Below are 56,859 nucleotides of genomic sequence, written 5' to 3' on the forward strand. Positions count from 1 at the left end.
GACGGCGCCGAGCTGTGGGAGTTGCCGAGCCAGCTGATCAGGTGTGCGACGAAGTAGCCGACGACCATCGCGATGATGATCGCGACGCCACCCATCGTCGGGGTGCCGCGCTTCGACTTGTGGCCCTGGGGCCCTTCTTCGCGGATCTCCTGCCCGAAACCCTGCCGGGAGAAGACCCGGATCAGGTAGGGCGTGAGCAGGATGGAGACCAGCAGACCCGCCGCGGCCGCGATCAGGATGTTGATCACGCGTGACCACCGTTCGAGCGTTCAGAGGACGGGGAGGGGGATGGGGAAACGGATTGTGCAGCGTCTTCGGAGGGGGCGAGCAACGCCTCGGCCACGTGCCACAGGCCAGCGGCGTTGGAGGCCTTGACCAGCACCACGTCTCCGGGACGGAGCTGATCATGCAGCAGGGCCACGGCAGCGTCGCCATCGGGTACCTGCACCGACTCCTCGTTCCAGGAGCCCTCCTGCGAGGCCCCCTGGTGCATCGGCGCGGCCTCGTCGCCGACGACGACGAGCTTGTCGATGTTGAGGCGCACCGCGAGGCGGCCGATGGAGTCGTGCTCGGTCACGGAGTCGGCGCCGAGCTCGCCCATCATGCCCAGCACGGCCCACGCGCGGCGGCCGGTCCGGCGCATCGACGCGAGGGCCTTCAGCGCGGCGCGCATTGATTCGGGGTTGGCGTTGTACGCGTCGTTGAGGATCGTGACGCCGTCGGCGCGTGTGGTCACGGCCATCCGGTGGGCCGAGCGGCGCTCGAGGGCGGACAGCCGCTGCGCGACCTCGGCCGGCGTCGCGCCGAGCTCCAGGGCGATCGCGGCGGCCGAGAGCGCGTTGCCGACATGGTGTTCGCCGTGCAGCGGCAGCGTCACCGGCGCTTCGCCGTCGGGGGTGATCAGCCGGAACGACGCGCGGGCCTCGGCGTCGAGTGTGATGTCGGCGGCACGGACCTGCGCCGACGCGGTCTCGCCGACGCCGACCACGCGCGCGCTCGTGCGGTTCGCCATGGCGGCCACCAGCGGGTCGTCGAGGTTCAGCACCGCGACGCCGCCCGCGTCGGCGCTCGGCAGCGCCTCCACGAGCTCGCCCTTGGCCTTCGCGATGGCTTCGCGCGAACCGAACTCGCCGACGTGCGCGCTGCCGACGTTGAGCACGGCCCCGATGCGCGGCGGCGTGATCGCGGCCGCGTCGGCGATGTGCCCCATCCCGCGCGCAGACATCTCCAGCACCAGGTATTTCGTGTCGTGGCCGGCGCGCAGCGCGGTCCACGGGTGGCCGAGCTCGCTGTTGAACGATCCCGGCGGCGCGACCGTGGGACCCATCGGCTCCAGCAGCTGCGCGATCACGTCCTTGGTCGAGGTCTTGCCCGACGACCCGGTCAGCGCCACGACCGTGAGGCCCTCGGCGGCGAGCCGGCCGACGACGTGTCCGGCCAGCTTCGCGAGCGCGGCCAGCACGGCGGCACCGGACCCGTCGGTGTCGCCGGCCAGCGCGACCGAACGCTCGTGGGCCTGCCCCTCGGGCAGCGGCGGCACCACGATCGCGGGCGCGTCGACCTCGCGGCCGGCCAGCACCGCGACGGCACCGGCCGCCACGGCCTTCGCGGCGAAGTCGTGCCCGTCGACACGCTCGCCGGGCAGGGCGACGAAGAGGCCACCCGGCCCGACCTTGCGCGTGTCGAACTCGACACTCCCCGTGACGACCGACGAGCTGTCGGCTCCGTGCAGCCGGCCGCCGACGACGTCGGCGATCTCGGCCAGGCTGAGCTCGATCACGCACTCACCTCGAGATGCTTGCGGATGGCGGCCTCGAGCTCGTCGCGGTCGGAGAACGGGTGCACGACACCCTGGACCTCCTGGCCGGTCTCGTGGCCCTTGCCGGCGATGAAGACGATGTCGCCCGCGCGGGCGAGCGACACGGCGTGGGTGATGGCCTCGCGGCGGTCGCCGATCTCCGTGACCTCGCCGCCCTGTGACGGCCCGACGCCCCGCGCGCCGGCGAGCATCGCGGCGCGGATCACGGCGGGGTCCTCGGACCGCGGGTTGTCGTCGGTCACGATCAGCACGTCGCTGCGGCGCACGGCCTCCTCCCCCATCATCGGGCGCTTGGCCGTGTCTCGGTCGCCGCCGCAGCCGAGCACGGTGATGATGCGGCCCTCGGTGCGGGCGCGCAGCGCGTCGAGCCCCTGTGCGACGGCCGCGGGCTTGTGCGCGTAGTCGACGACGGCGGTGAAGTCCTGGCCCAGGTACACCCGCTCCATGCGGCCCGGCACCTCCACTGCGCCGAGGCCCGCGACGATGGCCGCCGGGTCCACACCGGCGCTGCCCAGGATCGCGGCGGCGAGCACGGCGTTGGCCACGTTGAACGTGCCCGGCAGCGGGATCTTCGCGGCGTGCGTGAGCCCGTCGGGGCCGTGCAGGGTGAAGGTCTGCTCCCCCGCCGCGGTGGGCTCGATGTCGGAGGCGCGCCACGCGGCGTCGACGCCCTGCTCGATCGACACCGTCACCGTCTGCGGCGTGAGCAGCGCCCGGCCCCACGCCGTGTCCACGACCACGACCTCGGTGGTCGAGCGGCCGTCGAACAGCAGCGACTTGGCGGCGAAGTACTCCTCCATGTCGTGGTGGAAGTCGAGGTGGTCCTGCGAGAGGTTCGTGAACGCACCGACGGCGAAGCGCGTGCCGTTGACCCGCCCCAGCGACAGCGCGTGGCTCGAGACCTCCATCGGCACGTGGGTCACGCCGCGCTCCAGCATCACCGCGAGCAGCGCCTGCAGATCCGGAGCCTCCGGTGTGGTGAAGCCGCTGGCCAGGCGCTCGCCCGCGATGCGCGTCTCGACCGTGCCGATCAGGCCCGTGGTGACGCCCGCGGCGCGCAGCCCGGAGTCGACCAGGTAGGAGGTGGTGGTCTTGCCCGACGTGCCAGTGACTCCCAGCACGGACAGGTGCAGCGACGGCTCCCCGTAGATCCACGCGGCGATCTCGCCGAGCGCGGCGCGCGGGTCCGGGTGCACGAGTACCGGGATGCCGGCGTCGCGCAACGCGGGCCGCTCGGCGCCCTCCGCGTCGGTGAGCACCGCGGCCGCGCCGGCGGCCACGGCCTGGTCGCTGAAGTCGGCGCCGTGGGCGCGTGCGCCGGGCAGGCCGGCGAACAGGTCGCCCGGCAGCACGTGCTGCGCACGCAGCGTGGTCCCGGTGACGGGGAGGTCTGCGGCCTCGGGACTCTCGGCGATCAACCGGGCGCCCGCGCGGGCGAGCAGGGTGGCCAGCGGGACCGGGTCGATCCGGGCCGGGCGGGGCGGGGCGGCGACCGCCTTCACCGGGCTTTCCGGCAGCGACGAGGCAGCCGACCCGCTCTGGGGCTTGGACGAGGACACGGACACGCCCGAGAGGTTACCGAGAGCGCGATCGGGTGACCCAAGGCGGTACGGCGAACGCGCCGGCGCACCCCGCGTGTGCTATGCGACGCGCGCAACGTCGTTGCGGGGCAAGCGTTTCCGATGACTGTCACCAGCCGATGTGGACTATCGCACGCGGAAACACACGGCAACGGCCGCCTCGCGGCGTGGTGACCTCGGCGAGGCGGCCCTTGCGCGGACCGTTGCGAAGACGTTCCGGTCGTGTCCCGGAAACGTCGCGGGCGCGTCACGGGATGATGAGCGGGACCTCCGGCGCCGGACCGTCGGACAGCGGAATCTGGTAGCGCTGCGTCAGGTACGAGGCGATGGAGTGGAACAGCGGCCCCGCCGAGTGCCCGGCCGGCAGTGTGGTGTCCGGCGCGTCGAGGCGGATGCCGACGACGAACCGCGGGTGGTCGGCAGGCAGGATCCCGGCGAAGGTGATGTTGGCCAGGCTCTGGCTGTAGGCCTTCGTGCGCGGGTCGACCTGCTGGCCGGTGCCCGTCTTGCCCGAGATCTGGTAGCCCTCCAGCGCGGCCGACGGCGCGGTGCCCGCGTTGGGACTCTTGGCGTTCTGCACCACCGCGCGCAGCATGTCGCGCACCGTCGTCGCGGTCTGCGGGCTGACCACCTGCACCGGCTTCGGCGCCGGCTCGGGCACGACCGTGCCGTCCGGATTCTTCTTCGCCTTCACGATCCGCGGCGGCACGCGCAGGCCGTTGTTGGCGATCGCCTGGTACATCCCGGCCATCTGGACCACCGTCATCGACAGGCCCTGGCCGATCGGCAGGTTGCCGAACGTACTGGCGGACCACTGGCTGCGCGGCGGCACGTAACCCGGGCTCTCACCGGGCAGGCCGAGACCGGTGCGCTGGCCGATGCCGAACTTCTTCAGCAGGTCCGAGTAGCGGTCCGGGCCGATTTTCTGCGCCAGCTCCAGCGTGCCGACGTTGGAGGACTTGGCGAAGATGCCCGTGGTGGTGAAGTTCTGCGTGCCGTGCACCCACGCGTCGTGGACCGTGCGGTCGGCGATCTTGATCTCGCCCGGCACCGGGATCGTCGACAACGGCGTGGCGATGCCCTCGTCGATGGCCGCGGTGGCCGTGACGATCTTGTTCACCGAGCCCGGTTCGTACGGTGTGGTCACCGCGCGGTCGTTGAGCAGTTCGTCCTGGAAGGTCGACTGGTCGTTCGGGTTGAACGTCTGGTCGTCGGCCAGCGCGTAGATCTCGCCGGTCTTCGAGTCCATGATCACGGCCTGGCCGCCCTTGGCGTGCGACTGCGCGACGTAGTCGCTCAGCTGCCGCTGCAACTCGTACTGCAGGTCCGAGTCGATGGTGAGCTCGAGGTCCGAACCGGGGATGGCGGCCTGCAGCACGTGCTCGGAGCCGGGCAGGTACAGGTTGTCGTTGCCGTTCTGGGTGCTCACGATCTCGCGGCCCGGCGTCCCCGCCAGGTCGTTGTCGCGCGACTGCTCCAGCCCGACCACGCCGTGGAGGTTGTGCTTGGATACGTCGGGGTCCTCCATGCGCCAGTTGGCGAGGCCGACGATGTTCGACGCGAGCGTGTCGCCCGGGTATTCGCGCATCGCGCGGTTCTCCACGCCGATCCACGCGAACTGCTTGACGATGTCGTCGGCCACGGAGGGCTCGACGTTGTCCACGAGGTAGGTGAACGACTGCGGCTTGTGCAGCTTCGTCAGCAGCTCCTGCTCCGTGGTCAGGTTGGGCACCTTCGAGGCGATGTACTTGGCCGCCGCGGTGACCTCGGTTTCGAAGTTCCGCCCCTTGGCGGGGTTCTTCTTCGCGTAGTCGTCCATCGTCTTGTGCAGCACGCGCAGGTTTACCGACAGCGTGCGGGTTTCCACGCTGAAGGCGAGCTTGTTGCCGTTGCGGTCCACAATGGACCCGCGCTGCGCGGGGATGTCGATGGTGAGGCTGCGCTGCCGCTCGGCCGCGGCCGAGAGCGTGGGCGCCTCGAACCACTGCACCTGCACGAGCTTCACGCCGGCGACGACCATGAGCGCCACCAGCAGGATGCGCACCGCCGAGAAGCGGCTGCGGTGCCCGCCGTTGCCGCGCTTGGCCACCGCGCGGCGCGTGCCCGCGGCGTAGGTGCGCCGAGCGCTGCCCGCGGCGCGCGCCCGGCTCGCCCCCGAAGCCACCATCACTGCCCCGCCGGGGTGGCCGGCAGGTCGCCCTCGATGCCGCCCTCCTGCTGACCGGAGGCGGGCTGCCCGGTGGGCGCACCCGGCTGCTGCGGCGGCGTCTCGGCCGTCGAGCCGGCCGCCGGCTGGGCCTTCGTCGGCTCGCCGACGACGGTGGTCTTGCCGTCCGGCCCCACGACGATGCGGGCCGGGTCGCCGCCGGGCACCATGCCCAGCTGCTTCGCGGCCGGCGCCAGCGACGCGGGCGACTGCGCCTTCGCGACGTCTCGCTCGAGCCGGTCCTTCGTCTCGGCCAGCCCGGAGTTGGTGGTGCGCAGCTGCTCGAGGCGGTAGGAGTCGGCGATGGCCTGCGTGGTCAGCCACAGCGTCGAGGCGACGCCGACGGCCAGCAGCCCCATCATGACGAGTACGAACGAGGCGCGCGAACGCGGCCAGCGCAGCACCAGCCGCTTCGGCCCGACCGCGACCTCGGTGCGTTCGAGCTTGGGCTCGGGCCTCTTCGGCTCACGCTGCTGCAGCAGGTCGGCCCGCTGCGCGCGGCGCGCGTAGGCCCGCTCCGCCGCCGTGGTGCGGCCACGTGAGGACCGGCGAGGAGTGGTTTCCGGCTGCGCCGTGGTGGTGCGGCCGGCGGCGGCCTCCGGTTCCTGCTCGACCGTGGTCCCCGCTTGCGCGCTCCGGCGCGTCGCCGGCGCGCCGGAGCGGCGGCGGGACTTCGTGGGTGCGGTCATCGCGGCTCTCCGATCCTCTGTGCTGCCCGCAGCCGCACGGAGGCGGCCCTCGGGTTGTGCTCGATCTCGCCTTCGCCTGCCTTCTCGGCTCCTCGGGTCAGGAGTTTCAGCTCGGGCCCGTGCCCGGGCAGTTCGACCGGGAGGCCCTCCGGAGTCCGCGACTTCGCGAGCTCCGCGAACGCCTGCTTCACCAAGCGGTCTTCGAGCGACTGGTAGGACTCCACGACGATGCGGCCGTCCATCGCGAGCGCCGAGAGCGCGGCGGGTATCGCCCGCCGCAGCACTTCCAGCTCGCCGTTGACCTCGATCCGCAACGCCTGGAACGTGCGCTTGGCCGGGTGCCCGCCGGTGCGGCGGCTCGCGGCCGGCACGGCGTCGTAGAGCAATTCCACGAGCCGCGCGCTGCGCGTGAACGGCTCCTTCTCGCGCTCGGCGACCACCGCCTTGACGATCCGCTGCGCGAAGCGCTCTTCGCCGTAGTCGCGCAGGATCCGGACCAGCTCGCCTGCGGCGTAGGTGTTGAGCACGTCGGCGGCGGTGAACCCGGTGGTCGGGTCCATCCGCATGTCCAGCGGGGAGTCCTTCGAGTATGCGAAGCCGCGCTCGGCGCGGTCCAGCTGCATCGAGGACACGCCGAGGTCGAACAGGATGCCGTCCACACGGGACAGTCCGAGACCTTCGAGGGCTTCCGGGAGTCCGTCGTAGACGGTGTGGACGAGATCCACGCGGTCACCGTGCCGCGCGAGCCGCTCGGCCGATCGCTCGAGCGCGGCGGGGTCGCGGTCCAGCGCGACGAGCCGCAGCCGGGGGAAAGCCGCCAGGAGCGCGTCGGAGTGGCCGCCCAGCCCGACGGTCGCGTCGACCAGCACCGCGTCGCGGTCGGCGAAGACGGGGGTGAACAGTTCGACGATGCGGTCCAGCAGCACCGGAACGTGCTCGTGCTCCGTCACCATGCCCCTCCCCCTTCCGTGCTCCGTACTCCCGGGGAAGATACGGCGGATGCCGTCAGGTCCCTGCCCGCCCGCGGTCCGACCTGGCACCGGGGAAGGTGCGCCAGGGCCAAAGAGCGGACAGAGGCCTCACGGCATCCGCGGGGACGGTTCCCGGTTCCACGGCCGCGGCGGACCCGCGTCCCCCGACGACGCAGGTGCTCCGGTGTCCGTGTCCCCTAGAAGACGCCCGGTAAAACTTCCTCTCGAGCCTTCGCGTAGCTGTCCTCGTGTTCGTCCAGGTAGCCCTGCCACGCCTGGGCGTCCCAGATCTCCAACCTGGTGATCGCTCCGATCACCACGCACTCCTTGTTCAGCCCGGCGTAGCGCCGGAGCTCGGACGCGATGGTGATGCGCCCCTGCCCGTCCGGGCGTTGTTCGTCCGTTCCGGCGAACAGGTAGCGCTGGTAGGCCCGAACCGCCTCGTTCGTGAACGGGGCTTCGGCGACCTTCCGTGCCATCTGCTCGAACTCGGCGCGGGGGAAGACGAAGAGGCAGTGGTCCTGCCCCTTGGTGACCATCAGCCCGCCGGCCAAGGCGTCGCGGAATTTCGCGGGCAGCGCGAGCCGCCCTTTGTCGTCCAGCTTCGGGGTGTGGGTGCCGAGGAACACCGGCCTCCACCTCCCTACCGGCTCCGGCTGGCGAACCACCCGACTCCGGCCACAGGGCTCCCTTCCGCCCCACTGGCCACCACCGTACCCCACTTTTCACCACAGTCAACGCGACTTGCCCCGCGTTAACTCCGTCGTGTCACGCGTTTGCGCAGGTCAGCGCCGTGGGTCCTGGTGGGGGGCGGGTGGGGGGCCGTGGCCAAGATCCCCCGCGCCGGGGCCCGAAGCAACCCGGGCCGGGTGCCGAACGTCCGCGGAACGGCAGCGTGAAGACCAGGGATCCCCGGGGTCGGGGCCGGTGGGGAGCCCGGGTGGGGGCCGGTGGGGGTCGCGGTGGGGCGCGGTGGGGGCCGCGGGTGGGGAACGCGTGGGGTGCGGTGGGGAGACCGGTGGGCCGGGCCGGCGCCGGCGGTGGAGCGGCGTGGGGAATCGGGGAAGCACCTGGCGCCGAGCGCCCGCGGCCGCCGGGCGCGAACGTGCCAGCCGATCCGGCCCGCGGCAGAGCCGCAGCCACGCTCGACTCATAGCGTGGGCCGGCGTCGCAGGCAGCCGGCCACGAAACGCCCCGAGCCCCCGCCCGAGGACGTGCCAGTCGATCAGGCCTGCGGCAGAGCTGTGGCCACGTTCGATCTATGGCCGCGGGCCTCGGTCACGAGCGCCTGGCCACATGGCCGTGGCCTGCGTCGCAGCCGGCCACAAACGCCGCGAGCCCGGCCCATGGCCGTGCCAGCCGATCAGGCCTGCGGCAGAGCCGCAGCCGCAGTCGGCTCGTGGCCGTGGGCCGGCGTCGCGTGTGGCTGCAGGGCGTAGACGACCCAGCCGACGAGGGAGAGGCCCGCCCAGCTGACCGCGCGGTAGATCAGCACGGTCGCGGCGGCCGGCGCGGCGGGGACGCCCGCGGCCACCAGCACGCCGAGCAGACCGGCCTCGGCGAGGCCGGCACCGCCGGGGAGGATCTGGAGGGCGATGCTGGCCTGGACGACCAGGAAGCCCACGGCGAGGACGTCCCAGCGGATGTGCGTGCCGGTGCCTTCGGCGCTGGCGATGAGGGCGAAGAAGTCGAACCCCCAGCTGGCGAGCGCGAGGACCAGCAGGATGCTCCAGCGAGCGCCGCCCGGGCGCAGGCGCGCGACGCGCTCCGACAGCTGGAGCGCCGCGGCGTCGGCTTTCTCGAGCCAGGTCTTGCGGCAGGTGGTGCACGTGCCCGGGGTACGCCCGAAGATCCGCAACAGAGAGGTGAGCCCGCGGCGCAGGACCGCCGGGTGCGTCAGCAGCGCCCACACGCCCGCGGAACCCACCGCGACCACGATGGCCGCCGGCACCGCCAGGCGCAGCGGCATCCGGCCGGCCCAGGCAAGGCCGAGAAATCCGAGGACGATGAGCAGCACGGTGGTGATCACGCCGGCGAGCAGGACCGCCCAGGCCGACAGCGCGCTGTCGACGCCACGGCGACGCAGCTGGTTGATCGCAAAGGCGAGCGAGCCTGCTCCGCCGACCACGGGGACCGTGGTGGAGACGGCGTTCTGCGCGAAGGTGATGCCCTGCACGGCCGAGGGCGACACGTGCGCTCCCCCGACCAGCAGCAGCTGGCGGTGCAGCTCGCCGTAGACGGCCAGCGCCGTGAGCCCGGCGAGCCCGGCCCCGCCGACCCAGCCCCAGTGCACGTGGTCGAGCTGCGAGAACTCCGTCGCCAGCTCCGGCACGCGCCACACGAGGTACCCGAGGGCGGCGGCCACCACGGTCCAGTGGAGCACGGGCCGCCAGGGCAGGCGGTGGCGCGCCCGTGATCGGTGCTCGACCGCTCCGGACTCCGTGTCCGCCATCTCGAGGCTCGTCACGCCCGCCTCCTTCCACACTGTTCCTGTTGGCGACAACCCCAGTGTGCGGCCGGGCATTCCGTCCGCCGCAGCGTGAAGTATCACGCCGCGAATGGCGGTCAGCGGGCTTGACCGGCGCCGATCGGCCGCCGCGCTGCCGGCAACCGGCCGACGAGATGGTCGGCCGCGAACAGCCCGGCGCCCGCCAGACCGAACGCCGCCACAGGCCCGAGCGGCACCACGCAGCACGCCGTGACCACAGCGAACACCAGCGTGCCGGCCGGCGAGCGCAGCGCGGAGCGCACCGGGGTCTCCGCGGCGGCGAAGCCGGACCACGATGGGTGCTCCGGGTGCGGATCGCCAGCACGACCGGCGTGCCGGCGAGCATGACCGGTGAGTACGACTACCAGCTCCGCCTCGCCTGCCTGGACCCCGCCGAGTTCGAAACGGTCGTCGACCGCCTCAAGCGCGAACACGGCGTGCGCGAGCTGCGCAGCCGCCTGGTCTCCACGAACTCGACGTGAGCGTGACCGGCCTGCTCGACCTCGCGTGAGCCGCCGGCGGCTCAGCCGAACAGCGCCAGCACCCGCTCGACCAGCCGTGGCCCGTCGACCGGGGCGACGGTCACCCAGTCCTGCCCGCCCCGCCCGCTCGACACGCCGGCGGAGTACGCGCCCACATCGGTGTCGAACCAGGTCAGCCCACCGCAGCGCTCGATCCGCCCGCTGCTCACGCGCGTGTAGACGCCGAACTGCCCCGCCGAGAACACCGGCCGCACCTGGATCGCGGCGACCTCCTCGGCCTGGCGCGCCGTCGAAGCCGAGGTGGCGGCCGACGTCGAGGTCCACCCCGAAGCCGGCATGCTCACCCCGAACCCGGGCCCGGCCGACAGCTGCGGCAGTACGTCGACGAGCGCCGACACGAGCTCTCCCTCGCGGATCCCGCGGAGCCCGACCGTCCGTTCCGGCTGCACCGCCAGCACCCCGCCGCGTCCGCGCACGGCGGTCACGGCGCGGAACGGAGTGTCGGCCGTCATGTCCACCAGAGCTTCGCACGCGACGTAGCGCGAACCGCTGTCCAGCAGCCGCAGCCGGTTCTCCAGCTCGGGCGCGAGCTGCCCGTCGAACAGGCCTCGGCCGGCCAGGCCGCGGTATACCTCGGCGCGCACCGCCGCGCGTTCGGCTTCCGTCGCGCCGACGCTGGGCACCGCCAGGGGCACCGGCACGTGGCCGAGCCCGAGGTCGTGCCACACCACGTCGAAGGCCGACGCGGACAGCCGGATCAAGCCGGCCCCGAGCCGAGGGCCGGGGTGTCCGGGAACGCGACGCCCGGCACGAGGCCGTGCAGCGCCGTGTCGCGGGCGCCCACGACGTCGATCGCCTTCTGCCGGGCCGCTTCGGCTTCCGCGCGGCGAGCGTCCATCGCGAAGGACAACCTGGCGAGCTCCAGGACGTTGCCGCTCGCGGCGGCCGAGCGGATCATCGCGGCGGGATCGAACTCGACCGGCGGCGGCATCTCGGCCCGCGCCCGCGCCGCGACGTCGGCCTGCCCCGCCACGGAGTCGCCGACCACAGTGGACACGGCGGCGGACTCCCCGAGCCAGCCGGCCGCCCGCGCGAGCACCGCGCGCATCGCGTCGCCCGCCTCGCCTTCCCACGTCTCCTGGCTGGCCGCCGACAGTGCGGCGAGCGACGCGGTCGAGTCCTCGAATTTGCGCGCCAGCTCGGTCCAGCGCGCCCCGGCCTGGCCGGCGGCGACGGGGTCATTGCCCTGCTCGACCTGCGCGGCCAGCGCTTCGTGGCTGAAGGATTCGTAACGGGCCGTCGGCTCGGGCACGGCTGCGGACACGGCACACCTTCCGGTTGACGGGATCGGGAAAGCTCAGGGCAGCTTCGGCTCGACCAGCCCGGCGACGGTCGTCGCGCGGGAGCACGCCAGCGTGGTGTCGGTGAAGCTCGCGTTGCTCACGTCCACCTGCACGCTCGCGGAATCGCTCACGCCGAGCAGCACGGCGCACGTGCCGGCGGCGGCCGTCTTGTCCGCCACCTGCAACGCCTGGTGCGCGCCGACCTTCTTCTTGGTGCGAGTGCCGTGGGAGACGTCCAGGTTGGCGAGCCCGGCGCCCTCGTCGAGCGTGACCGTGACACCGAACGTCGAGGGCACGGTCCAGTCGCACGCGCGCGCCTCGCCGATGGTCTTCGGCTTGCCCAGCTCCGTGAGCCCCGCGGTCGACCGGTCACTCGGCGAGAGCAGCGCGCACGGGTCCAGGTCGGCCAACACCGGACGGGCCGCGCTCGACGGCGCGGGTTCCGGGCCACCGTCGGCCGCGATCGCTCTCGGGTGCACCGGGCGGCCGCACGCGGCGAGCACGACGAGCGCCGGCACGAGCAGCAGGAGCTTGCGCACAGGCTCAGCCACCGGCGCAGTCCACGCCGTCGGCCGCCGCGTCGTCCTCGCGCTGGTACTTTTTCAACGCGCTCTCGATGCGTTCCTTGAGGTCTTCGATCTGCTTGCCGAACGCGGTCAGCTGCGCGACCGCCGATCCGTCTCGGCCGAAGCCGTACTGCGCCATGAACGCGCCGACCTCACCGGCGTAGCCGCTGCCCAGCGGCACCGAACGGCCGAGGACGTTGGCTTCGCGGACCATCTCGCCCACCACGTCCTGCAACTCGCCGAGCTTCGTGTAGGTGGCCGTCGCCAGCTCCGGCGCCACCGCGAACCGGCCGGAGCCGGACGCCGGGCTCGTCAGGCCCGGCACGTCGGGCAGCGGTACGGCCCCCACCTCGCTCATGAGCGGTTACGCCTCTCCGTAGTCGAGCGACCTCGGTTTCGGAGCATACGTGAGAGCGGTCCGTCAGCGGGACCACCCGAAAACGCGGCCCTGTACACCCGAACGGCGGACGGAGAGCATTACCGGAGAGTCATCGGCAGCCGTTCGCGGGGTTCCGGCGCCGAGTTCGCCCGAGTTTGACACACTGAATGGAAGGCTGATCGCTGCGCGGACAGCGAGTGACCCGGCGGAGCCGGTGAAAGCCGCACAGCATGCGCCACCAGGAGGACGAGTGACGTCGAGAATCCAGTCCGCCACCCCTGCCGGACCGCAGGGCGGCGGGGCCGGGCAGCCGCCCTACCCCTCGGCGGATGCCCCGAACGGGCGAGGCAACGGATACGCCCCGAGAGTGTCCCTCGACGAGCTGCACGACACGGCCCGCCGGATCGCCGCCAACGTCGAGCGCGTGCTGGTCGGCAAGCCCGACGTCATCCGGATCGCGCTGGTGACCCTCCTCGCCGAGGGTCACCTTCTCGTGGAGGACGTGCCGGGCGTCGGCAAGACCTCGCTCGCCAAGGCGCTCGCGCGGTCGATCGACTGCACCGTGAGCCGCGTGCAGTTCACCCCCGACCTGCTGCCCAGTGACGTCACGGGCGTGTCGATCTACAACCGCCAGACCGGCGAGTTCGAGTTCCGGCCGGGCCCGGTGTTCGCGAACATCGTGGTGGGCGACGAGATCAACCGCGCCTCGCCGAAGACGCAGTCGGCCTTGCTGGAGTGCATGGAAGAGCACCAGGTCACGGTCGACACGAGCACGTACCTGCTGGGCGCGCCGTTCATGGTGATCGCCACGCAGAACCCGATCGAGATGGAGGGCACCTACGCCCTGCCCGAGGCCCAGCGCGACCGCTTCACCGCGCGGGTGTCGATCGGCTACCCCGACCAGCAGGCCGAGCTGGCCATGGTCGACGAGCACGCGGGCCACAACCCGCTGGCGGAGCTGTCGGCGGTGTCCGACGGCGCGACCGTGCAGCGGCTCATCGAGACCGTGCGGGCGGTGCACATGGCACCCGAGGTCCGCCGCTACGCCGTGGACCTGGTCTCCGCGACCCGGCAGGTGCCGGAGATCCGGCTGGGCGCCTCGCCGCGCGCGACGCTCCACCTGGTCCGCGCCGCTCGGGCGCAGGCGGCGCTGTCGGGCCGTGAGTACGTGGTGCCGGACGACCTGCACACGGTCGCCGTTCCCGTGCTGGCGCACCGGCTCGTGCTCACCACCGAGGCGCACGCCGCCCGCCGCTCGGCGACCGACGTGGTCCGCGCTGTGCTGCACCGCGTCCCCGTTCCCCAGGGCTCCACCGGCACCCGCTGACCGGCGATCCCCTTACCCCGAATCCGAGAACCGCATGCTGCGTGCTCTGTCCGGCCTCACCACCCGCGGCCGCTGCCTCCTGGCCGCGGGGATCGCCGCGGCCGTGTGCTCGCTGGTGCTCAACGAGCGCGACTTGCTGCGCGTCGCCGTCTTCGTGGTGGCGCTGCCGCTGCTGGTCGCGGCGTTCATCTCGGCGACCCGGCTCCGCCTCGGCGCCACGCGGGCGCTGCGGCCGGAGCGCGTCGCCGTCGGCGCGAGCGGCGAAGTGCACCTCGAGCTGTGGCGCAGCGGCAGGCTCCCAGGCGGCGAGGTGCTGCTCGAGGACGGCGTGCCGTACGCGCTGGGCTCGAAGCCGCGGTTCGTGGTCGAGCGGCTGCCGCACGACCGCCGGGTGCTGCTGCGCTACCCACTGCAGCCGATGCTGCGCGGGATCCAGCAGGTGGGGCCGCTGCGCGCGACGATCACCGACCCGTTCGGGCTGTGCGAGTTCGAACGCGAGCTGATCGGGCACTCGCGGCTCGTGGTGGTGCCGCGCGTCGTCGGCCTGTGGGGGCTGCCGGGCGGCGCCGGGGTCGGCGCGGGTGACGACGGCACCGTGCGCCTGCACGCCGGGCAGGGTGAGCCCGACGTGATCGTGCGCCACTACCGCACCGGCGACGACATGCGGAAGGTCCACTGGCGCTCCACCGCCCGCCGTGACGAGGTCATGGTGCGAGTGGAGGAACGGCCGTGGCGGGGCGGCACGACCGTGCTGGTCGACCACCGCGCCGCCGCCCACCACGGCACGGGCCCCACGGCCAGCCTCGAGTGGGCGGTGTCGTTCGCGGCCTCGGTCGCGCTGCACCTGCGCCGCTCCGGCCACCGCATCCGCGTGGTCACCGAGCACGGCATCACGCTCGCCGACACCCCGGGTGAAGGCGGCGACGGCTACGACAACGTGGTGCTCGACGCACTGGCCGGGCTGCAGCCCGCGCACCAGCGCGACGTGACGCTGGGCCACGACCCGGCCGAAGGGCAGGAGCTCATCGCGGTGCTCGGCACGGTCAGCGCGGAGTCGGTGCACGAGCTGGCCCGCTACCGCCCGCGTGGCGTCCGCAGCCTCGCGGTTCTGCTGGACACGCCGAGCTGGGCCGGGTCGGGCTCGTCCGACCACCAGGCCGCGGCCACGAAGGACGCCGCGGAACTGCTGCGCGCGAACGGCTGGGGCGTCGTGATCGCCGGCCCGCAGACGCCGATGCCACAGGCGTGGGCCGAGCTGTGCCGCACGGGTGCCCACCGCGCCGCCCTGATCGGCGGTGCGCGATGACCACGACGGCACCCCGTCCGCCCGTTTCCCAGGCTCCCCCGCCGATCCCGCACACGCCGACCCCGCAGCCGGCCGCCCCGCCGCCGGTGTGGTCGAGCGGCATCCTGCCGCCGGTCGCCGCGGGCATCGCCACGCTGTGCGCGGCCACGGCGCTCACCGGCGTCGTCTCCGGGTGGGCGTGGTTCGGCTACCTGTTCGTTGCGGTCATCCTGATCGCGTCGACCGGGCTCGCGTTGCGCTCGCTGCGCGCGCCGACCGTGCTGGTCGGTCTCGGCCAGCTCCTGGTGCTGCTGTTCCTGGTCACGGGCGCGTTCACCACGCAGGGCGTCCTCAAGATCATCCCGGGGCCCATGGCCTTCGGCGAGCTGCAGGCGACGCTCGCGGCTTCGGCTGAGCAGATCCGCACGGGGCTGCCGCCGGTGGAGGGCACGCAGCCGATCCTGTGCCTGGTGACGATCGCGATCGGGCTCGTCGCGGTGCTCGTCGACACGCTCGCGGTGGCCGCCGCGGCGCCGGCGGCGACTGGTCTGGTCCTGCTGTGCGTGTACGCGGTGCCGGCGGCGCTGTCCGACGAATTGCTGCCGTGGTGGACGTTCTTGCTGGGCGCGGCCGCGTTCGCGTGCCTGCTCGCCCTCGACGGCAACCACCGGCACCGGCGCTGGCGCAACCGTGAGGCGCCGGGCTCCGGCGGGCGCGCGCGAGCGCTGCAGGCGCCCGTGGCCGTGGTGAGCGCGGCCGTCATGCTCGGTCTGCTCGGCGGTGGGATCACCTGGGTGGGCACCGTCGGGAAGATCCCGTTCGGCGCCGGCTCGGGCGCGGGCGGCGACGGCAGCGGCGGGTTCGGCGTCGCGCCGTTCACGCAGCTGCGCGGCCTGCTCGACCAGGGTGAGAACACGGAGCTGTTCCAGGTCCGCGGTCTCGGCAACGACCGGCGGTACCTGCGGGCGTTCACGCTCGACACGTACACGCCCAACCAGGGCTGGGGCCTGCGCGGCGGCGGCCAGGCGCAGACGGGTGTGCTCGCCAACAGCACCCTGCCGGCCGCGCCGGGCGACGACGGCACCGGCGTGTCGCGGCAGATCCAGATCCAGCCCACGCGCTGGGTCGACAACTGGCTGCCCGTCTACGGTGCGCCGCGAGCGCTGCGCGGGCTTTCGCCGCAGTGGCTGTACGACCGGGTCAGTGGCGCCGTGTTCACCACGAAGAGCGAGCCCGCGCCGACGTACACCGAGGTCGCGTCGCTGAAGGAACCGACCGCCGCCGAGCTGCGGGCGACCGACCCGAAGTCCGACGAGGTGCCGGCGTTCTACTCGCAGATCGGCCGCGTGGACCCACGGGTCGTCGCGAAGACCAACCAGCTCATCGCGGGCAAGATCGACAACTTCGACAAGGCCAGCGCGCTGTGGCAGTTCTTCAGCGCGCAGAACGGTTTCGTGTACGACACGAAGACCGCGGACGCCACGGACGCGGACGCGCTGGCCGACTTCATCCTCAACGGCAAGCGCGGCTACTGCGAGCAGTACGCGTCGGCGATGGCCGTGATGCTGCGAGTCGCCCACATCCCCGCGCGCGTGGCCATCGGCTTCACGCCGGGCGTGCCGAAGGGCGACTACCAGTCGATCAGCTCGCAGGACGCGCACGCGTGGGTCGAGGCGTACTTCGGTGACAGGGGCTGGGTCAGCTTCGACCCGACCCCGCTGGCCGACGGCCGCGGCATCGTCCCGTCGTACCTGCAGCAGAACAACCAGAAGTCGCAGCAGCCCGACGCCACCGACGACCTGCCCACCGCGCCGCGCTCCAACGCCCCCGCCACGCAGTCGCCGCTCGACAAGGGCCAGAACGAGGCCACCCCGACCACCACGGCCACGGCCGAATCGCACGACGGCTGGCTCGCGATCCTCGCCGCCGTGCTCGCCGTCCTGGGCGCCGCGGCGGTGGTCGCGGCCTACGTCCTGCGGCGGCGGCCTTCCGCTCCGGGTGCCACGGCTCCGGGTCTCCCGCCCGGCGCTGTCCCGGACGGTGACGTCCTCGTCCGTGCTCCGGCGCCCGCGGCCGCGCGCACCAGCCAGGTCACCCTGTGGCTGCCCCTCGCAGGCGGCGTGCTCCTCGTTGCGGCGCTGGGTTTCCTGGCCGGCCTCGTGGCTTGGTGGTTCGCCGTGATCGTCGTGCTGCTCCTGGTCGGCTTGGGTGGCCCGGCCGCGGTCCGCGACTTCACCCGCCGCCGCCGGCTCCAGGCGATCGTCACCCACGCCCCCGGCTCCGCCGACGCCGCGTGGCGCGAGCTCAAGGCCGAGTGCGCCGACCGCGGCCTTCCGCTGACCGGCAGCGACACCGTCCGCGTGGCCGGGCAGAAGATCGCCGAGCGCCACCACCTGGACGACTCCGGCCGTGACAGTCTGCGCACCGTGATCGGCGCCGTCGAGCGCACTTGGTACAGCGGCGCGACCACGGCGGACCCGGACCTTGCCCCGGCCTTCGACCGCCTCCGCCACAGCTTGCGCACGACGGCCCCGCTGTCCTGGCGGGGGCGCCTCTTCCCGAAGTCGATCCTGCGGCGCCACTCCTGACTCAGGCGGTTTCCGGCCCCGGCTCGTCGATCCCTCTGGCGACCGGGGCCGGCACTTGTCTCGGGTGCGCCGGGGATTGGCTCAGCACACGTGGCCAGGTCCGAGGAACCACCCGCGAGTACAAGATCGAAGGGGCCTCAGCCAACGCCCCGTCGCCGTGGGGCATCGACTGGCCCCGCGCACACGAGAATCCGCGCTCCACCCCAGCCGGGTGAAGCGCGGATCCCACGATCTGCCGAAGGGAGCTACTGCTCCTCGAAGCGCTGGCGGAAGCGCTCTTCCATGCGCTGCGTGAACGAACTCTTGCCGCCCGATCCCTTGCCGCCGCCACCGCCGCGGCCGGAGTCTTTGCCGCCTCCGCCGCTGTCGCCGTGGCGTATCGACGTGACCGCCATCAAGACCCCGAAGAACATCACGAGGAACCCCAGCACGCTGATCAACGGGATGTCGGCGACCCGCAGCACGGGCACCACCACGCCGAGCACCAGGAGCGCTACCCCCACCACGAACAGCGCGATCCCTTGGATGCGCCGTCGACGGGCGGGGCGGCGCAACCGGGTGCCACGCACCGTGGATGCGAACTTGGGGTCCTCGGCATAGAGCTCGCGCTCGATCTGATCGAGCAGCCGCTGCTCATGCTCGGAGAGTGGCATCTTTCCTCCTCCGGCACAGCTGTCGCGGGCGCCGGGCCGCGCAACGTTCTGGACCCAACAGCCAGCCCCAGGCGGGGTGGCACTGTCCAGGATACGAGCCCCGCGCGCGTCCGACTACCCGATCCCGCATCCAGAAGGGATCGAATTGGGGGAAATCACGACTGACGTGGGTTGACACTGGGTCACGACGGCCCGCGAGCGGCACCACGGACAACACCATGGGCGGCACAGGTCACGTCTCCCGGGGCGTCAGCAACGACGCGGGGCGCACGGCAGCCGACCCGAACTTCGACCTCGCCACGTCGGCAGCCACTTCCGCGTCGCGCCAGCGCGGCTCGGCGGAGGCGAACTGGAGCTGCTCGCCGCCCTCGCCCGTGTCGAGGCTCTCCACGCGCACACCGATCAGCCGCACGGCGCCCGTAGGCGCGTGCTCGGCGAGCAGCTCGACCGCCGTCCGGTGGATGTCGCGAGCCACGTCCGTGGCCGCGTACAGGGTGCGCGCCCGGGTGATCGTGGTGAAGTCGGAGAAGCGGACCTTGATCGACACCGTGCGCCCGCGCAGTCCACGCGCCCGCAGGGTCGCGCCGACCCGTTCGGACAGCCGCAACAGCTCCAGCCCCAGCTCGTCGCGGCTGTGCCGGTCGACGTCGAAGGTCCGCTCCGCCCCGATCGACTTCTCCGCCGTCTCGGGGACCACGGCGCGGTCGTCGTGCCCGTTGGCGAGCGCCCACAGGTGCTCCCCCATCGCGTTGCCCAGCGACCGCCGCAACCGCGCGGGTGGCGCGGCGGCGACGTCGGCGATCGTGTGCAGCGCCTGCTCCCGCAGCTGCGCCTCGGTGCGCTTCCCCACGCCCCAGAGGGCCGAGACCGGCAACGGGTGCAGAAACGCCAGCGTCTCGGCCGCCGGCACCACGACCATCCCGTCGGGTTTCGCCATCCCCGACGCGAGCTTCGCGACGAACTTGACCTTCGCGACGCCCACCGAGCACGTGATCCCGTGCTCGGCCTGAACCCGTGAACGGATCCGCGCGCCCAGCTGCGCGGGGGTCGCCCCCAGCCGCCGCAGCGCCCCGCTCACGTCCAGGAAGGCCTCGTCGAGGCTCAGCGGCTCCACGAGCGGCGTGAGCTCGCGGAAGATGTCCATCACCTGCCGCGAAACCTCGCCGTAGAGCCCCGACGTGGGCGTGAGGCAGACCAGGTGCGGGCACAGCCGTTTCGCCGTGGAGAACGGCATCGCCGAGTGCACGCCGTACTTGCGCGCCGGGTAGTTGGCGGCGGCCACCACCGACCGGGGCCCGCCGCCGGACACGACGACGGGTTTGCCCGTCAGCTCAGGCCGTGTCCTCAGCTCGCACGACACGAAGAACGCGTCCATGTCCACGTGCAGGATCCCGCAGCCGGTGTCGTCCGGCAGCGTCTCGGCACCCGTGGTGACGCGGTAGCGGGCCATGCCGCTGGGCAGTTCGGCGTTTCTGCTCCCCACGGGACCGACGCTACCGGGGACCACCGACAATTCCGGGAACGCCCTGCTCGAGGGAGGTTCAGACCTGCGCGGGCCGCGCTATCGCGTGCAGCCGCCCGGCCACGTCGCGCAACGCCGGCACCGCGGCCGCCGCCAGCTCGAACTCCGCCAGCTCGTCCTCGCGCACCTCGCCGGGCACGACGTCGGAGATCACACGGTCGCCCTGCAGCAACGTCACGTCGAGGCCCGCCGCCACCAGCAGGTCGGTCAGGCCGGCGCTGTCGAAGCGGCGCAGCACGGTGTCGCGCCCGCCGGGCACCACGCCGTCGGCGCCGCCGAGCAACCGCTGGGCCTCGGCGATCCGGCCGGCCAGCGCGCGGTGCAGCACGGCCGCGTTGCGGTTGGCCACGAGCACGGACAGCGCCCCGCCGGGTGCGACGGCCGCGGCCAGCGCGGCGAGCGCCACCGCCGGGTCGTCGACGACTTCGAGCAGGCCGTGGGCGAGCACGAGGTCGGCCGAACCGGCCGCGACGTGGGCGCCGAGGGCATCCGAGTCGTCCGCGATCACCGTGATCCGGTGCGAGACGCCCTCCTCCTCGGCCCGCCGACGCAGCGTCGCCAGCGCGTTGGGATTGGGCTCGACCACGGTCACGAGGCAACCCGCCGACGCGAACGGCACCGCCCAGCCGCCACTGCCGCCGCCGACGTCGACGACGGAGGGCTGCTCCACGCCCCGGACGCGGGCCGCCCGCAGCTCCGCCTCGAGCGCCCGGCGTACGGCGCCCGAACCCCGGGCCGCCACGGTGTCCGTCTTCATAGTCGGACAGGGTAGTGCCCGCCTGCCGGTCACCCGCCGTCACCCGGGCCTGCCCGGAAGAGGTGTTCGGCACCTTCCTCGCGACCCGCCCCGCCCGCGGCCCGTAGGCTGTGTCGAGTGCACACGGTCGCCGTTCTCAGCCTCAAGGGTGGCGTCGGTAAAACGACGGTCGCGCTCGGTATCGCGTCGGCCGCTCTGCGTAGGGGTACCCGCACACTCGTGGCCGACCTCGACCCGCAGGGCAACGCCACCACCTCGCTCGACCCGCCCTACACCGACGCGACACTCGCCGACGTCCTCGAGACCCCCGCGCGGGCGGTCCTCGAACGCGCGATCGCGCCCAGCGTGTGGAGCGACGAGGTCGACGTGCTGGTCGGCGCCGAGGAGCTGGAGCTGCTCAACGAGCCCGACTCCGACGGCCGGCGCCTGGAGAACCTCTCGCGCGCCCTCGACGAGCTGCACCAGAACCCGCTGCGTGACGAGCCGTACGAGCTCGTGGTCATCGACTGCCCGCCGTCACTCGGCCGGCTGACCAAGTCGGCCCTCGTGGCGGCCGACAGCGCACTGATCGTCACCGAGCCCACGATGTACGCCGTGGCAGGCGCCCAGCGCGCGCTGGAGGCCATCGAGCGCATCCGCGAGGAGAGCAACCCGGGCCTTCGCCCGATCGGCGTGCTGGTCAACAAGCTGCGCGTGCGCTCCTACGAGCACCAGTTCCGCGTCGCCGAACTGCGCGAGAACTTCGGCTCGCTGGTGATGCCCACGGCGATCCCCGACCGGCTGGCCGTGCAGCAGGCACAGGGCGCGTGCAGCCCGATCCACGAGTGGCACTCCCCCGGTGCCCAGGAGATCGCGCTGACGTTCAACATGGTGCTGGCGAAGATCCTGCGGTCCAACCGCGCCGGTCGCCACCGCGTGCGCGGCGACGGGGACCAGGCCCTCGAGACCACCGCCGAGTCGCCGGCGCCCGTGCCCGACGCCGCGGGCTGAGCCGTGCCCGAGGGCGACACCGTCTTCCTGGTCGGCAAGCTGCTCGACAAGGCGCTGGCCGGGAAAACGCTGGTGCGCGGGGAGTTCCGCCACCCCGAGCTGGCCACTGTGGACCTTTCGGGCCGTGACGTGCTCGGCGTCGGCACGGTCGGCAAGCACCTGTTCACCCGCTTCTCCGGCGACCTCACGCTCCACAGCCACCTGCGCATGGACGGCAGCTGGGACATCTACCCCGCCGGCGGCCGCTGGCGCACCCCGGCCCACCACGCGCGCGTGATCCTCGCGACCGCCGACGTGCAGGCGATCGGCTTCCGCGTCCACGACCTCAAACTCGTGCCCACGACGGGGGAACACGACCTCGTCGCCCACCTCGGCCCCGATCTGCTCGATCCACAGTGGAGCGACGAGCACGCGGAGAAAGCCGCGGCCGCACTGGCCGCACGGCCGGACCGCGAGCTGGGTGACGCGTTGCTCGACCAGCGCGTGATGGCCGGCGTCGGCAACCTGTACAAGGTCGAGATCTGCCACCTGCTCAAGGTTTCGCCGTGGACACCGGTGTCCGAAGTGGACACCCGGAGGGTCGTGGCGCTGGCCCGGAAGCTGCTGCTGGCCAACGCGTGGCGCCACGAGCAGGTGACCACCGGCGACCTCGCCCGCGGCCGGCGCAACTGGGTCTACGAGCGCACGCGCCAGGGCTGTTTTCGCTGCGGCGGCCGGGTCGAGGTATACGACCAGGGCGAAGGCGTCCACCGGCGGCCCACGTGGTTCTGCCCGCGCTGCCAGCCCGGCCCCCGTCCGGTGCCCTGAACCGCCGCGCCGGACAACACCGCGCAACCGCCCGCGCCCGTTGTCCCCGCCCCGCCGCCGCTGTTCGCGCCGGGCGAACGAATTCGGACATCCCAGGCAGGCAACCGTGAGTTCGCCCAAATGATGTTGCCGGGCACCGGCATTCGCGGTTAGCGTGGTCTTACACGAGAGAGGAGGTGGTCCTAAGTTGTATTCTCACAGGACTCGTGAGGTGGCTGTCCGCTAGCGGATGGCACGCGTAGGGACTTTGAGCAGCGATACAACCTGAGCCACCTTCGGCTCATCGCCTGCTTCGCGTGTTTGCCTGATAGCGAATACCAGGCAGTCACCGGGCTCCCGGGGCTTTCGAGCACCGGTCCGGCTTGGACTCGGACGTTTGACGGCGTCCGAGAGGCGCCCCGGGAGCACCCCTTCATCTACGAGATCTCGCCGCCGGGCCCCACTGGGCGACCGTCCGGCGATCGATCTCCCTTCTTCGCCGATCAATCGGCACGGGCGCATACCCCGAACGGCCGTACGTGGCTAGCCTGAACGGCATGCTCAGGCCCGACTACCCGATCACGACGGAACGGTTGCTCCTGCGCCCGTTCAAGCTCGAGGACCTCGACGCGCTGAACTCCTTCCAGTCCCGGGCCGACGTCTCCCGCTACCTCTACTGGGGACCACGCAGCCGGGCCGAATCCGCCGCCGCGCTCGCGAAGCGGGTGCACAGCTCGACGCTGACGCAGGAGGGCCAGTTCCTCGCCGTCGCGGTCGAGCTCGCCGAGACCGGTCAGCTGATCGGCGATCTGAACCTCGAGTACCTCAGCTCCGAGCACCGCCAGGGCGAGCTCGGGTTCGTCTACCACCCCGACCACCACGGCCGCGGCCTCGCGCTGGAGGCGACGAAGGAGCTGCTGCGCCTCGGGTTCGAGGACCTCGGCCTGCATCGCATCGTGGGGCGCTGCGACGGCCGCAACAGCGCGTCGAGCGCCCTGATGGAACGCCTCGGGATGCGCAAGGAAGCGCACCTGAGGGAGAACGAGATCGTCAAGGGCGAGTGGACCGACGAACTGGTCTACGCCATGCTCGAAGACGAGTGGAAGGAAAGCGCCGCCGGCTGAGGAGTGCCTTCGCACGGCGACCGGCGCCACAAGCGACCTGCCGGGCGCCGGTCCGGAGCCGATGAGGCAGCATGGGCGCGTGCTCTTCGAGAAGATCGCCCGCCCCGGGCTGTACCGGCTGGCCTACCACGATCCCGAGCTGGTGCACGAGCGCACCGTGCGGCTGCTGAGCCGCGTGGGCCCGGCGCTAGGGCCGCTCGCGCGGGTCTACGGCACCGACGACCCCGTCACCGTGCTGGGGCTGCGGTTCCCGAACCGCGTGGGGCTGGCCGCGGGCATGGACAAGAACGGACGCGCGCTCACTGCGTGGCCGGCACTGGGGTTCGGGTTCGTCGAGGTCGGCACCGTCACCCGGCACGCGCAGCCGGGGAACCCGAAGCCGCGGTTGTTCAGCCTCCCCGAGAGCGACGCCGTGATCAACCGGATGGGCTTCAACAACGACGGCGCCGAGGCCCTGGCCCGCCGGCTCGCCACGCAGGGCAAGCCCCGCGTGCCCCTGGGGATCAGCATCGGCAAGTCCAAGGTGACCCCGCTCGACGAGGCCGTGGCCGACTACCGGTTCTCGTTGCGCGCGCTGCACCCGTACGCCGACTACTTCGCCGTCAACGTCAGCTCCCCCAACACTCCGGGACTGCGCGCGTTGCAGGACAAGGCCGCGCTGGGCGAGCTGCTCGCCGAGCTGCGCATCACGTCCGCGGAGCTGGGCGGGGACACGCCGCTGCTGGTGAAGGTCGCGCCAGACCTCACGGACGAGGCGCTCGCGGAGCTGCTCGAGGTGTGCCTCGGCCACGGCGTCGCGGGGCTCATCGCCACCAACACCACGCTCTCCCGCGACGGCGTCGTCCCGGCCGAAGCGCACCTCGCCACCGAAGCCGGCGGCCTGTCCGGCCGCCCGCTCACGGCGCGCTCGCTCGAAGTCGTCCGCTTCGTCCACGACCACACCGAGGGCAAGCTGCCGATCATCGGCGTCGGCGGCATCCTCGGCCCGGACGACGCCACCCGGCTGCTCGACGCGGGCGCCAGCCTCGTGCAGCTCTACACCGGCTTCGCACTGCACGGACCGGCACTGGTGCGCCGCGTCAGCCGGGGCATCGCCGGCCGGCCGGCCTGACCGGTCCGGAAGGCACTGGTCCAGCCGGCGTCCGGACGGCACCTCCTCGACACAGGTGGCCCGGGCAGCGACCAGGTTCGCGCACTGCCGACCCGGGCTCATGCGCCGCGTCAGCCGAGGGGTGGCCGAGCAGCCGTTTTGACTGACCTCCGGCAACTCCACCACGTCTCGTCCCGGGCCAAGATCGGTGCGCCGCCCGACCGAAGCCAGCGCGTCCAGCAGCCCGAGCGGCCGCCGACACTCGACACAGCACCAGCCTCGTGCAGCCCCCGACACCGGCTTCGCCTCGCGGGAGCCGGCTCTCGGGCAGCCGTGTCAGCCGGGGGATCGCAGGCCGGCCGTGCTGGCGAACCGCAGGTAGCCGCGCCACGACTCGTAGCGGTCGAGGTTCGGCGCGCCGCGGGTGGCGGCCGGTGGGCACAGCACCGCGAGCGACGTGCTGCCGTCCTCAAGCTCCACGTGACCGAGCACGAACGGCTCCGGCAGCGCTGCGGCGAACCGGCCGAGCCCCGCCGGCGAAAGCCGCCAGAGCTCGCCGTCGAGCGGTTCGCTGCCGGGGATCACGCCGGGCTGCGGCGGTTCGGTGTCGAGCAGCACCATGCGGTACCGCTCGGCGGTCCGGACCGGCGCGACAAAACGCGCGCCCCGCAGCTCGTCGTGCAGAGGCTGGCCCCGCAAGTGCGCGCCGAACACGACCAGGTCGGTACCTTCGGCCGGGTACGGCTCGCTCGCCTGCTCCCCGGTGAGCACCGCGGCGAGGTCGAGCGCGATCTGGTCCTCGAACGCCCGCACGGCGATCGTGACGCCGAACGGCCGCTGGTCCCCGGGCGCGACCGGCACGGTCACGGCGGCGAGGTCGAGGACGTTCACGAACGCGCTGTACGTCCCCAGCCGCGCGCTCACGCCGACCGGGTCGGCCAGCGCCTCACCGAGGTCCGGATGATCGGTCACCGTGGGCAGTAGCAGCGCGTCGCACTCGCCCAGCGCTTCGCGGGCCGCCGCGCGCAGCCCGGCGACCTGGCCGTGAGCGTCGGCCAGCTCGTGGGCCAGATGCGTCCCTGCCGCGGCGAAGACCCCGGCGGCCGTCGGATCGCCACCTTCCGGTTTCCCGGCCAGGACGTCTCCGGCCAACGCGTGGCGCTCGGCCACCAGCACGCTGCTGCAGAGCAGCTCCCCGGCTTCGAAGAACAACCCGAGTTCGATCGGCTCGATCACCGCGCCGGACGCCTCCAACGAAGCCACGGCCACCCCGAACGCGCGCCTCGCCGGTCCGCACAACGCGGCGAGCCCGGCGTCGTCGGGGATCGCGACGCGCGGCCGCTCCCCCGCGCCGAGCCGGACGTCGGCGGGCCATTCGCGCACGGACGCGTCCTGGCCGTCGGGACCGGTCAGCACGGCGAGCGCGCGCTGGCCGAGCGTGAGGCTGCTGGCGAACACCGAAACGCAGTCGAACGACGGCGACGTCGGCAAAACCCCGGTCTTCGGCACGAGCCCGAGGGTCGGTTTGAGGCCCACCACGGCGTTCAGCGCCGCGGCGACGCGGCCGGAACCGGCGGTGTCAGTACCGAGCGCGAGGTCGGCGATCCCGAGTGCGACGGCCACGGCCGGACCGCTGCTGGACCCACCCGCGACCTTCTGGGGGTCGCCGGCCGAAGCCACCGGGCCGTACGGGCTGCGCGTGCCGGCCGGCCCGGAGGCGAACCGGGCGAGGTTCGTCTTGCCCAGCACCACGGCACCCGCGCCGGTGAGCCGCGTGACCGCCGTGGCGCTGGTCACGGGCAGCTGCGAAAAGCCCGGGCCCCCCGCGGTGGTGGGCAGCCCGGCGACGTCGATGAGATCCGTGACCGCGAGGACGGTTCCGGCCAGCGGGAGGTGCTCCCCGGCGCGGACGCGCTCGTCGACGGACTTCGCGTCGACCAGCACCTCCTCCAGCGTGCGGAGGCTGATCCACAGCTCGGGGCGGTCGACTTGCGCGAGGCGTTCGAACGCGGCCACCACCCGCTGGTGCGAGCTGGGCGGCGGGACGGGCACGGGTTCCGGTTCGGGCGGGAGCGTGGTCACGGGGGGTCCTTTCCTCGACGGAACGGAAGAGTCCACTGTGTACGTCCGGCGCCACGGAACCTCAGGCCACGGCGCCGATCCTGGCGGATGCCACCACTGACTTCATGAGAAAAACGTTAAACCGCACGTGTTTCCGTAACCAGCTGTTTCGGATTACGCCATTGTTTCGGTATTCGGGGACACTCACCCACCGTCGGCGCGAAGTGCCGAGGACTAGGCCGACCGGAAAACCGAACTGCGCCATCCGGTTCGTTCCGGTGCCGCACACAGCACCCGGTGACCGCACGGGAATCCGCGCACGCGGGAGAAATCACCCGCGGAAACCCGCCGCACGGCGTGGCGAACGGCTACGACAGGTCTCGTAATGCCAACGCGAGCCCCGCGAGGTGGTCGGTCGCGTCGGTCAGCGCCTGCTTGGACGTGCCCATGCCGTCGCTGCTGGCCGCGACCGCGCGTCCCGCCGCGGCGACCAGGCTGCCGAAACCTTCGATGCCGTCGTCCAGCTGCTCGCGCAGCTTCGCCACGGCCGCGTCCAGCGCGCCGCGCTCACGTTCGGGGGCGGAGTTGCGGCCGCGTTCGATGGCCTGGATGCGGGCGGCCAGACCACGCAGGGCGCGGGCCGCTTCCTGGGCCGTGGCGCGGGCGTCGGCCACGGAGACCTCGGGGATGGCGGCGGTGCCCAGCGAGGTGGGCACGGACAGCTGCCGCAGCAGCTCACCGAGGGAGGCTTCGGACTCCGCCAGGCGTTCCATCGGTTCGCGGGCGGCCGAGGCGGCCGGGGGCAGCGGCGGCGGGGCCGCGCTGCTCGCCTGGGGAAGTTCGAGTTTCTTCAGCTGGCGCAGCTTCAGTCCGGTCCGCACGCTGAACGTGCCGAACACGACCGTGCCGAACCCCGCGAGCACAGTCTGGGCCACGTCGGTGCCGCCGGCGCCCATCAGGCCCGTGCCGGCGAGCACGGTCAGGACGCCGAGCAGGATCGTGATGAGCAGCCACAACGTCAACACCCGGGAGGTGCGGGTGATGCGCCGCTGGTGCTTGGCCGCGGGTTCGTTCCACCGCTGCCACTTCGCGCGTACCTCGGCCACGGCCGGGACCTGACCGGCCATTTGCGCGAACGCAGTGGGCACGGCCGTGCGGCGGACCACGGGCGACGCGGGACGTTTTGGCGGAGCCGGCCTCGCGGCGGGCTTCCCGCCGGCCTCATCGGCCGGCGGGAAGTACCGCTGCAGCTTCTCCTGCGCGCGCTGGGCGTACTCCGGCAGCTTCTCGATGTGCTTCTCGAGCTTGGCGTTGAACTCGTTGAAGTCCCGCCGTCCGCCGCTGCCGGTCATGCCCCACCCCTGGGAGTCGTCCTCGCGCCCGGCGGTCAGGCCGGGTTCTTGCCCTGCTCGGCCTGCACGCGGGCCTGGATCTCACGCTGGATGTCCGCGGTGCCCGCCGTGCCGGCCGACTTCGCGGCGCCGCCACCGTCGGTGACCTGCGCGACCGAGTCACCGCGCATCGACGCGCGGATCTGCTCCAGGCGCGAGTGGCCCGCCATCTGCGTGGCGGACTCCTGCACCTCCAGCATGCGGCCCTGCACCGAGTTCTGCGCCAGCTCGGCCTGGCCCAGCGCGGTGGTGTAACGCTTCTCGATCTTGTCGCGGACCTCTTCCAGCGACGGCGTGTTGCCCGGCGCGGCCAGCTGGCTCATCTGGTTCAGCGACGCGGAGACCTGCTCCTGCATCTTCGCCTGCTCCAGCTGCGAGAGCAGCTTGGTGCGCTCGGCCAGCTTCTGCTGCAGCATCGTGGCGTTGCGCTCCACGGCCTTCTTGGCCTGGGCCGCGGCCTGCAGCGACTGGTCGTGCAGCGTCTTGAGGTCTTCGATGCTCTGCTCGGCGGTGACGAGCTGCGCGGCGAAGCTCTCCGCCGCGGTCTCGAACTCGGTCGCCTTCTGCTCGTCGCCCTTGCCGCGGGCCTCGTCGGCGAGCACCAGCGCCTGCCGGGTCGACGCCTGCAGCTTCTCGACCTCGCCGAGCTGCCGGTTGAGCTTCATCTCCAGCTGGCGCTGGTTGCCGATCACGGAGGCGGCCTGCTGCGTCAGCGCCTGGTGGTTGCGCTGTGCCTCCTCGATGGCCTGCTGGATCTGCACCTTCGGGTCGGCGTGCTCGTCGATCTTCGACGAGAACGACGCCATGAGGTACTTCCAGAACTTCACGAACGGGTTGGCCATCTCCTCCGCCTGCCTTCTTGCGTCCCACGGGCCCTGAGTTGTCTCGAGGTGGGGCGTCGCTCCCCTAGTTCACAACGTCCCGACCCCGGCGTTGGGTTCCATCGTGTCAGGTCAGCCCCTGCCGTTCCAGGCGACCCCGGGGGAATTCAGGGACGACCCTGATCGATCCTGTGAATACGCGTACGGCCCCGGGGTCACTCCCCGGGGCCGTACGCGTACGAAGCGTTTCTCTGCGCGTTCCTAAGCGGCGATCGTCGACGCGAGCTTCGGCGCGCCGATCGTGGTCCGCAGCTGGGTGCTCATCCGCGGACCGGGCGAAAGCCGCAGGTCGGACAAGTCGTCGCCGACCAGCTCGGAGACGAGGCGGCCGCCTTCGAACCCGCTCGCCGACGCGGTGGCTTCCCGCTCCGCCGGCACAGTCTCCCGCGGGGCGCCGTCGACCACGCGCTCGTCGACGGGGGCGACCTCCACCGACTCGAGGGCCGACACGTCGGCCGCGACCTTGTGGAGCAACTCGCCGAGCGGAAGGTCCAAGGCGTCGCAGATGGACGCCAGCAGCTCGCTGGAGGCCTCCTTCTGACCGCGCTCGACCTCGGACAGGTAGCCGAGGCTCACCCTGGCGGCGCGGGAGATGTCACGCAGCGTTCGACGCTGGTTGGTGCGGGCATGACGGAGCCGATCACCGATCGCCTCACGCAACAGCACGGTCATCACGCGCCTCCCTTCCCAAACTGGTGCCTCCTACGTTACCCAGAGCGGTGCCCCGAGCGCAGGACTTGACACGTACGTCCGCCAAGGGCGAACGCCCCGTTCAGTGTAGATGTTCCCCGAGCAGGGAAAACGCCGAACGCACCGAAGCAGTCCTGATCATGTCGCGGTCACCGGTCTCCGCCAGGGTACGGACGATTCGCGTCGAGGGCCCGCTGAGCCCGATGTGCACGGTCCCCGGAGGGACCCCGTCCTGGGCGGTCGGGCCCGCGACTCCGGTCAACCCCAGGCCCCAGGTGGCGCCGCAGCGTTCGCGCGCGCCGTCGGCCAGTTGCGCCGCCACCTCGGGGTGCACGGCGCCGTGCTCGGCCAGCAACTCCTCGTCCACGCCCGCCAGCGCGGCCTTGAGCTCTGTGGCGTAGACGACGAGCCCGCCGCGCAGCACCACGCTCGCGCCCGGGATGCGCGCGACAGTGGCGCACACCAGCCCGGCGGTCAGCGACTCGGCCGTGGCCACGGTCTCGCCGCGTCGGGTCAGGACGGCCACCAGGTGCGCGGCCGCCTCGTCGAGCTCCGCCATCAAGCGCCCGTCGCCCGGCGGCCGGCCGCTCGCAGGCGGATCGCGCGGACCAGGTAGTCGGCACCGGTGACCACGGTCAGCAGGACCGCGAGCCCCATCAGCACCCAGCGCACCGGCTCGGCCCCGGCCGGCAGCGGCAGCAAGTAGACGACGATGGCGAGGATCTGGGTCATCGTTTTGGCCTTGCCCCCGCGGCTCGCCGGGATCACACCGTGACGAATCACCCAGAAGCGCAGAAGTGTGACGCCGATCTCCCTGACCGCGATCACGATCGTGACCCACCACGCCAACTCCCCGAGCACGCTGAGGCCCACGAGCGCGGCGCCGATGAGCGCCTTGTCCGCGATGGGGTCGGCGATCTTGCCGAAGTCGGTGATCAGGCCGTACTTGCGGGCGACCCAGCCGTCGACCTGGTCGGTGGCCGAGGCGATGACGAACAGGCCCGTGGCGATCGCGCGCCACGTGGTGTCCACGCCGTCGCCGGCGAAGAGCGCGAGGACGAACAGCGGCACCAGCACCAGCCGGGAGAGCGTGAGCAGGTTCGCGACGTTCAGCGTCGGGACGGGCGTCGGTTCGGGTACGGCAGGCTCGGGCATGCGGGCGGCCCCCGTTTCAGCAGGCACCTCGTGGGTCTGGGGGGCCGCTCCCTGGGACGACACCTCCGCGGCGCGGGGCATGCCCTCGCCGGCGTCGCTGGGTGCGGCACTCACCGGTCCGCGTCCGGCACCGGGCGGACGATCAGGTCGACCCCGGCGGAGTCGACGACCTCGCAGCGCACCAAATCGCCCACCTCGACGGCAGCACGGTCCGGGTCTTCGAGGATCACGCACTCGCCGTCGACCTCGGGCGCCTGGTGCGCGGCGCGGCCGACGGCGTCGTCGCCGTCCTCGGCCGCCTGCTCCACCAGCACGTCCACGAACGTGCCGATGCGATCTTCGGCCCGCTGGGCGGTGAGCTCTTCGACCAGCGCCGAAATCCGGGTGACGCGCTCGGTGACCACGGCGGGGTCGAGCTTGCCGTCGAAGGTCTCGGCCTCCGTGCCGTCCTCGTCGGAGTAGCCGAACACGCCCACGGCGTCGAGGCGCGCGCCGGTGAGGAAGCGTTCGAGCTCCGCGAGGTCCTCCTCGGTCTCGCCGGGGAACCCGACGATCACGTTGGTGCGGATCCCGGCCTCGGGCGCGTACTCGCGGATCTGCTCGGTGAGCGCGAGGAAAGAGTCGGTGGACCCGAACCGGCGCATCCGGCGCAGCACCTGCTCGCTCGAGTGCTGGAAGGACAGGTCGAAGTAGTCGGCGACGCCCGGCGTGGTCGCGATGGCCTTCACCAGCTGCGGCCGCGTCTCGGCGGGCTGCAGGTAGGACACGCGCACGCGGTCGATGCCCTCGATCTCGGCCAGGCGCGGCAGCAGCAGCTCGAGGGCGCGCGTGCCGTCCCGGCCGAAGTCCTTGCCGTAGGAGGTGGAGTTCTCGCTGACGAGGAACAGCTCCTTCACGCCGTTCTGGGCGAGCCACTGCGCCTCGGCGACGATTTCGTCCGGCTGACGCGAGACGAACGAGCCGCGGAACGAGGGGATGGCGCAGAACGAGCAGCGCCGGTCGCAGCCCGACGCGATCTTCAGCGCGGCCACGGGCGAGTCGTCGAGCCGGGTGCGCAGCACGCGCGGGCCCCAGCCGTGCTGGGCGTGCCCGGGGACCTCCACGGCCTCCGCGGCCGCGGGCCGCTGCACCGGGCTGATCGGCAGCAGCTTGCGCCGGTCCGACGGCGTGTGCGACGCGACCGTGCGGCCGGCCACGACGTCGTCGAGGCGGTCGGACAGCTCGGCGTAGTGGTCGAACCCGAGCACGGCGTCGGCCTCGGGCAGGCTCTCGGCCAGCTCCGTGCCGTAGCGCTCCGCCATGCACCCGACCGCCACGACCTTGCGGCCGGTGTCGGACGCCGCGAGCAGCGTGTCGACCGAGTCCTTCTTCGCCGACTCCACGAAGCCGCACGTGTTCACCACGACCACGTCGGAGTCCTCGGGGTCCGCCGCCAGTTCCCAGCCCCCGGCCGCGAGCCGTCCGGCCAGCTCCTCGGAGTCGACCTCGTTGCGGGCGCAGCCCAGGGTCACGAGGGAGACACGACGGCTGCGGGCTGGCTCAGTGGTGGGAGAAGGCACGACGTTCAGGGTAGCCGCCGCACCCGCGCCGGTCGGCGACGGCGTCACCCAGTGCGGTGGCCCGGCCCGGCCGGTGGGCGAGTCATCCGGCTCACCCCCCGGCGGACGGCGCCGGGGCTCACCCGTGCGGCGCCAGGTCCGCGAGGGTCAGCAGTGTCAGTTCGGCGTCGTCGACGAACTCGAGGTCGACGTCCGGGCCCGCGAGGCGCAGCGTCTGTGCGGCGATCCCCTGTTCGAGCAAACCGCGGGCGGAGCGGCCGTCGGCGAAGCCGCTGCCGCGGTCGAGCCCCGCGATGACCGCGGGCAGCGCCGCGGTGAGCTCGGGTGCGAGCCGGTAGCCGCGCTGGGTGGTCATCGCCGTGAAGATCGCGGCCAGCTGCTCGTCGGTGTAGTCCGCGAACTCGACGGTCCCGCAGAAGCGGGAGCGCAGACCGGCGTTGGCGTCGAGGAAGCGGTCCATGTCGGCGGGGTAGCCGGCGGCGATGACGATCAGGTCGTCGCGATGGTTCTCCATCTGGACGAGGAGCTCGGCCACCGCTTCGTGGCCGTAGTCGGCGCCGCCGCTGCCGTAGGTCTGCACCAGGTTGCAGGCCTCGTCGATGAACAGCACGCCACCGATCGCGCGTTCGCACACCTCGCGCGTCTTGGGCGCGGTCTGGCCGAGGTACTCCCCGATCAGGTCCGGCCGCGCGACCTCCGCCAGATGCCCGGACGACAGCAGCCCGAGCTCCCGGTACAGCCGCCCCATGAGCCACGCGACGGTGGTCTTCGCGGTGCCCGGGTTGCCGGTGAAGACGAGGGGCGGCTGCTCGCCCCGACGCGCAGCCCGGCTTTGCGCCGCCGCGCGTCCATCCGCGGCCCGGCGACGAGTGCGCGCACGCGTTGCTTGACGGCGTCGAGGCCGATCATGCCGTCGAGCTCGGCGAGCAGGTCGTCCAGTCCGCGGCGCGGACCGGCGTCGTCGGTGACGGCGACGCCGGATTCGCCGCGGCCCGGCAGGTCGGCGGCGACCAAAGTGGACAGTGCGGACGCGGGGATGTCCGGCTGCGCCGCGAGCCGGGCCGACTGCGTGCCGATCGTCGTCTCAGCACGCCGCGCGCGGAGCGGCCGTTGGCGAAGCCGCGGCCACGCGGGATGCTGCGCATGGCTTCGGGCAGCTCGGCCAGCGGATCGTCGGCGAGCTCGTAGCCCTGGCCCTGCGCGAGGACGCGGAAGATCCCGGCCAGCTCTTCCGAGGTGTAGTCGGGGAACTCGATCTTCGTGGCGAACCGCGAGCGCAGGCCCGGGTTCGTCTCCAGGAACTGGTCCATCTCCTTCGGGTAACCGGCCGCGAAGACGACGAGGTCGTCGCGGTGGTTCTCCATCTGGAGCAGGATCTCGGCGACGGCCTCGCGGCCGAAGTCGTCCTCCTTGTCCAGCGCGAGGCGGTAGGCCTCGTCGATGAAGAGCACGCCACCGGACGCGCGTTCGCACACCGCGCGGGTCTTCTTCGACGTCTCGCCGAGGTACTCGCCCACCAGGTCCGGCCTCGCGACCTCGACGACGTGGCCCCAGCACCCAAGCGCCTGGTAGGCCCTGCCGACCAGCCGCGCGACGCTGGTTTTCGCCGTGCCGGGGTTGCCGGTGAGCACGAGGTGCCGGCTGCGGGTGGCGACGGGCAGGCCCGCGTCGCGGCGCCGGGCGTCGATCTGGGCCTCGGCGACCAGCGCGCGCGTGCTGTTTCACCGAGTCGAGGCCGATCATCCCGTCCAGCTCGGCGAGCAGCTCCTCGATCGGGCGTCCGCCCCGCTGCTCGGCCGCGGCGACGAGCGGCGCGAGGTGCTGCGGCGCCAAGTGGATCCGGCCATCCGCCAACGGACCGCTCGCGACGGCTTCGCGGCCGGCCGCGTCCATCAGCGCTTCGACGCCGCGAGCGCCCGCGGAGAGGTTCGCCAGCTGCACCAACCGGTCGCGCACGTCCGGAGGCAGCACGAAGAGCGCTCGGCCGCGACGACGTCGAGCAACGCGGCCGCGTGCGCGGGCCGGGTGAACCGCATCCGGTACTGCAGCACGGCGGACACCAGGTCCGGTGCCTCGGCGCGCAGCCGCTCGACCACGCGCTCGGTGCCCGCGAGCACGAGCAGACGGCAGCTGCCTTGGACGTGCGCGTAGTCGCGGAGGGCGCGCAGCACGCCGGAGGGATCCTTCCCGACGAGCACGTCGACGTCTTCGATGAGGATCATCGCGGGGTCATTTCGCAGCGAGACGAACCCGCGCAATGCGTCGCCCGCCGAGTCGTCGTCGCCAGCACCTCGGCCGCGCCGACCGTGACGAAGTCCTCGAAGCCGACCTCGGCCGCACCGAGCCCGTCGCGCACCGACCGCTACAACCGGCGCTGCCCGGTGTGCGGCTCGCCGACGAGCAGCACCAGCGGGTTCGGCTGCCGCGTGCCGAACCGTTGCGGCGTTCCCATTCCCGGTACGCGACGGTGCGCTCGGCGTACGCCTTCTCGTACCGCTCCTGCTCTTTCCGGCCCCGGACACGGTTGCCGGCGGCGAGCAGGTCGAAGGTCATCGAGCGGGTGTTGCGGGCGAGGTCGTCGAGGAGCCCGCCCTCCTTGCCCTTGGGCCGTTCGGGTTCCGATGGCGCCGGTTCACCCGAGCTACCCTGGCCGTGTCGCGTGCGGTCGGCCCACGAGACGACCTGCACCACCCGGCTCACGAACTCGGCCGCCGACTCTTCCCCGGAGACGAACGACCCGCCGCCGACGCTCACCCAGACGGGGTTTTCCGCCGAACGCGCGGGCGTCGGCTGTGCCGCCGAAACGGCAGGAGGGCTCTGTGGCGGAGTGGGTTGGGCGGGCACCGGCCGGACTGGACCGGCGTCGGCGCGGGTTGACCCGGCCGCGGCTGCTCGGGCACCGGCCCGGACTGAGCCGGAGGCGCGGGCGAAAACCCGACTGCACCGGCGAAGGCCCGGTCTGGACCGGTGGTGCTGGCGGCGGCCCGGCGGGCATCGGCTGTCCGCCTTGCCCATTCGGAGCACCGGGGCCGGAGGGCGTTACGAACGGTCCCGGCGGACCACTTCGGCCCGACGGCCCCGGACCCGGCTGCCCACCAAAATTCGGCGGCACCATTCCGTTCGGCGGCACCATCCGCGTCCGGGCCCGGTAGGCCGGATCCGGCGGCACCACGCCGAACTGCCACGCGCCACCCGGTCGTGACCACTGCCACGGCTGTCCCGGCACCAGCAGCCACGAAGTGCCGTCCGGTCCGACCAGCGTCGTCGTCCGGCCCGCCGCGCCTCGGCCTGGGCGGGCTGGAACGCGTCCCACCCCGCGCGTGTCATCTACCCCGCTCCCCCTGTCGATCTTCCGGTGCCGCAGCATACGGGGATCAGGAAACCGGGGCGATCACCACTTCAGGGCGGCCTTCATCTGCTTGTCGGCGATGGGCGCCAACGTGGTGAGGTAAGTGGCGGTGAGGTGGTTGTCGTCCATGTACACCAGCACGTTGCCGACCACGGGCGGACAGGTGTCCTTGTCGCAGAAGTAATCCGTGAAGTCCAGGAAAGAAACGTTGCCTGGCACGCCGCGAGTGGCCGTGTACGACGGTGTGGCCGGCTGCACGGCTTCGCGGTCGAGCACGCACGCCGGGTTGGTCGGACCCTGCTGCGCGACGCAGGCGGCCATGTTGAACGCGAACCGCGGGTTGTCGCGCAGGGCCACCACGGGAATGCCGGCCTTGTCCATCACCGACCACTGATTCACGAAACCCGGCGGCGTCGTCTCGGTGATGCCCGCGTGGGTGTTCACGCTCGCCAGGGTCACCACGGCGTCGGGGTGCATCGCGACGATCTCGTCGGCCGCGGCCTTGTTCCAGTCCATGCAGGCCTGGTCGCCGGGCATCAGGTCGGCGTTGCTGGAAAACGGGCACGCGCCCTTCAGCATCGACGTCACGGCCCAGCCCTCGGTCTGCACCATCGGCAGGAACGCGGCGAGGTACTGCTGCATGTGCGAATCGCCGACGAGGACCACGCGCTTCTTCGGCGGGCCGGCGGGGTTCTGCGTGCAGACCTTCAGTTCCTCGTTGCGCGGAGACATCGTGCACTTGTCGTCCGTGATGCCGGCCCAGTCTTCGGGCAGCTTCAGCGTCGGCGGCACGATCGAGGGCTCCGCTGAACCGCGGTAGACGAACCCGGGCGCGTGCGCGGCGGCTCCGGGGTGGTCGGCGTCCGCGAGCGAGATCGTGTAATTGGCCTGCGAAGAGGTATAGGTGCCCCACACGCCGGCCGCGATCAGCACCGGCGCCAGCGCGAGAATGCCGAACCGGTAGGCGCCCCAGCGCTTCACCGTGCCGATCTTCGACAGCCGGATCGGGTTCTCGATGAAGTGGTAGGTGAGGATCGAGAGCACGAACGACGCGCCGATCACCACCGCGCCACCCAGCAGCCCGACGGCCGCGCGGTCGCGCACAACCAGGTAGAACACCAGCACCGGCCAGTGCCACAGGTACAGCGAGAAGCTCAGGTTGCCCAGGTAACCCAGCGGCTTCGAGCTGAGCCAGCGGTCGGCGCCGAAGACGGTGTTCGTCTGGCCGGCCACGAGCACGAGCCCGGCCGAGAGCGTCGGCCACAGCGCGATCCAGCCGGGGAACACCGAGTCGACGCGCAGCACGATGCCGCACAGCACCAGCCCGGCCACGCCGATCCAGCCGAGCACCACGCGCAGGCCTCGCGGCAGCGTGAACGCGTCGAGGAACATCACCATCAGCCCGCCGAGCGCGAACTCCCACACTCGGGTGAGGCCGTGGAAGTAGGCCAGCGGCTGGTCGACCGCGGTGAGGTACACCGAGTACGCCAGTGAGGCCACGAACAGCGTGATGAGCAGCGTGTTCACGGTGTGGCGCAGCGACAGCCCGAGGCGGCGCACGAGGAAGCCGAGCGCGACGAAGATCAGCGGCCACAGCAGGTAGAACTGGCCCTGGATCGACAGCGACCAGAAGTGCTGGACCAGGCTCGCGCTGTTGTGCTGGGCGAAGTAGTCGACGGAGTCGGCGGCCAGCTGCCAGTTCTCGTAGAACAGCGCGGAGGCGAAGACCTCGCGGATGGTCTGGAACCAGCGGTCCGCGGGCAGCAGAAGTGTGGAGACGACCACCACGGTGAGCAGCACGGTCATCGCGGCCGGGAAGAGCCGCTTGATCATCCGGCCCCACATCGGCCGCAGCTCGATCTTCCCGCGCAGCAACGCGCGGTAGAGCTGGCCGGTGATCAGGAAGCCGGAGACCAGGAAGAACACATCGACGCCGCCGGAGATCCGGTCGAGCCACACGTGGTAGACCACGACCAGCAGCGAAGCGAGGGCTCGCACGCCCTGCAGCTCAGGCCGGAAGCGGCTCTGCGCCGCGGCGGACGCCGGAGGCTGACCGGGTCGTTCGGGGGCGACCACGGTGGTCCCGGACATGCACTTCCTCCCCATGAGGCCACGTGGGGCGGCCTGATGTTCTGCGCGGTTACTGATCGGTCGGGGGCGTGCAATAGCTATACGTGAAGGCCCTTCCGCTTGTGCATCCGGGGTACCTCGATCGAGCCGTCCGGGGCGCCGGTCGCCGCGATCGATATCTTGGACCGTGTGCCCCTCGACTCCGTCCGACCCACCGTCCGCCGCGCGCGCATAGCCGACGTCCGCAAGATCAAAGCCCTGGTCGACGCCGACGCCGGCCGCGTGCTGCTCGAAAAAGACCTGGTCACGCTGTACGAGGCGATCCAGGAGTTCTGGGTGGCGGTGGACGAGGACGGCACCGGCGACGAGGACGTGCTCGGCGCCGCCGCGCTGCACGTGCTGTGGGAGGACATCGCCGAGCTGCGCACGGTCGTGGTCGACAAGGCCGCGCGCGGCCGGGGCATCGGTCACGCGCTGGTGGGCCGGCTCGTGGACGAGGCGCGCGAACTGGGCCTCAAGCGCCTGTTCGTGCTGACGTTCGAGACCGGCTTCTTCCTGCGCCACGGCTTCGTCGAAATCGACGGCACGCCCGTGTCGCACGAGGTCTACGAGGAGATGCGCAACTCGCTCGACCCGGGTGTCGCGGAGTTCCTCGACCTGCCCTACGTCAAGCCGAACACCCTGGGCAACTCGCGCATGCTGCTGGAGTTCTAGACCCCCCGAACTCGCGATGAGAGCCCCTGTGACGCGCCCGTGAGGCCAGGCGCGACGACCCTGTCCGCCGCCGTGGCTCGCACCGCTGGTCACGGGACCACCTCGATCGACAAGGAGCCGGCCATCCACGCCGCGCTCGCCGAAGCCGAGGACCGCTGCGCTGGTCCTAGGGCATCCGCCGCGCCGGGCTCGCGAAGTCGACGAGCCACGGCTCGCTGGGGCCACCCGGGGCCGGTTGCCCGATCCTCGCTGGCGACCGACACCCGGCCCGGCACCCTGGCGCACCCGTCCCCACACCAGGGCACAGGCTCGTCGCCCGATCATCCGTCCGGAAAGCCGAAAACTTCGGACCCTTCGCTCATGCTCCCGCGGTCGCGGCGGCGCGCCGGCCTCCCGGTGGCCAAGATCGAGTGCGGCGCCTCGGCGGCCGAGCCGATCTTCGCCTCGCGACAGGGACCCCTGATGGAGTTCGACCACGTCCTGACCACCACGCCGTCGATACGGCGCAAGCTGGACCTGCGGCGTCCGGTCGGGAACGAGGGCGCTCGCCGAGTGCCTCGAGGCGGCGCTGCACGCGCCCACGCCCGGCAACCAGCAGTCGTGGCGCCGGCTCGTCGTGCGCGACCAGGACGTGAAGAACCGGCTGGGCGAGCTGTTCCGCCGCGTCGGCCTGGCATACCTGGAGCAGTACGCGGACATCGCTGCGGCCGACCCGGCCGTGGCCCGCTCGGAGGCCTCCGGCCGGCACCGAAGGGCGCACGAACGGCGCGAACGTGGCCGACGCGGTGCTCTACGGCGGCATCTTCCCCGCGTTGTGGAGCTTCCAGCCGGCCCTGCGCGCACGCGGCCTGGGCTCGACGCTCACGACGTAGCATCTGAAGGCCGAGGCCGAGGTGGCCGAGGTCCTGGGCGTTCCCGAGGGCTACACGCGAGCCTGCCTGCTGCCCGTCGCCTACACGACCACGACCGACTTCAAGCCCACCCCGCGCCATCCCCTGTCGGAGGTCGCCTACCTCGACCACTGGGGAAAGTCGCTCGGCTGATCAGCTCACCCGCAGCGTGATCCGCTCGCCCGCGCGGCTCACGTCGACGAGCTCGACGTGAGCCGCCGCGTACGTCAGGTCGTGCGGCCCGCGCCGCCCGGTGTGCAGCTGCGCCGCGGTCTGCTCCCCGCGCCCCGGCTGGCTCAACGACACGGCCACGACCGCGTCACCGGGCCACACGCACGTGACGTTCGCCGGGCACCGCGAGTCCTCGACGAGGCGTGTGTACCGCACGGTCAGGTCCCTGGTGCTCAGCTGCGCTTCCTGACCGGCCTTGAGCGTCACGTCCCGACCGGGCTCCGCCGGCACGGTCCCCACCGCCGCGGCCGGCCGCGGCGCCCCGCCCGCGCCGTCGAGCGTGTGCGCGAGCGCCACCGAACTCCCCGCGCCCACCGCGAGCACGGCGACGGTCCCGATGGCCAGAGCGAGCTTGTGCGCGTCCATGTGATCAGGACGGAAAGATCACCGGCCCCGGTTGCACGGCGGGCCGGATGATCTTCGCGAACCCTCGACGTACCAGGTCATCTGAGCGGCGCGCGCCTCGAAGTTGGAGGGAAAACCAGTACTCGAAAACACGGGATTGGAGATCGCGTGGTTGAGCCCTCGCCGCCTGGCGAGCGATGTGCGCTCCGCCGAGTGCCCGACGACCGCGGGTGGTGATCTCCCGGCTGGTCATCGGCGCCGCAGCACACTCGTGAAGTCCCCGAGCACCGGCAACCGCGCCGCAGACATCCGCGAGGTAACGGTGTTCTGGTCCTTTCGGGCGTGCTCTCGGTGAGCGGGTACAGCCCGCTGGCGCCGTCGGCGTTTTGTCCACGAACCAGATCTCGTCACGCGCCAACACCTCGCCGAGCATCGGGCCCAGCGGGGTGGTGTGTCGCGCGTCGTGAAGATCAGCCGCGCGCCGGGCATCAGCAGCCACTCGTGCTTCTCTCGGAACGACCGGTGGTTGCCCAGCCGAAAACGCACACACAGCACGAAGCTCCGCCAGGACCCGCGTCAGAAGTCCTCGTCGTCCGAGCCACCCGCCGGGGCATCGCCGCCCCGGATCATGAACAGGACGCCCTCCAGTTCTTCCGGCTTGATGAGCACGTCGCGGGCCTTCGAGCCCTCCGACGGGCCCACGACACCGCGGCTTTCGAGCAGGTCCATGAGGCGGCCGGCCTTGGCGAAGCCGACGCGGAGCTTGCGCTGGAGCATGGACGTGGAGCCGAACTGCGACGTGACGATGAGCTCGGCGGCTTGGAGCAGCACGTCGAGGTCGTCGCCGATGTCGGGGTCGATCTCCTTCTTCTCGCCCGCCTTGGCGGCCGTGACGCCGTCGGTGTAGTCGGGCTGCGCCTGGTCCTTGGCGAACGCGACGACGGCCGCGATCTCCTCGTCGCCCACGAACGCGCCTTGGATGCGCACCGGCTTGCCCGCGCCCATCGGCAGGTAGAGCGCGTCGCCCATGCCGATGAGCTTCTCGGCGCCCGGCTGGTCGAGGATGACCCGCGAGTCGGTGAGCGACGACGTCGCGAAAGCCAGCCGTGAGGGCACGTTGGTCTTGATCAGGCCGGTGACGACGTCGACCGACGGCCGCTGCGTGGCCAGCACCAGGTGGATGCCGGCGGCGCGCGCCTTCTGCGTGATGCGCACGATCGCGTCTTCCACGTCGCGGGGCGCGGTCATCATGAGGTCGGCCAACTCGTCGACGATCGCCATGATGTACGGGTACGGCCGATACTCACGCTCGCTGCCCGGGGGCGCGGTGATCTCGCCGGAGCGCACCTTGCGGTTGTAGTCGTCGATGTGCCGGACCTTGTTGACCTGCATGTCCTGGTAGCGCTGCTCCATCTCCTCCACCAGCCAGGCCAGCGCGGCGGCGGCCTTCTTCGGCTGGGTGATGATGGGCGTGATCAGGTGCGGGATGCCCTCGTACGGTGTGAGCTCGACCATCTTCGGGTCAATGAGGATCATGCGGCACTCGTCGGGCGTCGCGCGGGCGAGCAGCGACACCAGCATCGAGTTGACGAAGCTCGATTTACCGGAACCGGTCGAGCCCGCCACCAGCAGGTGGGGCATCTTGGTGAGGTTCGCGGTGACGAAGTGGCCCTCGATGTCCTTGCCGAGCCCGATCACCATCGGGTGGTTGTCCTTGACCGTGGACGGCGCGCGCAGCACGTCGCCCAGGCGCACCATCTCGCGGTCGGAGTTCGGCACCTCGATGCCCACGGCCGACTTGCCGGGGATGGGCGCGAGCAGGCGGACGTTGTCCGTGGCCACGGCGTACGCGATGTTCTTCGTCAGCGCCGTGATCTTCTCGACCTTCACGCCCGGGCCGAGCTCGACCTCGTAGCGCGTGACCGTGGGGCCACGGGTGAAACCGGTGACCTGCGCGTCGATGCTGAACTGGTCCAGCACGCCCGTGATCGCCTCGATCATGGCGTCGTTGGCCTTGCTGCGGGACTTCGGCGCGTCGCCGAGCTTGAGCAGGTCGGGTGACGGGAGCTGGTAGTCGCCCTCGACGGTCCGCGTCATCGCCAGCGGCGGCTCCGGCGCCTTCTTCGGCTTCTTCTCGGGCACGCCTTCGGCCGGCTTCGGCTTGGGCGGGCGCACCGGCTTCGGCGGCTCGGCGAGCATCGCGTCGAGGTCGAGCTGTTCGCCCTCGGTGTCGGCGCTGCTCTGGCGCCGGCGCGACGGCTTGCGCAGGCGCACTGCCTTCGGGTCGGCCTCGACGACCTCGTCGGTCTCGGGTGCCGCGTCGTCGCCCTCGAGGTCGGCCAGCTCGTCTTCGTCGAGGCCCCACGTGCGCAGGCGGTGCGGGATCTCGCGCACGGGCGTGCCGGTGAACACCAGCACGCCGAACAGCAGCGCCAGGATCAGCAACGGCACGGCGACCCACGTGGTGACGCCCTTGGTCAGCAGCCCGCCGGAGAACAGTCCGATGATGCCGCCGGCGTACATGCGGCCCTCGTTGGTTTCGGGCAGGGCCGTGAAGATGTGCAGCATCCCCAGTACGGACAGCACGACCAGCACCGTGCCGATCACCATCCGCGGCCGCGTCTCGGGGTTCGGCTCCGACCGCATCAACGCGACCGCCACCACCACCAGCACCAGCGGCAATGTCACCGCGCCGGCTCCCAGCACTGTGCGCGTCGCGACCTCCACGGCCGCCCCGATCGGCCCCGCGGCCCGCCACCACACGCCGACGGCCGCCACGATCGCCAGCGCGATCAGCCCCAGCGCCAGCCCGTCACGACGGTGTTCCGGCTCCAGCTCCCGCGTGCGCCCGACCGTGCGGGCCAGCGAACCGACGCCCTTGGCCACGAGGTTCCACGTGCCGCGCACGCCCCGCCCGAACGCGCCGGACTTGGCCTTCCGCCTCGGCGCGGGCTTGCGCGCCGAGCTCCTCGGCCGCGACCCGGAAGACCGCGACCCGCTCGACGGCCGCGCTCCGGAACCCCCGGACGACCTCGGCTTCGTCGGCGTACGCGAACCCCGCGCCGGTGCCTTCCCGCCGCTCGCCGCCGTGCTCCGCTTCCTCGTCGCCGACCCAGACATGCCTCCACGGTAACGGCCCGGGCGCGATAGTCCCATGCGCCACTCTCAGCGCAGGCGAAACAATCGCCTCGGATGCCCCGGGCGGCCCGGGGTCTCCGGCTAGCAGAGAGCGGTGGCCGTCGCGACGATCCGCTCGGCCATCGCCGGGTCGACCGAGACGTCGGCGCTGGTGAAATACCAGGTCGCGCTCGCGAGGACGGCCGCGTGGTCCTTGCCCTGCGCGAGCGCGTCGCACAGGTCGTGCGCGTGCACGACCGCGCCGGCCACGTTGGTCACGAGACCGGGGTCGATCAAGCCGAGGGCCGCCAGGTAGGCCCGCTCACGGGGTCCGATCGCGACACTTCGCGCCGACGGTTTCGGGGCCGGGACGGGAGCAGGGTCCGGGCCGCCGCAGGCAGCGAGGAGGACCAACGCGGCGGGAACGAGGCGGAGGGGGGCGGGGAGAAATGTGCGCACGGACGCTACAGCGCGGCTGCGCACTGGTTCGTTACGGAGCCCCGGCCACCCTTTCGAGGGGTGATCGACGCCATGACATGCTCTGCGCATGTTCGCGCTGCAACAGGACGACTTCCCGGCCCCGCGTCGTGCTCCGGCGATCTGGCGGACGATGCTCAACATCGACCGCGGGCTGGTCAATCTCGTGGGACGGCTGACCGTGTCGGGGGCGGTGCCGCGGGAGCTGCGGGGGCGACCGTTGCTGATGGCGGCGAACCACATCGGCGTGTTCGACGCGTTCGTGCTGATGGCGGCGTGCAAGAGGATCGGCATCAACCCGCGGTTCATGCTGGCCGGGGGCATCCTGGACGCGCCGGTGATCGGGCCGGCGTTGCGGGTGAGCGGGCACCTGCGGGTGGACCGCAGGCACGCGGCGACGGCCATCGGGCAGTTCGCCGAGGCCGTGGAGCAGCTCAAGACCACGCGGGAGCCGATCATCGTCTACCCGGAGGGCCGGATCAGCCATGATGCGGGCCTGTGGCCGGAGCGCGGCAAGACGGGGGCGGCGCGCCTGGCGCTGGCCGCGGGGGTGCCGGTGATCCCGATCAGCCAGTGGGGCGCGCACGAGGCCGTGTACTGGGGCACCGAGACCGTGAACGGGCCGGCCGACCTGGTGCCACTGGCCCGGTCGGGCCTGAGCGCGCCGCTGCGGCGGCCGAAGTTCAAAGTGCACTTCGGGGCGCCGGTGGACCTGGCGGACATCGAGCCGGAGCGGCCGGGCGCGGGGGTGCGCGCGCACGCGAAGATCATGCAGGCGATCACCGACGGCCTGGTGCCGCTGCGCCGCGACGAGCCCGTGCGGCCGCGGTTCAACGACCCGACGCGGCCGACGGACACCGTGAGCCCCTGGAAGCCGGAACCGCCCACCCCTCGGACACCACAGTCCTGAACCCGCGCTTTCGCCTAGAGTCGCGGGGCGTGAGCACACGCATCCTCGTCGTCTACTACAGCGCCACCGGCAACACCGCCGCCCTCGCCTCCGCGCTGGCGGAGGGCGCCCGGGAAACCGGTGCCGAAGTCCGGATCCGGACCGTGCGCGAGACCGCGCCGCCCGAGGCCGTCGCGAGCAACCCGCGCTGGCAGGCGTGGGTGGACTCCGGTCCGCACCACGAGTACGCCACGCTCGCCGACCTCGAGTGGGCCGACGGCATCGCCGTGGGCAGCCCCACACGCTTCGGCGGTCCCGCGGCCCAGCTGAAGTCCTTTTTGGACAGCACCGGTGGCCTGTGGGCGCAGGGAAAGCTGGCCGACAAGGTCGCGACGTCGTTCACCACGGCGTCGACCGCGCACGGCGGCCTGGAGGCGACCGTGCTGGCCACGAACAACATCTTCTACCACTGGGGCGCCATCGTCCTGCCGCTCGGCTACGGCGACCCGCACCTGAAGGAGTCCGGCAACCCGTACGGCGGCTCGTTCGTCTCGCGCAAGTCCGCCGCGCCCGACGACCTGGCGCTCGGCGCCCTGGCCCGGCAGGGCAAGCGCCTCGCGACGATCACCACCCACGTCGCCACCGGACTGAAAGCGGACAATAACCGCTAAATCGGTTTCGGTGGTGACGTGAACGTCGTACCGTCGGCGACCGTGACCACCGAAGTGCCCGTCGTCACGCCACCCCACGTCGCGCACCGCGGCCGCGGGGTGGCGTTCGTGCTGCTCGCCGCGCTGTTCTTCAGCACGTCCGGCACACTCGGCAAGCCGGCGATGGCCGCCGGGATGACGCCGGAACAGGTCGCGACGTTCCGCATCGGCTTCGCGGGGCTGCTGCTGCTCGCCGGCACGGCCGCCATCGCGCCGCACACGCTCAAGGTCCGCCGCGGCGAGTGGCCGATGCTGCTCGCGTACGGCCTCCTCGGCGTCGCCGGCACGCAGCTCGCGTACTTCATCGCCGCCGACCGCGTGCCCGTGGGCATCGCGATCCTGCTCGAGTTCCTCTCCCCTGTCCTGATCGCGCTGTGGGTGCGCGTGGTCCGCCGCACGCACCTGCCGCGCGCCCTGTGGGCCGGCATCGCGCTCGCGCTCGTCGGGCTCGCGCTCGTCGGGCAGGTCTGGCAGGGCCTCACGCTCGACGCGATCGGCGTCCTCGCCGGTGTGGGTGCCGCGGTGTGCTCCGCCGGCTACTTCCTCATCGGCGAACGCGCGGTCGCCGACCGCGATCCCCTCGGCCTGGTCACCTGGGGCATGGTCATCGGCGCCGTGGTCGTGTCCGTGGTCAGTCCACCGTGGACGATCCCGTGGGCACTGCTGGACCACGCTGTGAACTTCGGGCCGTGGACGCCGCCGATCTGGCTGCTGCTGACGTTGCTGGTCCTGCTCTCGACCGTGCTGTCCTACCTGCTCGGCATCACGGCCCTGCGCCACCTGCCCGCGTCGGTCGCCAGCGTGCTCGGCCTCCTCGAACCCGTCACGGCGACAGCCTTCGCGTGGGCGCTGCTCGGCGAGGCGCTGGCTTGGCCCCAGGCCCTCGGCGCGGCGATCCTGCTCGGCGGAGCGTATGTGGTGCAACGGTTTTCGAAAGGCGTGACCTAGCCCTGCCGGGCGGGCCGGATGGTCAGGTCGCCGATCTCGACGTCGTCCGGCTGCTCGATCGCGAACGCGATGGCCCGCGCCACGGCCTCGGGCGCGATGCCCAGCGCCGCCATGGCTTCCCGGGCCTGCGCCCGCTGCCCGGGATCCTCGACGTGGTCGACGAGCTCAGTGCGGATGTACCCCGGTGAGATGGAAGTCGTGCGCAGCACGCCGTCGGTGGACTCCTGGCGCAGCGCCTCGAGCAGCGTGCGCACGGCGTTCTTGGTTCCGGCGTACACGGCCTGCGCCGGCACGATCTTGAGCCCCGACGTCGACACGGTGGTCACGAGGTGCCCGCTGCCCTGCTCGCGGAACACCGGCAGCACGGCGGAGATACCGTGCAGGACCCCGCGCAGGTTGACGTCGATCATCGCGTCCCAGCTGTCCACGTCGAGGTCGCCCATCGGGGCGATCCGCGCGACACCGGCGTTGGCCACCAGCACGTCGAGCCGGCCGAACCGGCCCACGGCCCGCGCCACCAGCCGCTCGAGATCGGCCCGCTTCGTCACGTCGACGTCGAGCATCTCCGCGCGCCCGCCCGTGGCCTGGATCCGCGCCACGAGCGAGGCCAGCCGGTCGGTACGCCGCGCGCCCAGCACCACGGGGGCACCGCGGGTCGCCAGCTCCAGTGCCGTCGCCTCCCCGATCCCGCTGCTCGCGCCGGTGATGGCGACGACCTTGCCCGCCAACGTGCTCATCTCGACCTCCGCTCTAAGCTGACAACTGTCCACTTACGCCTTCGACAGTACCGGACACTTGTCCACTTAGTCGACCGCACGGGAGGTGACGCTGATGAGCCGCGAGCTGCGGTCCGACGCGGTGGCCAACCGGGACCGCATCGTCGAGGCGGCCCGGGCCGAGCTGAGCCGGTCCAACGGCGCGATCGACAACCTCAAGCTCCACGGGATCGCGAAGGCCGCGGGCGTGGGCCAGGGCACGCTCTACCGGCACTTCCCGACCCGCGAGCACCTGCTGGCGGAGGTGTACCGCCACGAGCTGACCCAGCTTGTCGACGCCGTGCCGCCGCTGCTGGCCGAGCACGCGCCGCTGACGGCCCTGACCCGCTGGCTGCACCGGCTGGTCGAGTACGCGCGGGTCAAACGCGGGGTCATGGCGGCGATCGAGGCCGCGGCGTGGCACGACCTGTACTCCGATCACCACCACCGGCTCGACGAAGCGCTCGCGACGCTGCTCGATCGCGGGAAAGCCGCCGGCCAGGTACGCGAAGAGGTTGACGCCGCAGACGTCATCCTGCTTCTGGGCGCGTTGTCGCGGATCCCCGAGACGGAGTGGGAGTCGCGGGCCTGCACGGTCGTCACAGTGATCGTCGACGGCCTTCGTCCTCCGCGAGAGCCGGCCTAGCGCGCCACGAGCTGGGCCAGCGCCCCGTAGAACACCTCGCCGATCTTCGCCGGGTCGCGCGTCACGTACGCGCCACCGCCGGTGATGGCGGTGATGGCGGACAGCTCGGTCTCGTCGACGTCCTGGCCGATGCCGATCGCGATGACCGGCAGCGGGTGCGCCGGGTCGGCCAGGCGGGTGAGCCCGGCCAGGAACGCGTCGCGGGTGATGCCGGACATGTCCTCGTTGCGGCCGTCCGTCATCACGATCACGACGTTGAGCACGCCGGGCTGCCAGTCGCGGCGGGCGACCCCGTACAGGTCGAGCACGGTGTCGTAGAGGCCGGTACCGGCCTTCGGGATGGCGCGCACCGCGGTGAGCCGTGCGAGGTCACCCGGGGTGAGGTGCTGGGCGACTGGTGCGAGGGGCAGCACCTCGCGATAGTCCTTGGTGCCGTCCAGCCCCGTCGCGAACTCCCAGATCCGCAGCCGCGTCGAGGGCCGGAACAGGTGCAGCGCCTGCTCGGCGGCGGCCACGGTCACCTGCATCCGGTTCAGGTTCGTGCCCCGCACGCGCGCCTCCATCGAGCCCGAGACGTCCAGTAGCACCTCCACGCGAGCGTCGAGGTTCACGCCCGCCCACTGGCTGAGCAGCACCTTGAGTTCGGCGCCCGACGGCACGGGCGCGCTGCGCTGCCCGGCCGTCACCACGTGCGGGTCGTCCTCGTGCCCGGCCAGGGCCTGCCCGGGCACGCGTAGTCCGGCGCGCCCGAGGGCCGCCGTCCCCGCACTGCCCAATACCGCCTGCTGCAACGCGTCGACGGCGGCGCTCTGCTCCTCGCCGGCGCCGGTCAGCCGCGCGAACGGGTAGTCCAGCTCGGGCACACCGGCCGAATACACCGCCACGAGCGGCGAAGCGCCGGAAGCGGCGTTGTGCTGCACCACGGAACTCTCCGAAGCCGGATACGCCGTCGCTCCCCCGCCGCCTCGGCCGGCGAACCGCCGCAGCACCGCCGCGAACGCCCCCGCCGGGTCCGGCGCAGAGCCCACGGCGGCACGCAGCCCGACCAGCGCCGAGGTGCCCACGGGGTCGCGAGCCGGGTCCGGGAGGGTGAGCTCGGCGCCCGGCGCGTCGGCGACGTCGGTCCAGGTCGGCGCGCGCCCCGGCCAGCCGAGGCCGCGCGCGGCGTCCTCCGCGACGGCGAGCACCACCGGGGAGCTCGCGACCGTCGGTCCCGACTCCGGCACGTCCGTCGCGCCGAGCTGCCGCGCCCGCTGCAGCGCGATCGTCGAGTTCGGCACCCAGACCTGCGCCCGCTCCCCGCCGGGCGTGCCGAACCCCCCCACGGCCTGCGCGGTGTCGCGCGGACGAACCTCGTACGAGCGGCACGAAGTCGAAAGTCCTTGCGCCGCCTGGGAAAGTACCGGGGCGATGTCGGGCGAGGCCGTGACCAGGACGTGCCCCCGCGCGCACCTGATCTCCAGCGAGGCCGCGACCCACACTGCGCCACCGAGTACGAGCAGCACGGAAACAGCCAGCGGCACCAGCAGCCGGCTTCTTGCCCGCACGCTCGAATGACGCCCCATCGGCGCGTCCCTCCTGCCCAAAGCAGGTTAACGCCGCCGCGGCCCGCCGCCGTAGGACGAACGGCGTAAAGCGGGACTCGTCCCTGAGGGGGAGCCAGGACCCGCCTCACGCGGGATGTGCCGGGCCGCCGCACGAGCGACCATGGGACCGACCACGAGAAACGGGGGCAGCCGTGACCACACCGAACAAATCCGAGCAGCGCCGGGCCCGCAACGCACTCGCCCGCCAAAGCGCCGTCGTCGCCTTCGCGCTGCTGATCGCCGCCATCACCCGCTGAAAAACCCGGCGGGCAGTGCTGAAAAGCCGCCGCTGCTCCCCCTGACGAGGTGAGCAGCGGCGGCCGTACTGCGAGAACTCAGACCGGAATGACCGTCGGAACGATCATCGGCCGGCGCCGGTAGGTGTCGGCGACCCAGCGCCCGACGACCCGGCGCACCGCCTGTGCGATGCGGTGGGTGTCGGTGATGCCCTCGGCCTCCGTGCGCGCCAACTCCATCTCCACGAGCGGCACCACGGTGTCGAGCGCCTTCGGGTCATCGGAGAACCCGCGCCCCGACACCGTCGGGCTGCTGACCGCGCGACCCGTGCTGGAGTCGACCGCGACGCTGATCGAGATGAAGCCGCCCTCGCCGAGAACCAGCCGGTCGGACAGCGTCGACTCGCCGACGTCGCCCACCGACAGGCCGTCCACGTACACGTGGCCTACCTCGACCCGGCCGGTCCGCGAAGCCTTGCCGTCGACGAGGTCCACGACCACGCCGTCCTCGGCGATCACCACGTTCTCCGGCGACACGCCCGTGCGGATGGCCAGCTCGCCGTTGGCGCGCAGGTGCTTCCACTCGCCGTGCACCGGCATCACGTTGCTCGGGCGAACGGCGTTGTACAGGTAGAGCAGCTCGCCGGCCGACGCGTGGCCGGACACGTGCACCTTCGCGTTGCCCTGGTGGACCACGTTGGCACCGAGCCGGGTCAGGCCGTTGACCACGCCGAACACGGCGGTCTCGTTGCCCGGGATCATGGAGCTGGCGAGCACGACGGTGTCGCCCGCGCGGATCGAGATCTGCCGGTGCTCGCCGCGCGCCATGCGCGAGAGCGCCGAGAGCGGCTCGCCCTGCGAACCGGTCGAGACGAACAAGACCTTGCTCTCGGGCAGCGTGCTCGCCTGGTCGAGGTCCACGAGCAGGCCGTCCGGTACCTCCAGCAAGCCCAGCTCGGCCGCGATGCCCATGTTGCGGACCATCGAGCGGCCCACGAAGGCGACGCGGCGGCCGTGGCGCGTGGCCGCGGCCAGCACCTGCTGCACGCGGTGCACGTGGCTCGCGAAGCACGCGACGATCACGCGCTGGTCGACGCGGCGGATCACGTCGTCGAGCACGGGGCCGATGTCGCGCTCGGGCATGACGAACCCGGGCACCTCGGCGTTGGTCGAGTCGACGCAGAACAGGTCCACGCCCTCGTCGCCCAGGCGCGAGAAGCCCGCGAGGTCGGTGAGGCGCCCGTCGAGCGGCAGCTGGTCGAGCTTGATGTCACCGGTGTGCAGCACGACCCCGGCGGGCGTGCGGATGGCGACCGCGAGCGCGTCGGGGATCGAGTGGTTCACGGCGAAGAACTCGAGGTCGAACGCGCCGACCTTGCGTCGCTCGCCTTCGCGCACCTCTATGAGGTTCGGCCGCTGACGGTGCTCCTTGGCCTTGGCCGCGAGCAGCGCGTTGGTGAAGCGCGAGCCGTAGATCGGCACGTCGGGCCGAAGCCGCAGCAGGAACGGGACGGCGCCGATGTGGTCCTCGTGCCCGTGGGTGAGCACGAGGCCGTCGATGTCGTCGAGCCGTTCCTCGATCGCGCGGAAGTCGGGCAGGATCAGGTCGACACCGGGCTGGTCGTCCTCGGGGAAGAGCACGCCGCAGTCGACGATCAGGAGCCTGCCGTCGTACTCGAAGACGGTCATGTTGCGTCCGACCTCGCCGATGCCGCCCAGCGCGACGACGCGCAGGGCACCCTCGGGAAGGGCGGGCGGGAGGTTCGTGGGTCCGGGTCCGGGGGGAAGTGAGCTCACCGGGGCAAGGTCCCAACGCTGGTGTGTGAGGTGGGGGCGACGTAGGCCGCCTGGGAATCCGCTTGTGCCACTCGTGCACCATGCCAGTCCTGGGCCGCGCTGTCGCCCAGCGGCACGCCGCCCTGGGCGAGATCGGCGGCGATCAGGGCACTTTGCTCATCCGTGGCGGGCACGACGGGCAGCCGCGGGTCGCCGATGTCGAAGCCGCGCAGCCGCAGCGACGCCTTGGCGAACGCGACGCCGCCGACGCGCGACATCGCGCGCATCACCGGCAGCATGGCGCGATGGTTGGTGCGCGCGGTGGACGTGTCGCCGCTCTCGTAGGCCTCGATCATCGCGCGGATGCGCCCGGCCACCACGTGGCCGATCACGCTGACCACGCCGACGCCGCCGACGGCGATCCACGGCAGGTTCAGGCCGTCGTCGCCCGAGTAGTAGGCCAGGTGGGTGCTGGCGATCACCTCGGAGCCGGCGATGAGGTCGCCCTTGGCGTCCTTCACCGCGGCGATCCGCGGGTGCTCGGCCAGCCGCAGCAGCGTGTCGACCTCGATGGGCACGATCGAGCGCGGCGGGATGTCGTAGAGCATCACCGGCAGGTCGGTCGCGTCGGCGACCGTGGTGAAGTGCGCGAACAGGCCGGCCTGGCTGGGCCGCGAGTAGTACGGCGTGACCACGAGCAGGCCGTGGGCGCCCGCCTCGGCGGCGGCGCGGGCCTGCTCGACGCTGTGCGCGGTGTTGTTGGTGCCGGCGCCCGCCACCACGGTGGCCCGGTCGCCGACGGCCTCGACGACGGCGCGGATCAGCGCCGCCTTCTCCTCGTCGCTCGTGGTCGGGCTCTCGCCGGTGGTGCCGTTCACGACCAGCCCGTCGTTGCCCAGCTCCACGAGGTGCTCGGCGAGCTCTTGGGCCCGCTTCAGGTCCAGCGCGCCGTCGCGGTCGAAGGGCGTGGCCATCGCAGTGAGCACGCGGCCGAACGGGCGTCCGGGCGCGGCGGTAGGTGGAGTGGACATGGTGTTGACGGTACCTCTTCGAACGGGGGAACCCGGGCCCGACCTGGTGAAGATCGGAGAATTTCCCGGCCGGGCGGGCGCCGGGCAAAACATCTCGCCCTGGTCACTTGACCTTGGTGGTGATCTGCGCCGGGATCTGGGCGTTGCCGGGCTTCGCGAGCACGCAGTAGAAGACGCGGCTCGGCGGGGTGTAGTCGTGGGGAGGCGCGAGCTCCCACTGGCGCTGGGTGGGCACGATCGCCTGGTACGTCAGGCCCGCTCGCTGGTTTTCCGGCACGACCGAGGAGTGGAACGACGCCGCGCAGCGCGCCTCGGCGAGCCGGGTCACGGACTCGAGACCGGGGTAGGCGGCGAGCTGCGCGTCGTCGCTGCTGTAGTTCTCGGTCGGCAGCACGTCGCCGACGTCGTAGACCTCGAGGGTGTGGCTCTTGTCGCACGTCGCGCTGTTGTCGTCGCCGATGACGACACCCTGCTGCACCGCCGCGTTGAAGCAGCGGTAGGACAGGCCGATCTGCGTCTTGAGGAAGCCGTCGGGGCCGTAGGTGACGGTGGGCTGCAGCTGCGGGTCGGCCTTCGGCGTCCACACGGGCTTGCCGAGGAAGAAGCCGCCGGCCAGCGCGGCGACCGTGAGCACCGCGGCGGCCGCGAGCCACCAGCCGCGGCGGGAACGCTTCGGCGGCGCGGCAACCCGTGTCGGGGCGGTGCCGCGCGTCGGGTCGGTGCTGACCGACTGCGACGTGGGCGGCTGGCCGGCCGCGGTGGCGAGCAGGTGCCGGGCCTGCGGGGCCGTGAGCCGCGCTTCCGGTTTGGTCACCAGCAGCCCGAGGATCGCCGCGGCGAGCGGGCCCTGGCCCCGGGTGAGGTACGGGACCTCGGTCATGATCGCGTGCAGCGTGGCCGCCGTGGTCGGGCGTTCGAACGCGACGATGCCCTCCACGGCGAAGAACAGCGTCGCGCCCAGCGACCACAGGTCCGACTCGGGCATGGCCTCGCGGCCCTCGACGCGTTCGGGCGCCATGAACGCGGGCGAACCCACGATCACACCGCTCGTGGTCAGGCGCGGGTCGTCGATGGCGTGCGCGATGCCGAAGTCGGTGAGCTTCACGCGGCCATCGGAGGCGACCATGATGTTGGCGGGCTTGACGTCGCGGTGCACGATCCCGGCGGCGTGCGCGGCCTGCAGCGCGGCGAGCACGCGGTCGCCGATCACCGCGACGTGCGCGGCGGGCATCGGGCCCTGGCGGCGCACGAGGTCGGCCAGCGTCGGGGCCTCGACGAGCTCCATCACGATGAACGTGGTGCCGTTGTCGGTGATGATGTCGTAGACCGTGACCACGGCCGGGTCGTTGAGCCGCCCGCCGGTGCGGACCTCGCGCAGCACGCGTTCGGAGAACACGGCTTGACCTTCCGAGTCCGGCAGCCTGAGTTCCTTGATGGCCACCTGACGGCCGATCACCTGGTCCTGCGCGCGCCACACCACGCCCATGCCGCCGCGGCCGAGCTCGCCCAGCAGCAGGTAGCGCCCGGCGACGAGCCGCGGCCCGGGCGGCGGGCGGGTCGGGTCGTACGGACGCGTCTGTTCGTCGGTCACGGGGCCGGGCTCCTCGTTCGGGGTCGCGCAGATGCTAGTCGGACCGCGCGAACCCCAGGCCGGTTCCTTAGGGTTTCCGCATGGGGTCTCAGCCCGGGTTTCAGCCCGCGACGGTGAGGTAGACGAGCGCGATGTTGAGGGTGATGATCACGGCCGCGACGCACCACGCCAGCACGGTGGTGGTTCGCCGGTTCACGTCGGTGCCCATGAGCTGCGCGTCCGACGTCAGGCGGATCAGCGGCACGAGCACGAACGGGATGCCGAACGACAGCACCACCTGTGACACTACGAGCGCGGCGCTCGGGTCGGCCCCCAGCGCGAGCACCACGATCGCGGGCGTGAGCGTGACGAGCCGGCGCACGAGGATCGGGAACTTCTTGCGCAGCAAGCCTTGCATGATCATCGCACCCGCGTAGGCACCCACCGACGTGGACGCGAGACCCGAGGCCAGCAGCCCGATCGCGAACAGCAGCGCGACAGTCGGGCCGAGCGCGGTGGCGACGGCGCCGTGCGCGCCCTCGATCGAGTCGACGCCGGGCAGGCCCTGCAGATTCGTCGCGGCGAGCAGCAGCATGCCGAGGTTGACCGCGCCGGCGAGCAGCATCGCGAAGCCGACGTCGTAGCGGGTCGCACGGAGCAGGCGTCGCCGCTTCTCGGGCGCGGCCGTGCCGTGGCGGTCGCGGACGAGCCCCGAGTGCAGGTAGACCGCGTGGGGCATCACGGTGGCGCCGAGCATCGCGGCGGCGATCAGCACGCTGTCGGCGCCGTCGAAGCGCGGCACGAGCCCGCTCGCGATCCCCGAGGCCGAGGGAGGCTCCACGAACAAGCTCGCCAGGAAGCCGATGGCGATCACGGCGAGCAGACCCGTCACCACGCGCTCGAACGGCCGCTGGCCGCCGCGGTCCTGCACCGCGAGCAGCGTCAGCGACACCAGGCCGGTGATCAGGCCGCCGACCACGAGCGGCAGGTCGAACAGCAGGTTCAGCGCGATGGCGCCGCCGACGACCTCCGCGAGGTCGGTGGCCACGGCGACCACCTCGGCCTGCGCCCAGTACGCCAGCCGCGCCGAGCGGGGCAGCCGTTCGCGCAGCGCCTCGGGCAGCGACCGGCCCGTGACCAGGCCGAGTTTCGCCGACAGGTACTGCACCAGCACGGCCATCAGGTTCGCCGCGACGATCACCCACACCAGCAGGTACCCGAACCGCGCGCCGGCGCTGATGTTGGATGCGACGTTGCCCGGGTCGACGTACGCCACGGCGGCGACGAACGCCGGACCGAGCAGGGCCGAGCCCGCGCGCAGGCGGGCGAGCCGCCGGGGCCGGACCGCTTCCGCCACCGCCATCACGTCGCCCTCCGCCTGTCGGACATCCCAACTCGAAGTTTAGGCATGCCGAACTTTCCGGAGCAAGGGTGTGCTCGACCACCAGCCGGTTGGCCGCACCGCTAGCGAACGTCCTCCGTCCTCGCGGCGGACGGCCTTCGCGACCGGTTTCAGGCGGGCAGACCGACCTCGTGGCCGGCGTCGCGGAACGCCTTCACGGCGCGGTCCAGCTCCACGGCACGCACGAGGATGTGGTCGGTGTCGAAAGTGGACAGTGAGAACAGCGCGACGCCGGCGGCGGCCAGCTCGGACGCGAGCGCCGAGATCACGCCGGTGAGTGTGAACTCCAGCGGCCCGCGCACGCTCATCAGGCGCCAGCCGTGTTCGACGACGCCGCCCGAGGGCTCACGGCCCGTCGGGCAGATCACCGAAAGCTCCTCCGGTGCGCGGGTCACGGACACGAGCGCGGGCTCGGCCGGGTCGAGCAGGTCTGCGGGCACTGGTGCGTCGGCGGGCAGGCGCACCACCGAGTAGTCGCCCGGGCGGACGTCGATCGCAAGTCGTTTCATCAGCCTTCGAGCACCTTCGGACTCGAGGCGACCTCGGTGCCGTCGGGCAGGGTGGAAATGGTGAAGTCGGCGAACACGTTGCCGGCGGCCTTCTGCAGCTCCCGCAGGCACTCGATGGCCAGCGCGCGGATCTCGACGTCGGCGTGCTCGGTGGCGCGCATGGCGACGAAGTGCCGCCAGGCGCGGTAGTTGCCGGTGACGACGATGCGCGTCTCGGTGGCGTTCGGCAGTACGGAGCGGGCGGCTTGGCGGGCTTGCTTGCGGCGCAGCGTGGCACTCGGCGCGTCGGCGAACTTCTCCTCGAGCCCGGCGAGCAGCTCGGCGTAGGCGTCGGCGCTCGCCTGCGCGGCCTTGAGGAACTTCTCGTGCAGCTCGGGGTCGTTCGCGATCACCTCGGGCTCGGTGAAGGCCGCGTCACGCTCGGGAACGTAGCGCTGCGAGAGCTGCGAGTAGGAGAAGTGGCGGTGGCGGATCAGCTCGTGGGTGAGCGAGCGCGAGATGCCGGTGATGTAGAAGCTCACGGAACCGTGCTCCAGCACGGAAAGATGACCGACCTCGATGATGTGGTCGAGGTAGCCGGCGTTGGTGGCCGTCTTCGGGTTCGGCTTCTTCCACGACTGGTAGCAGGCGCGCCCGGCGAACTCGGCCAGGGCCTGGCCCCCGTCGGCGTCCGTCGTCCACGGCACGTCCTCCGGTGGGAAGAACTCCGTTTTCGCGACCAGTTGCACTCTGGGCGACACGGTCTCGACCACGTCAGCACTCCCTCTCCAGCTTGCGGCTCCCGGCCCGCACTCTAACCGCTTGTGTGTTCGACACCGGCGTGACACCACGTGCTGCTTGACTGACGCCATCCATGACGTCATAGTGGCGTCATGGACCTGACGCCGTACATCGCGAACCTTCGCGAAGACCTCGCGAACACGGCCTCCGCCGGGGACGAGCAGACCCGGCGCACGGCCGCTCTCCTCTCGTCCGCCCTCGAACCCTCGGCCCGGCTGACGTTGATGAACGCGCTGGCCGACCTCGCCGCCGAGGTGACGGCCGCCCTGCCGGGCCAGGTCGTGGACGTTCGGCTCGACGGCCGCGACGTGCGCGTGGTCGTGACCGGCGCGCCCGAATCCGGTGAGCCGGCGCGGACGGACCAGCCGCGCACGCCGCCCCCGCCCATCGACGGCGGGGACATCTCGCGCATCACGCTGCGGCTCGTGGAGCAGATCAAGAGCCAG

At 72.1% G+C, this 56,859-nt stretch carries 54 protein-coding genes and 1 pseudogene (2 of these 55 running past the window's edge); 17 read left to right on the top strand and 38 right to left on the bottom strand.

Annotation, left to right across the window (positions count from 1 at the left end; all coding sequences use genetic code 11):
• From mraY to AB0F91_RS29250, 9 genes are all read right to left on the bottom strand, one after another.
• Positions 1–248, bottom strand: partial view of a phospho-N-acetylmuramoyl-pentapeptide-transferase gene (gene mraY, locus AB0F91_RS29210; protein ID WP_220242233.1) — the 5' end (the start) only. The gene continues 835 nt to the left of window position 1, outside the view; 248 of the gene's 1,083 nt are visible here — the first part of the coding sequence; its start codon is at positions 246–248; its stop codon lies off the left edge, out of view.
• Entirely contained in the window at positions 245–1,780 is a 1,536-nt protein-coding gene (murF, locus tag AB0F91_RS29215) for a UDP-N-acetylmuramoyl-tripeptide--D-alanyl-D-alanine ligase (RefSeq protein WP_360602520.1), read from the bottom strand. Before murF ends, mraY begins: the two co-directional genes overlap by 4 nt.
• Positions 1,777–3,321 (bottom strand): UDP-N-acetylmuramoyl-L-alanyl-D-glutamate--2,6-diaminopimelate ligase, encoded by a 1,545-nt coding sequence (locus tag AB0F91_RS29220; protein ID WP_360602743.1) that lies wholly within the window; start codon positions 3,319–3,321, stop codon positions 1,777–1,779. The genes murF and AB0F91_RS29220 overlap by 4 nt, the downstream gene beginning before the upstream one ends.
• Before the next feature lie 325 nt (positions 3,322–3,646).
• Positions 3,647–5,566 (bottom strand): penicillin-binding protein 2, encoded by a 1,920-nt coding sequence (locus AB0F91_RS29225; RefSeq protein ID WP_360602522.1) that lies wholly within the window; start codon positions 5,564–5,566, stop codon positions 3,647–3,649.
• The gene (locus AB0F91_RS29230; protein WP_360602524.1) at positions 5,566–6,294 is read right to left on the bottom strand and encodes a hypothetical protein; all 729 of its coding nucleotides are present in this window, start codon (positions 6,292–6,294) and stop codon (positions 5,566–5,568) included. Before AB0F91_RS29230 ends, AB0F91_RS29225 begins: the two co-directional genes overlap by 1 nt.
• On the bottom strand, positions 6,291–7,247 hold the full coding sequence (rsmH, locus tag AB0F91_RS29235) for a 16S rRNA (cytosine(1402)-N(4))-methyltransferase RsmH (protein WP_360602526.1): 957 nt from the start codon (positions 7,245–7,247) through the stop codon (positions 6,291–6,293). The genes AB0F91_RS29230 and rsmH overlap by 4 nt, the downstream gene beginning before the upstream one ends.
• Positions 7,248–7,462: 215 nt before the next feature.
• Positions 7,463–7,894 carry a division/cell wall cluster transcriptional repressor MraZ gene (gene mraZ, locus AB0F91_RS29240; RefSeq protein ID WP_285965701.1) on the bottom strand — a complete coding sequence of 144 codons (432 nt, stop codon included), beginning with the start codon at positions 7,892–7,894 and terminating at the stop codon, positions 7,463–7,465.
• A 734-nt stretch (positions 7,895–8,628) separates the two neighbouring features.
• Positions 8,629–9,732, bottom strand: a complete 1,104-nt coding sequence (locus tag AB0F91_RS29245) for a lysylphosphatidylglycerol synthase transmembrane domain-containing protein (RefSeq protein ID WP_360602528.1) — start codon at positions 9,730–9,732, stop codon at positions 8,629–8,631.
• A gap of 98 nt (positions 9,733–9,830) precedes the next feature.
• Positions 9,831–10,016, bottom strand: a complete 186-nt coding sequence (locus AB0F91_RS29250; protein WP_360602530.1) for a hypothetical protein — start codon at positions 10,014–10,016, stop codon at positions 9,831–9,833.
• Positions 10,017–10,061: 45 nt separating this feature from the next.
• Between AB0F91_RS29250 and AB0F91_RS29255 the strand changes: the two genes are divergently transcribed.
• Entirely contained in the window at positions 10,062–10,235 is a 174-nt protein-coding gene (locus AB0F91_RS29255) for an Lrp/AsnC ligand binding domain-containing protein (RefSeq protein WP_360602532.1), read from the top strand.
• Positions 10,236–10,276: 41 nt separating this feature from the next.
• On the opposite strand, the gene AB0F91_RS29260 is transcribed toward AB0F91_RS29255, so the two are convergent.
• The 4 genes from AB0F91_RS29260 to AB0F91_RS29275 are packed head-to-tail and all read right to left on the bottom strand — an operon-like array spanning position 10,277 to position 12,502.
• Positions 10,277–10,996 carry an ESX secretion-associated protein EspG gene (locus tag AB0F91_RS29260; protein ID WP_360602534.1) on the bottom strand — a complete coding sequence of 240 codons (720 nt, stop codon included), beginning with the start codon at positions 10,994–10,996 and terminating at the stop codon, positions 10,277–10,279.
• Entirely contained in the window at positions 10,993–11,559 is a 567-nt protein-coding gene (locus tag AB0F91_RS29265) for a PPE domain-containing protein (protein WP_360602536.1), read from the bottom strand. The genes AB0F91_RS29260 and AB0F91_RS29265 overlap by 4 nt, the downstream gene beginning before the upstream one ends.
• A 33-nt stretch (positions 11,560–11,592) precedes the next feature.
• Entirely contained in the window at positions 11,593–12,129 is a 537-nt protein-coding gene (locus tag AB0F91_RS29270; RefSeq protein WP_360602538.1) for a DUF3558 family protein, read from the bottom strand.
• Complete coding sequence (locus tag AB0F91_RS29275) at positions 12,122–12,502, bottom strand: hypothetical protein (RefSeq protein ID WP_360602540.1); 381 nt, start codon at positions 12,500–12,502, stop codon at positions 12,122–12,124. Before AB0F91_RS29275 ends, AB0F91_RS29270 begins: the two co-directional genes overlap by 8 nt.
• A 388-nt stretch (positions 12,503–12,890) precedes the next feature.
• Here AB0F91_RS29275 and AB0F91_RS29280 point away from each other — a divergent pair, with 388 nt between their 5' ends.
• Genes AB0F91_RS29280 through AB0F91_RS29290 form a run of 3 tightly spaced genes read left to right on the top strand, consistent with a single transcriptional unit; the run spans position 12,891 to position 17,723 of the window.
• Positions 12,891–13,850 (top strand): MoxR family ATPase, encoded by a 960-nt coding sequence (locus tag AB0F91_RS29280; protein ID WP_255638198.1) that lies wholly within the window; start codon positions 12,891–12,893, stop codon positions 13,848–13,850.
• A 34-nt stretch (positions 13,851–13,884) separates the two neighbouring features.
• Entirely contained in the window at positions 13,885–15,156 is a 1,272-nt protein-coding gene (locus AB0F91_RS29285; protein ID WP_360602542.1) for a DUF58 domain-containing protein, read from the top strand.
• The gene (locus AB0F91_RS29290) at positions 15,153–17,723 is read left to right on the top strand and encodes a DUF3488 and transglutaminase-like domain-containing protein (RefSeq protein WP_360602544.1); all 2,571 of its coding nucleotides are present in this window, start codon (positions 15,153–15,155) and stop codon (positions 17,721–17,723) included. The genes AB0F91_RS29285 and AB0F91_RS29290 overlap by 4 nt, the downstream gene beginning before the upstream one ends.
• A 245-nt stretch (positions 17,724–17,968) precedes the next feature.
• On the opposite strand, the gene AB0F91_RS29295 is transcribed toward AB0F91_RS29290, so the two are convergent.
• The 3 genes from AB0F91_RS29295 to AB0F91_RS29305 form a co-directional block, all read right to left on the bottom strand.
• The gene (locus tag AB0F91_RS29295; protein ID WP_360602546.1) at positions 17,969–18,376 is read right to left on the bottom strand and encodes a DUF3040 domain-containing protein; all 408 of its coding nucleotides are present in this window, start codon (positions 18,374–18,376) and stop codon (positions 17,969–17,971) included.
• Positions 18,377–18,608: 232 nt separating this feature from the next.
• Complete coding sequence (gene dinB / locus AB0F91_RS29300) at positions 18,609–19,826, bottom strand: DNA polymerase IV (protein WP_360602745.1); 1,218 nt, start codon at positions 19,824–19,826, stop codon at positions 18,609–18,611.
• Positions 19,827–19,917: 91 nt separating this feature from the next.
• Positions 19,918–20,655, bottom strand: a complete 738-nt coding sequence (locus AB0F91_RS29305) for a methyltransferase domain-containing protein (RefSeq protein ID WP_360602548.1) — start codon at positions 20,653–20,655, stop codon at positions 19,918–19,920.
• A gap of 117 nt (positions 20,656–20,772) precedes the next feature.
• On the opposite strand from AB0F91_RS29305, the gene AB0F91_RS29310 reads away from it, so the two are divergent.
• The 4 genes from AB0F91_RS29310 to AB0F91_RS29325 all read left to right on the top strand — a co-directional run bounded on the left by AB0F91_RS29310 (position 20,773) and on the right by AB0F91_RS29325 (position 24,666).
• On the top strand, positions 20,773–21,645 hold the full coding sequence (locus AB0F91_RS29310; protein ID WP_360602550.1) for a ParA family protein: 873 nt from the start codon (positions 20,773–20,775) through the stop codon (positions 21,643–21,645).
• Positions 21,646–21,648: 3 nt separating this feature from the next.
• Positions 21,649–22,452: a DNA-formamidopyrimidine glycosylase family protein gene (locus AB0F91_RS29315; RefSeq protein WP_360602552.1), complete on the top strand. Its 804-nt coding sequence runs from the start codon at positions 21,649–21,651 to the stop codon at positions 22,450–22,452.
• 536 nt (positions 22,453–22,988) lie between these two features.
• Positions 22,989–23,555 (top strand): GNAT family protein, encoded by a 567-nt coding sequence (locus AB0F91_RS29320; RefSeq protein ID WP_360602554.1) that lies wholly within the window; start codon positions 22,989–22,991, stop codon positions 23,553–23,555.
• A 79-nt stretch (positions 23,556–23,634) separates the two neighbouring features.
• A complete protein-coding gene (locus AB0F91_RS29325) occupies positions 23,635–24,666 on the top strand; it encodes a quinone-dependent dihydroorotate dehydrogenase (RefSeq protein WP_360602556.1) in 1,032 nt (343 codons plus the stop codon).
• A gap of 315 nt (positions 24,667–24,981) precedes the next feature.
• Here AB0F91_RS29325 and AB0F91_RS29330 read toward each other — a convergent pair whose 3' ends face one another.
• From AB0F91_RS29330 to AB0F91_RS29380, 11 genes are all read right to left on the bottom strand, one after another.
• Positions 24,982–26,727: an allophanate hydrolase gene (locus AB0F91_RS29330; RefSeq protein ID WP_360602558.1), complete on the bottom strand. Its 1,746-nt coding sequence runs from the start codon at positions 26,725–26,727 to the stop codon at positions 24,982–24,984.
• Between the two features lie 347 nt (positions 26,728–27,074).
• Positions 27,075–28,058, bottom strand: a complete 984-nt coding sequence (locus tag AB0F91_RS29335) for a hypothetical protein (protein ID WP_360602560.1) — start codon at positions 28,056–28,058, stop codon at positions 27,075–27,077.
• 35 nt (positions 28,059–28,093) lie between these two features.
• The gene (locus AB0F91_RS29340; protein ID WP_360602562.1) at positions 28,094–28,939 is read right to left on the bottom strand and encodes a PspA/IM30 family protein; all 846 of its coding nucleotides are present in this window, start codon (positions 28,937–28,939) and stop codon (positions 28,094–28,096) included.
• Between the two features lie 240 nt (positions 28,940–29,179).
• Positions 29,180–29,650 (bottom strand): helix-turn-helix transcriptional regulator, encoded by a 471-nt coding sequence (locus AB0F91_RS29345; protein ID WP_360602564.1) that lies wholly within the window; start codon positions 29,648–29,650, stop codon positions 29,180–29,182.
• 100 nt (positions 29,651–29,750) lie between these two features.
• Entirely contained in the window at positions 29,751–30,227 is a 477-nt protein-coding gene (locus AB0F91_RS29350) for a CinA family protein (protein ID WP_360602566.1), read from the bottom strand.
• Entirely contained in the window at positions 30,227–30,823 is a 597-nt protein-coding gene (gene pgsA / locus AB0F91_RS29355; RefSeq protein ID WP_360602747.1) for a CDP-diacylglycerol--glycerol-3-phosphate 3-phosphatidyltransferase, read from the bottom strand. The genes AB0F91_RS29350 and pgsA overlap by 1 nt, the downstream gene beginning before the upstream one ends.
• Positions 30,824–30,933: 110 nt before the next feature.
• The gene (gene rimO, locus AB0F91_RS29360) at positions 30,934–32,382 is read right to left on the bottom strand and encodes a 30S ribosomal protein S12 methylthiotransferase RimO (RefSeq protein WP_360602568.1); all 1,449 of its coding nucleotides are present in this window, start codon (positions 32,380–32,382) and stop codon (positions 30,934–30,936) included.
• A 118-nt stretch (positions 32,383–32,500) separates the two neighbouring features.
• The gene (locus AB0F91_RS29365; RefSeq protein WP_360602749.1) at positions 32,501–33,364 is read right to left on the bottom strand and encodes an AAA family ATPase; all 864 of its coding nucleotides are present in this window, start codon (positions 33,362–33,364) and stop codon (positions 32,501–32,503) included.
• Positions 33,288–34,013, bottom strand: a complete 726-nt coding sequence (locus AB0F91_RS29370) for an AAA family ATPase (protein WP_360602570.1) — start codon at positions 34,011–34,013, stop codon at positions 33,288–33,290. Before AB0F91_RS29370 ends, AB0F91_RS29365 begins: the two co-directional genes overlap by 77 nt.
• 261 nt (positions 34,014–34,274) lie before the next feature.
• Positions 34,275–34,604, bottom strand: a complete 330-nt coding sequence (locus tag AB0F91_RS29375; protein WP_360602572.1) for a hypothetical protein — start codon at positions 34,602–34,604, stop codon at positions 34,275–34,277.
• 1,169 nt (positions 34,605–35,773) lie between these two features.
• The gene (locus tag AB0F91_RS29380) at positions 35,774–37,822 is read right to left on the bottom strand and encodes an acyltransferase family protein (protein ID WP_360602574.1); all 2,049 of its coding nucleotides are present in this window, start codon (positions 37,820–37,822) and stop codon (positions 35,774–35,776) included.
• A gap of 168 nt (positions 37,823–37,990) precedes the next feature.
• On the opposite strand from AB0F91_RS29380, the gene AB0F91_RS29385 reads away from it, so the two are divergent.
• The 3 genes and pseudogenes from AB0F91_RS29385 (at position 37,991) to AB0F91_RS29395 (ending at position 39,558) form a co-directional block, all read left to right on the top strand.
• The gene (locus tag AB0F91_RS29385; protein WP_360602576.1) at positions 37,991–38,515 is read left to right on the top strand and encodes an amino-acid N-acetyltransferase; all 525 of its coding nucleotides are present in this window, start codon (positions 37,991–37,993) and stop codon (positions 38,513–38,515) included.
• Positions 38,516–39,083: 568 nt separating this feature from the next.
• Positions 39,084–39,170, top strand: a pseudogene (locus AB0F91_RS29390) (nitroreductase); the annotation flags it as partial.
• A 238-nt stretch (positions 39,171–39,408) separates the two neighbouring features.
• Positions 39,409–39,558, top strand: coding sequence for a hypothetical protein (locus AB0F91_RS29395; RefSeq protein WP_360602578.1), 150 nt, complete (start codon positions 39,409–39,411; stop codon positions 39,556–39,558).
• Here AB0F91_RS29395 and AB0F91_RS29400 read toward each other — a convergent pair whose 3' ends face one another.
• Both AB0F91_RS29400 and AB0F91_RS29405 read right to left on the bottom strand, forming a co-directional pair.
• Positions 39,559–40,002 (bottom strand): hypothetical protein, encoded by a 444-nt coding sequence (locus AB0F91_RS29400; RefSeq protein WP_360602580.1) that lies wholly within the window; start codon positions 40,000–40,002, stop codon positions 39,559–39,561.
• A gap of 555 nt (positions 40,003–40,557) precedes the next feature.
• Positions 40,558–42,888, bottom strand: a complete 2,331-nt coding sequence (locus tag AB0F91_RS29405; RefSeq protein ID WP_360602582.1) for a DNA translocase FtsK — start codon at positions 42,886–42,888, stop codon at positions 40,558–40,560.
• Here AB0F91_RS29405 and AB0F91_RS29410 point away from each other — a divergent pair.
• Positions 42,878–43,114 carry a hypothetical protein gene (locus AB0F91_RS29410; RefSeq protein WP_360602584.1) on the top strand — a complete coding sequence of 79 codons (237 nt, stop codon included), beginning with the start codon at positions 42,878–42,880 and terminating at the stop codon, positions 43,112–43,114. The genes AB0F91_RS29405 and AB0F91_RS29410 overlap by 11 nt on opposite strands.
• An 86-nt stretch (positions 43,115–43,200) precedes the next feature.
• On the opposite strand, the gene AB0F91_RS29415 is transcribed toward AB0F91_RS29410, so the two are convergent.
• Positions 43,201–43,377, bottom strand: a complete 177-nt coding sequence (locus AB0F91_RS29415) for a hypothetical protein (RefSeq protein ID WP_360602586.1) — start codon at positions 43,375–43,377, stop codon at positions 43,201–43,203.
• A gap of 268 nt (positions 43,378–43,645) precedes the next feature.
• Here AB0F91_RS29415 and AB0F91_RS29420 point away from each other — a divergent pair, with 268 nt between their 5' ends.
• The 3 genes from AB0F91_RS29420 to AB0F91_RS29430 are packed head-to-tail and all read left to right on the top strand — an operon-like array spanning position 43,646 to position 46,122.
• On the top strand, positions 43,646–44,485 hold the full coding sequence (locus AB0F91_RS29420; RefSeq protein WP_360602588.1) for a lysophospholipid acyltransferase family protein: 840 nt from the start codon (positions 43,646–43,648) through the stop codon (positions 44,483–44,485).
• A gap of 29 nt (positions 44,486–44,514) precedes the next feature.
• Positions 44,515–45,135: an NAD(P)H:quinone oxidoreductase gene (gene wrbA / locus AB0F91_RS29425; RefSeq protein ID WP_360602590.1), complete on the top strand. Its 621-nt coding sequence runs from the start codon at positions 44,515–44,517 to the stop codon at positions 45,133–45,135.
• A 42-nt stretch (positions 45,136–45,177) separates the two neighbouring features.
• Positions 45,178–46,122: an EamA family transporter gene (locus AB0F91_RS29430; protein ID WP_360602592.1), complete on the top strand. Its 945-nt coding sequence runs from the start codon at positions 45,178–45,180 to the stop codon at positions 46,120–46,122.
• Here the strand turns inward: AB0F91_RS29430 and AB0F91_RS29435 are convergent.
• A complete protein-coding gene (locus tag AB0F91_RS29435; RefSeq protein WP_360602594.1) occupies positions 46,119–46,859 on the bottom strand; it encodes an SDR family oxidoreductase in 741 nt (246 codons plus the stop codon). The two genes, AB0F91_RS29430 and AB0F91_RS29435, sit on opposite strands and share 4 nt — an antisense overlap.
• Positions 46,860–46,950: 91 nt before the next feature.
• Between AB0F91_RS29435 and AB0F91_RS29440 the strand changes: the two genes are divergently transcribed.
• On the top strand, positions 46,951–47,523 hold the full coding sequence (locus AB0F91_RS29440) for a TetR/AcrR family transcriptional regulator (RefSeq protein ID WP_360602751.1): 573 nt from the start codon (positions 46,951–46,953) through the stop codon (positions 47,521–47,523).
• Here AB0F91_RS29440 and AB0F91_RS29445 read toward each other — a convergent pair.
• The 7 genes from AB0F91_RS29445 to thyX all read right to left on the bottom strand — a co-directional run bounded on the left by AB0F91_RS29445 (position 47,520) and on the right by thyX (position 56,385).
• Positions 47,520–49,088 (bottom strand): substrate-binding domain-containing protein, encoded by a 1,569-nt coding sequence (locus AB0F91_RS29445; RefSeq protein ID WP_360602596.1) that lies wholly within the window; start codon positions 49,086–49,088, stop codon positions 47,520–47,522. The genes AB0F91_RS29440 and AB0F91_RS29445 overlap by 4 nt on opposite strands.
• Before the next feature lie 356 nt (positions 49,089–49,444).
• The gene (locus AB0F91_RS29450) at positions 49,445–51,142 is read right to left on the bottom strand and encodes a ribonuclease J (RefSeq protein ID WP_360602598.1); all 1,698 of its coding nucleotides are present in this window, start codon (positions 51,140–51,142) and stop codon (positions 49,445–49,447) included.
• Complete coding sequence (gene dapA / locus AB0F91_RS29455; protein ID WP_360602600.1) at positions 51,139–52,152, bottom strand: 4-hydroxy-tetrahydrodipicolinate synthase; 1,014 nt, start codon at positions 52,150–52,152, stop codon at positions 51,139–51,141. Before dapA ends, AB0F91_RS29450 begins: the two co-directional genes overlap by 4 nt.
• A gap of 103 nt (positions 52,153–52,255) precedes the next feature.
• Complete coding sequence (locus AB0F91_RS29460; RefSeq protein ID WP_360602602.1) at positions 52,256–53,743, bottom strand: serine/threonine-protein kinase; 1,488 nt, start codon at positions 53,741–53,743, stop codon at positions 52,256–52,258.
• Between the two features lie 100 nt (positions 53,744–53,843).
• Positions 53,844–55,085 (bottom strand): Nramp family divalent metal transporter, encoded by a 1,242-nt coding sequence (locus AB0F91_RS29465; RefSeq protein WP_360602604.1) that lies wholly within the window; start codon positions 55,083–55,085, stop codon positions 53,844–53,846.
• Between the two features lie 149 nt (positions 55,086–55,234).
• On the bottom strand, positions 55,235–55,633 hold the full coding sequence (locus tag AB0F91_RS29470) for an ACT domain-containing protein (RefSeq protein ID WP_360602606.1): 399 nt from the start codon (positions 55,631–55,633) through the stop codon (positions 55,235–55,237).
• Positions 55,633–56,385 carry an FAD-dependent thymidylate synthase gene (gene thyX / locus AB0F91_RS29475; RefSeq protein ID WP_360602608.1) on the bottom strand — a complete coding sequence of 251 codons (753 nt, stop codon included), beginning with the start codon at positions 56,383–56,385 and terminating at the stop codon, positions 55,633–55,635. Before thyX ends, AB0F91_RS29470 begins: the two co-directional genes overlap by 1 nt.
• 120 nt (positions 56,386–56,505) lie before the next feature.
• Between thyX and AB0F91_RS29480 the strand changes: the two genes are divergently transcribed.
• A protein-coding gene (locus tag AB0F91_RS29480; protein WP_360602610.1) for a toxin-antitoxin system HicB family antitoxin crosses the window boundary here: on the top strand, positions 56,506–56,859 show its 5' portion. It continues 150 nt past the right edge of the window; only the first 354 of its 504 coding nucleotides appear in the window; its start codon is at positions 56,506–56,508; its stop codon lies beyond the right edge, outside the window.

Source organism: Amycolatopsis sp. NPDC023774 (genome assembly GCF_040639695.1).
Lineage (GTDB): Bacteria > Actinomycetota > Actinomycetes > Mycobacteriales > Pseudonocardiaceae > Amycolatopsis.

Coding starts and splice junctions, on each gene's coding strand:
- AB0F91_RS29340 (WP_360602562.1), bottom strand. CDS start 28,939: ATGGCCAACCCGTTCGTGAAGTTCTGGAAGTACCTCATGGCGTCGTTC.
- pgsA (WP_360602747.1), bottom strand. CDS start 30,823: ATGCCCGAGCCTGCCGTACCCGAACCGACGCCCGTCCCGACGCTGAAC.
- AB0F91_RS29225 (WP_360602522.1), bottom strand. CDS start 5,566: ATGGTGGCTTCGGGGGCGAGCCGGGCGCGCGCCGCGGGCAGCGCTCGG.
- AB0F91_RS29285 (WP_360602542.1), top strand. CDS start 13,885: ATGCTGCGTGCTCTGTCCGGCCTCACCACCCGCGGCCGCTGCCTCCTG.
- AB0F91_RS29345 (WP_360602564.1), bottom strand. CDS start 29,650: ATGACCGTGCTGTTGCGTGAGGCGATCGGTGATCGGCTCCGTCATGCC.
- dinB (WP_360602745.1), bottom strand. CDS start 19,826: ATGGCCCGCTACCGCGTCACCACGGGTGCCGAGACGCTGCCGGACGAC.
- AB0F91_RS29375 (WP_360602572.1), bottom strand. CDS start 34,604: ATGATCCTCATCGAAGACGTCGACGTGCTCGTCGGGAAGGATCCCTCC.
- AB0F91_RS29320 (WP_360602554.1), top strand. CDS start 22,989: ATGCTCAGGCCCGACTACCCGATCACGACGGAACGGTTGCTCCTGCGC.
- AB0F91_RS29380 (WP_360602574.1), bottom strand. CDS start 37,822: ATGTCCGGGACCACCGTGGTCGCCCCCGAACGACCCGGTCAGCCTCCG.
- AB0F91_RS29275 (WP_360602540.1), bottom strand. CDS start 12,502: ATGAGCGAGGTGGGGGCCGTACCGCTGCCCGACGTGCCGGGCCTGACG.
- dapA (WP_360602600.1), bottom strand. CDS start 52,152: ATGTCCACTCCACCTACCGCCGCGCCCGGACGCCCGTTCGGCCGCGTG.
- AB0F91_RS29230 (WP_360602524.1), bottom strand. CDS start 6,294: ATGACCGCACCCACGAAGTCCCGCCGCCGCTCCGGCGCGCCGGCGACG.
- AB0F91_RS29470 (WP_360602606.1), bottom strand. CDS start 55,633: ATGAAACGACTTGCGATCGACGTCCGCCCGGGCGACTACTCGGTGGTG.
- AB0F91_RS29445 (WP_360602596.1), bottom strand. CDS start 49,088: ATGGGGCGTCATTCGAGCGTGCGGGCAAGAAGCCGGCTGCTGGTGCCG.
- AB0F91_RS29295 (WP_360602546.1), bottom strand. CDS start 18,376: ATGCCACTCTCCGAGCATGAGCAGCGGCTGCTCGATCAGATCGAGCGC.
- AB0F91_RS29465 (WP_360602604.1), bottom strand. CDS start 55,085: ATGGCGGTGGCGGAAGCGGTCCGGCCCCGGCGGCTCGCCCGCCTGCGC.
- AB0F91_RS29420 (WP_360602588.1), top strand. CDS start 43,646: ATGTTCGCGCTGCAACAGGACGACTTCCCGGCCCCGCGTCGTGCTCCG.
- AB0F91_RS29305 (WP_360602548.1), bottom strand. CDS start 20,655: ATGAAGACGGACACCGTGGCGGCCCGGGGTTCGGGCGCCGTACGCCGG.
- AB0F91_RS29350 (WP_360602566.1), bottom strand. CDS start 30,227: ATGGCGGAGCTCGACGAGGCGGCCGCGCACCTGGTGGCCGTCCTGACC.
- AB0F91_RS29290 (WP_360602544.1), top strand. CDS start 15,153: ATGACCACGACGGCACCCCGTCCGCCCGTTTCCCAGGCTCCCCCGCCG.
- AB0F91_RS29435 (WP_360602594.1), bottom strand. CDS start 46,859: ATGAGCACGTTGGCGGGCAAGGTCGTCGCCATCACCGGCGCGAGCAGC.
- rsmH (WP_360602526.1), bottom strand. CDS start 7,247: ATGGTGACGGAGCACGAGCACGTTCCGGTGCTGCTGGACCGCATCGTC.
- AB0F91_RS29400 (WP_360602580.1), bottom strand. CDS start 40,002: ATGGACGCGCACAAGCTCGCTCTGGCCATCGGGACCGTCGCCGTGCTC.
- AB0F91_RS29335 (WP_360602560.1), bottom strand. CDS start 28,058: ATGACCGGCAGCGGCGGACGGCGGGACTTCAACGAGTTCAACGCCAAG.